Annotated in this window: 50 protein-coding genes and 2 pseudogenes (1 of these 52 running past the window's edge); 26 read left to right on the plus strand and 26 right to left on the minus strand. The window is 71.2% G+C overall.

Annotation, left to right across the window (positions count from 1 at the left end):
* Positions 1–188, plus strand: the final stretch of a protein-coding gene (locus tag ACFU3E_RS03765; protein ID WP_384151439.1) for a GNAT family N-acetyltransferase. Its footprint begins 676 nt before the window's first position; 188 of the gene's 864 nt are visible here — the last part of the coding sequence; its start codon lies beyond the left edge, outside the window; its stop codon occupies positions 186–188.
* On the opposite strand, the gene ACFU3E_RS03770 is transcribed toward ACFU3E_RS03765, so the two are convergent.
* Positions 107–1,348, minus strand: a complete 1,242-nt coding sequence (locus ACFU3E_RS03770; protein WP_384151443.1) for a LacI family DNA-binding transcriptional regulator — start codon at positions 1,346–1,348, stop codon at positions 107–109. The two genes, ACFU3E_RS03765 and ACFU3E_RS03770, sit on opposite strands and share 82 nt — an antisense overlap.
* A 273-nt stretch (positions 1,349–1,621) precedes the next feature.
* On the opposite strand from ACFU3E_RS03770, the gene ACFU3E_RS03775 reads away from it, so the two are divergent.
* Genes ACFU3E_RS03775 through ACFU3E_RS03790 form a run of 4 tightly spaced genes read left to right on the plus strand, consistent with a single transcriptional unit; the run spans position 1,622 to position 6,416 of the window.
* Positions 1,622–2,905, plus strand: coding sequence for an ABC transporter substrate-binding protein (locus ACFU3E_RS03775; protein WP_384151446.1), 1,284 nt, complete (start codon positions 1,622–1,624; stop codon positions 2,903–2,905).
* An 11-nt stretch (positions 2,906–2,916) separates the two neighbouring features.
* On the plus strand, positions 2,917–3,921 hold the full coding sequence (locus ACFU3E_RS03780) for a carbohydrate ABC transporter permease (protein ID WP_384151449.1): 1,005 nt from the start codon (positions 2,917–2,919) through the stop codon (positions 3,919–3,921).
* The gene (locus ACFU3E_RS03785) at positions 3,918–4,754 is read left to right on the plus strand and encodes a carbohydrate ABC transporter permease (RefSeq protein WP_384151452.1); all 837 of its coding nucleotides are present in this window, start codon (positions 3,918–3,920) and stop codon (positions 4,752–4,754) included. Before ACFU3E_RS03780 ends, ACFU3E_RS03785 begins: the two co-directional genes overlap by 4 nt.
* 21 nt (positions 4,755–4,775) lie before the next feature.
* Positions 4,776–6,416 (plus strand): alpha-amylase family glycosyl hydrolase, encoded by a 1,641-nt coding sequence (locus ACFU3E_RS03790; protein ID WP_384151455.1) that lies wholly within the window; start codon positions 4,776–4,778, stop codon positions 6,414–6,416.
* A 16-nt stretch (positions 6,417–6,432) separates the two neighbouring features.
* Here ACFU3E_RS03790 and ACFU3E_RS03795 read toward each other — a convergent pair whose 3' ends face one another.
* The 4 genes from ACFU3E_RS03795 to ACFU3E_RS03810 form a co-directional block, all read right to left on the minus strand.
* Complete coding sequence (locus ACFU3E_RS03795) at positions 6,433–7,851, minus strand: ATP-binding protein (RefSeq protein WP_384151458.1); 1,419 nt, start codon at positions 7,849–7,851, stop codon at positions 6,433–6,435.
* Positions 7,852–8,571 carry a response regulator transcription factor gene (locus ACFU3E_RS03800; RefSeq protein WP_384151461.1) on the minus strand — a complete coding sequence of 240 codons (720 nt, stop codon included), beginning with the start codon at positions 8,569–8,571 and terminating at the stop codon, positions 7,852–7,854. It lies immediately after the preceding gene.
* A 117-nt stretch (positions 8,572–8,688) separates the two neighbouring features.
* Positions 8,689–9,765, minus strand: coding sequence for an LLM class flavin-dependent oxidoreductase (locus ACFU3E_RS03805; protein WP_384151464.1), 1,077 nt, complete (start codon positions 9,763–9,765; stop codon positions 8,689–8,691).
* A 22-nt stretch (positions 9,766–9,787) separates the two neighbouring features.
* Complete coding sequence (locus tag ACFU3E_RS03810; RefSeq protein ID WP_384151467.1) at positions 9,788–10,420, minus strand: TIGR03086 family metal-binding protein; 633 nt, start codon at positions 10,418–10,420, stop codon at positions 9,788–9,790.
* A gap of 63 nt (positions 10,421–10,483) precedes the next feature.
* Here ACFU3E_RS03810 and ACFU3E_RS03815 point away from each other — a divergent pair, with 63 nt between their 5' ends.
* Both ACFU3E_RS03815 and ACFU3E_RS03820 read left to right on the plus strand, forming a co-directional pair.
* The gene (locus tag ACFU3E_RS03815) at positions 10,484–11,326 is read left to right on the plus strand and encodes a DUF6597 domain-containing transcriptional factor (RefSeq protein WP_384151470.1); all 843 of its coding nucleotides are present in this window, start codon (positions 10,484–10,486) and stop codon (positions 11,324–11,326) included.
* Between the two features lie 147 nt (positions 11,327–11,473).
* A complete protein-coding gene (locus ACFU3E_RS03820) occupies positions 11,474–11,809 on the plus strand; it encodes a YnfA family protein (RefSeq protein WP_384151473.1) in 336 nt (111 codons plus the stop codon).
* 18 nt (positions 11,810–11,827) lie between these two features.
* On the opposite strand, the gene ACFU3E_RS03825 is transcribed toward ACFU3E_RS03820, so the two are convergent.
* A complete protein-coding gene (locus tag ACFU3E_RS03825) occupies positions 11,828–12,262 on the minus strand; it encodes an ester cyclase (RefSeq protein WP_384151476.1) in 435 nt (144 codons plus the stop codon).
* Positions 12,263–12,388: 126 nt separating this feature from the next.
* Here ACFU3E_RS03825 and ACFU3E_RS03830 point away from each other — a divergent pair, with 126 nt between their 5' ends.
* Positions 12,389–13,165, plus strand: coding sequence for an SDR family NAD(P)-dependent oxidoreductase (locus ACFU3E_RS03830; protein ID WP_384151479.1), 777 nt, complete (start codon positions 12,389–12,391; stop codon positions 13,163–13,165).
* A complete protein-coding gene (locus ACFU3E_RS03835) occupies positions 13,165–13,329 on the plus strand; it encodes a hypothetical protein (protein ID WP_384151482.1) in 165 nt (54 codons plus the stop codon). The genes ACFU3E_RS03830 and ACFU3E_RS03835 overlap by 1 nt, the downstream gene beginning before the upstream one ends.
* A 39-nt stretch (positions 13,330–13,368) precedes the next feature.
* Here the strand turns inward: ACFU3E_RS03835 and ACFU3E_RS03840 are convergent, their stop codons facing one another.
* On the minus strand, positions 13,369–14,562 hold the full coding sequence (locus ACFU3E_RS03840) for an RtcB family protein (protein ID WP_384151485.1): 1,194 nt from the start codon (positions 14,560–14,562) through the stop codon (positions 13,369–13,371).
* Between the two features lie 171 nt (positions 14,563–14,733).
* Between ACFU3E_RS03840 and ACFU3E_RS03845 the strand changes: the two genes are divergently transcribed.
* The 3 genes from ACFU3E_RS03845 to ACFU3E_RS03855 all read left to right on the plus strand — a co-directional run bounded on the left by ACFU3E_RS03845 (position 14,734) and on the right by ACFU3E_RS03855 (position 18,003).
* Positions 14,734–15,552 (plus strand): DUF3558 domain-containing protein, encoded by an 819-nt coding sequence (locus tag ACFU3E_RS03845; protein ID WP_384151488.1) that lies wholly within the window; start codon positions 14,734–14,736, stop codon positions 15,550–15,552.
* A 119-nt stretch (positions 15,553–15,671) separates the two neighbouring features.
* Positions 15,672–16,586 carry a DUF3558 family protein gene (locus ACFU3E_RS03850; RefSeq protein ID WP_384151491.1) on the plus strand — a complete coding sequence of 305 codons (915 nt, stop codon included), beginning with the start codon at positions 15,672–15,674 and terminating at the stop codon, positions 16,584–16,586.
* 88 nt (positions 16,587–16,674) lie between these two features.
* Positions 16,675–18,003, plus strand: a complete 1,329-nt coding sequence (locus ACFU3E_RS03855; protein WP_384151494.1) for a DUF2637 domain-containing protein — start codon at positions 16,675–16,677, stop codon at positions 18,001–18,003.
* Between the two features lie 43 nt (positions 18,004–18,046).
* On the opposite strand, the gene lysS is transcribed toward ACFU3E_RS03855, so the two are convergent.
* Complete coding sequence (lysS, locus tag ACFU3E_RS03860; RefSeq protein ID WP_384151497.1) at positions 18,047–19,792, minus strand: lysine--tRNA ligase; 1,746 nt, start codon at positions 19,790–19,792, stop codon at positions 18,047–18,049.
* A 149-nt stretch (positions 19,793–19,941) separates the two neighbouring features.
* On the opposite strand from lysS, the gene argS reads away from it, so the two are divergent.
* The 4 genes from argS to ACFU3E_RS03880 all read left to right on the plus strand — a co-directional run bounded on the left by argS (position 19,942) and on the right by ACFU3E_RS03880 (position 29,650).
* The gene (gene argS, locus ACFU3E_RS03865; RefSeq protein ID WP_384151500.1) at positions 19,942–21,705 is read left to right on the plus strand and encodes an arginine--tRNA ligase; all 1,764 of its coding nucleotides are present in this window, start codon (positions 19,942–19,944) and stop codon (positions 21,703–21,705) included.
* A 141-nt stretch (positions 21,706–21,846) separates the two neighbouring features.
* A complete protein-coding gene (fxsT, locus tag ACFU3E_RS03870; RefSeq protein ID WP_384151503.1) occupies positions 21,847–27,327 on the plus strand; it encodes an FxSxx-COOH system tetratricopeptide repeat protein in 5,481 nt (1,826 codons plus the stop codon).
* A 125-nt stretch (positions 27,328–27,452) separates the two neighbouring features.
* Positions 27,453–28,622 (plus strand): hypothetical protein, encoded by a 1,170-nt coding sequence (locus tag ACFU3E_RS03875; RefSeq protein ID WP_384151506.1) that lies wholly within the window; start codon positions 27,453–27,455, stop codon positions 28,620–28,622.
* A complete protein-coding gene (locus ACFU3E_RS03880) occupies positions 28,619–29,650 on the plus strand; it encodes a hypothetical protein (RefSeq protein ID WP_384151509.1) in 1,032 nt (343 codons plus the stop codon). Before ACFU3E_RS03875 ends, ACFU3E_RS03880 begins: the two co-directional genes overlap by 4 nt.
* A 225-nt stretch (positions 29,651–29,875) precedes the next feature.
* Here the strand turns inward: ACFU3E_RS03880 and ACFU3E_RS03885 are convergent, their stop codons facing one another.
* Positions 29,876–30,376, minus strand: a complete 501-nt coding sequence (locus ACFU3E_RS03885; protein WP_384151512.1) for a DinB family protein — start codon at positions 30,374–30,376, stop codon at positions 29,876–29,878.
* A 69-nt stretch (positions 30,377–30,445) separates the two neighbouring features.
* Here ACFU3E_RS03885 and ACFU3E_RS03890 point away from each other — a divergent pair, with 69 nt between their 5' ends.
* The gene (locus ACFU3E_RS03890) at positions 30,446–31,228 is read left to right on the plus strand and encodes a DUF4253 domain-containing protein (protein WP_384151515.1); all 783 of its coding nucleotides are present in this window, start codon (positions 30,446–30,448) and stop codon (positions 31,226–31,228) included.
* Between the two features lie 58 nt (positions 31,229–31,286).
* Here ACFU3E_RS03890 and ACFU3E_RS03895 read toward each other — a convergent pair.
* Positions 31,287–31,455 (minus strand): annotated as a pseudogene (locus tag ACFU3E_RS03895) (PLP-dependent aminotransferase family protein); the annotation flags it as partial.
* A gap of 57 nt (positions 31,456–31,512) precedes the next feature.
* A complete protein-coding gene (locus tag ACFU3E_RS03900; protein ID WP_384151518.1) occupies positions 31,513–32,415 on the minus strand; it encodes an SAM-dependent methyltransferase in 903 nt (300 codons plus the stop codon).
* A gap of 85 nt (positions 32,416–32,500) precedes the next feature.
* On the opposite strand from ACFU3E_RS03900, the gene ACFU3E_RS03905 reads away from it, so the two are divergent.
* Positions 32,501–32,857: a hypothetical protein gene (locus ACFU3E_RS03905; RefSeq protein WP_384151521.1), complete on the plus strand. Its 357-nt coding sequence runs from the start codon at positions 32,501–32,503 to the stop codon at positions 32,855–32,857.
* 10 nt (positions 32,858–32,867) lie between these two features.
* Here ACFU3E_RS03905 and ACFU3E_RS03910 read toward each other — a convergent pair.
* Positions 32,868–33,062, minus strand: a pseudogene (locus tag ACFU3E_RS03910) (transcriptional regulator); the annotation flags it as partial.
* Here ACFU3E_RS03910 and ACFU3E_RS03915 point away from each other — a divergent pair.
* On the plus strand, positions 32,989–33,588 hold the full coding sequence (locus ACFU3E_RS03915; protein WP_384151524.1) for a DUF4232 domain-containing protein: 600 nt from the start codon (positions 32,989–32,991) through the stop codon (positions 33,586–33,588). The pseudogene ACFU3E_RS03910 and the gene ACFU3E_RS03915 overlap by 74 nt on opposite strands.
* Positions 33,589–33,600: 12 nt before the next feature.
* Here ACFU3E_RS03915 and hemB read toward each other — a convergent pair whose 3' ends face one another.
* A complete protein-coding gene (gene hemB, locus ACFU3E_RS03920) occupies positions 33,601–34,599 on the minus strand; it encodes a porphobilinogen synthase (RefSeq protein WP_384151527.1) in 999 nt (332 codons plus the stop codon).
* Positions 34,600–34,801: 202 nt separating this feature from the next.
* Between hemB and ACFU3E_RS03925 the strand changes: the two genes are divergently transcribed.
* From ACFU3E_RS03925 to ACFU3E_RS03940, 4 genes are all read left to right on the plus strand, one after another.
* On the plus strand, positions 34,802–36,181 hold the full coding sequence (locus tag ACFU3E_RS03925) for an FAD-binding oxidoreductase (RefSeq protein WP_384151530.1): 1,380 nt from the start codon (positions 34,802–34,804) through the stop codon (positions 36,179–36,181).
* A 46-nt stretch (positions 36,182–36,227) separates the two neighbouring features.
* A complete protein-coding gene (locus tag ACFU3E_RS03930; protein ID WP_384151533.1) occupies positions 36,228–36,386 on the plus strand; it encodes a hypothetical protein in 159 nt (52 codons plus the stop codon).
* A 216-nt stretch (positions 36,387–36,602) separates the two neighbouring features.
* Positions 36,603–37,370, plus strand: coding sequence for a hypothetical protein (locus tag ACFU3E_RS03935; RefSeq protein ID WP_384151536.1), 768 nt, complete (start codon positions 36,603–36,605; stop codon positions 37,368–37,370).
* 1 nt (position 37,371) lies between these two features.
* Entirely contained in the window at positions 37,372–37,773 is a 402-nt protein-coding gene (locus ACFU3E_RS03940) for a hypothetical protein (protein ID WP_384151538.1), read from the plus strand.
* 333 nt (positions 37,774–38,106) lie between these two features.
* Here the strand turns inward: ACFU3E_RS03940 and ACFU3E_RS03945 are convergent, their stop codons facing one another.
* The 5 genes from ACFU3E_RS03945 to ACFU3E_RS03965 form a co-directional block, all read right to left on the minus strand.
* Complete coding sequence (locus ACFU3E_RS03945) at positions 38,107–39,813, minus strand: uroporphyrinogen-III synthase (protein WP_384151541.1); 1,707 nt, start codon at positions 39,811–39,813, stop codon at positions 38,107–38,109.
* A complete protein-coding gene (gene hemC / locus ACFU3E_RS03950; protein WP_384151544.1) occupies positions 39,810–40,805 on the minus strand; it encodes a hydroxymethylbilane synthase in 996 nt (331 codons plus the stop codon). The genes ACFU3E_RS03945 and hemC overlap by 4 nt, the downstream gene beginning before the upstream one ends.
* Positions 40,802–42,577, minus strand: a complete 1,776-nt coding sequence (locus ACFU3E_RS03955) for a glutamyl-tRNA reductase (protein ID WP_384151547.1) — start codon at positions 42,575–42,577, stop codon at positions 40,802–40,804. Before ACFU3E_RS03955 ends, hemC begins: the two co-directional genes overlap by 4 nt.
* Entirely contained in the window at positions 42,574–43,338 is a 765-nt protein-coding gene (locus ACFU3E_RS03960) for a redox-sensing transcriptional repressor Rex (RefSeq protein WP_384151550.1), read from the minus strand. Before ACFU3E_RS03960 ends, ACFU3E_RS03955 begins: the two co-directional genes overlap by 4 nt.
* Before the next feature lie 313 nt (positions 43,339–43,651).
* Positions 43,652–43,930, minus strand: coding sequence for a glutaredoxin family protein (locus tag ACFU3E_RS03965; RefSeq protein WP_384151553.1), 279 nt, complete (start codon positions 43,928–43,930; stop codon positions 43,652–43,654).
* A gap of 163 nt (positions 43,931–44,093) precedes the next feature.
* On the opposite strand from ACFU3E_RS03965, the gene ACFU3E_RS03970 reads away from it, so the two are divergent.
* The 3 genes from ACFU3E_RS03970 to ACFU3E_RS03980 all read left to right on the plus strand — a co-directional run bounded on the left by ACFU3E_RS03970 (position 44,094) and on the right by ACFU3E_RS03980 (position 47,609).
* The gene (locus tag ACFU3E_RS03970; protein ID WP_384151557.1) at positions 44,094–45,011 is read left to right on the plus strand and encodes an HAD family hydrolase; all 918 of its coding nucleotides are present in this window, start codon (positions 44,094–44,096) and stop codon (positions 45,009–45,011) included.
* A gap of 349 nt (positions 45,012–45,360) precedes the next feature.
* On the plus strand, positions 45,361–46,131 hold the full coding sequence (locus tag ACFU3E_RS03975; protein ID WP_384151560.1) for an ECF subfamily RNA polymerase sigma factor, BldN family: 771 nt from the start codon (positions 45,361–45,363) through the stop codon (positions 46,129–46,131).
* 236 nt (positions 46,132–46,367) lie between these two features.
* Positions 46,368–47,609 carry a DUF5667 domain-containing protein gene (locus tag ACFU3E_RS03980; RefSeq protein WP_384151563.1) on the plus strand — a complete coding sequence of 414 codons (1,242 nt, stop codon included), beginning with the start codon at positions 46,368–46,370 and terminating at the stop codon, positions 47,607–47,609.
* Between the two features lie 80 nt (positions 47,610–47,689).
* On the opposite strand, the gene ACFU3E_RS03985 is transcribed toward ACFU3E_RS03980, so the two are convergent.
* The 8 genes from ACFU3E_RS03985 to ACFU3E_RS04020 form a co-directional block, all read right to left on the minus strand.
* Positions 47,690–48,745: a lysophospholipid acyltransferase family protein gene (locus ACFU3E_RS03985; RefSeq protein ID WP_384151566.1), complete on the minus strand. Its 1,056-nt coding sequence runs from the start codon at positions 48,743–48,745 to the stop codon at positions 47,690–47,692.
* 14 nt (positions 48,746–48,759) lie between these two features.
* A complete protein-coding gene (locus ACFU3E_RS03990; protein ID WP_384151569.1) occupies positions 48,760–49,821 on the minus strand; it encodes an NAD-dependent epimerase/dehydratase family protein in 1,062 nt (353 codons plus the stop codon).
* A 201-nt stretch (positions 49,822–50,022) separates the two neighbouring features.
* Positions 50,023–50,121: a 30S ribosomal protein bS22 gene (locus ACFU3E_RS03995; RefSeq protein WP_003948845.1), complete on the minus strand. Its 99-nt coding sequence runs from the start codon at positions 50,119–50,121 to the stop codon at positions 50,023–50,025.
* Positions 50,122–50,273: 152 nt separating this feature from the next.
* Positions 50,274–50,486 carry a helix-turn-helix domain-containing protein gene (locus ACFU3E_RS04000; RefSeq protein ID WP_004984898.1) on the minus strand — a complete coding sequence of 71 codons (213 nt, stop codon included), beginning with the start codon at positions 50,484–50,486 and terminating at the stop codon, positions 50,274–50,276.
* Positions 50,487–50,615: 129 nt separating this feature from the next.
* Positions 50,616–51,431 (minus strand): phosphatase, encoded by an 816-nt coding sequence (locus ACFU3E_RS04005; protein ID WP_384151572.1) that lies wholly within the window; start codon positions 51,429–51,431, stop codon positions 50,616–50,618.
* A gap of 178 nt (positions 51,432–51,609) precedes the next feature.
* Entirely contained in the window at positions 51,610–52,782 is a 1,173-nt protein-coding gene (locus ACFU3E_RS04010; RefSeq protein ID WP_384151575.1) for an acetoin utilization protein AcuC, read from the minus strand.
* Positions 52,733–53,950, minus strand: a complete 1,218-nt coding sequence (locus ACFU3E_RS04015) for an MFS transporter (protein WP_384151578.1) — start codon at positions 53,948–53,950, stop codon at positions 52,733–52,735. Before ACFU3E_RS04015 ends, ACFU3E_RS04010 begins: the two co-directional genes overlap by 50 nt.
* A gap of 88 nt (positions 53,951–54,038) precedes the next feature.
* Entirely contained in the window at positions 54,039–54,683 is a 645-nt protein-coding gene (locus ACFU3E_RS04020; protein ID WP_384151581.1) for an HAD family hydrolase, read from the minus strand.
* Positions 54,684–54,750 lie beyond the last annotated feature (67 nt).

Below are 54,750 nucleotides of genomic sequence, written 5' to 3' on the forward strand. Positions count from 1 at the left end.
AGGGGGCCCGCGCCACCGGGCTGACCCGGGCGACGCTGCACGCGACCGCCGCCGGAGCGCCCGTGTATCCGCGGATCGGGTTCGAGCCGAACTCCCCGATCCGGTTCTACTCCCTCGCGGAACCCTCCGAACTTGCCGAACCCGCCGAACTCGTGGAACCCGCGGCCCCCGCGGGCCCTGCGGGCTGATCCGCCGGACGAGTCGCAGCCGTGGTCGCGGGTGCGGTAACCGCCGTGGTCCCGGGCGCGGTCGCAGCCGTGGTCGCGGGCGCGGTCGCAGCCGTGGTCGCGGGCGCCGTCGCACTCGCCGTCGCCACCGTCGTCGCGGCCACCGGAGCCGTCGTGCCCCGGGGGATCACATGCGTCGGCAGGACGATGTGGCGTTCGTGGTCGCCGTCCGAGTCGTCAATGAGCTTCAGGGCCAGGTCCCCGGCCAGCCGGCCCATCTCCGACGGAGACTGCGCCACCGTCGACAGGTCGAACCAGTCCGCCAGCGGCTGGTCGTCGAAGCCGAGGACCGAGACGCGCTCGGGCACCGCGATCTGTGTCTTGCGGAGGTTCCAGACGAGGGCGACCGCGACCTCGTCCTGCTCGGCGAAGACGGCGGTGGGCGGCTCGCGCAGGCTGAGCAGCGTGCCGAGGGACTCGGCAGCCGCCCGCTTGCTGCCGACCCGCGTGGACACCACCAGGTCGTCGTCGAGCGGCACCCCCGCTTCGGTGAGTGCCTGCTGGTAGCCCAGCAGCCGTTCGTTGGAGCTGAAGGTGAAGCCGCTCGCGCCCTCGGTCAGGACGAAGGCGATGCGGCGGTGGCCGAGGTTGAGCAGGTGCCGGGTGCCGTGCAGGGCGCCGACGACGTCGTCGGCGTAGACGCTCGGGCGTCCCTCGACGTGCTGGCTGACGTAGATCACCGGCATGCCCAGGTCGTCCAGCCGGGCCGTCTCCTCGTCGGTGAGGTCGAAGGAGAACACCAGGAGGGCGTCGGCGTTGCGGCGGGCCGGGAGGTGCTCGAAGAACGACGTGCGCTCGGCCAGGTCCGGGATCTCGTAGACGTTCAGCTGCAGGCCCGCCGCCCGCAGCAGCGGGGCCAGGCTGGACAGGGCGGAGCCCATGAACCACGAGTTGAGCGTCGGGACCATCACCGCGACCGTCCCGGTCCTGCCCGTGACGAGGCTTGCCGCCTGACGTGACACGGCGAACTCGAGCTCACGCGCGGCCTTCTCGACTCGGGCGCGCACCTCCGGCGAGACCGTGGACAGACCGCGCAGCGTGCGGGAGACGGTGGAGGTGGAGACCCCGGCCCGTTCGGCGACGTCGGCCATCGTGGGGTGCCGCTGTTGGGCTGGAGGCATGGGCCGGACGTTAGCACAGGGATGCGCTCTCCGAGCCAGGACCGTGACAGCGCTTTCATCCCATGAGGACCCTGCCGGTCAGCCCATTACCCACAGGTAACGCATTGACTTCACCCCAGCACGCCCCTAGCTTGCAAGCGTTGTCCCGGCAGTCCCCGGGGCCTAACCGTCAGGTCCGCATCCTCGCCTATGACCTGCGGTTTTACTCCCCTTCATCCGTGACAACGCAGTCTCACAAGCCCTGAACCCGGTTCCGCACGACCAGGAGAGACAGTGACGACCAGAACCACCAGCAGAGCAGCCGCGATCGCCGCCTCCGGGCTCCTCCTCACCGCCTGCGGCTCCTCCGGCGGCAGCTCCGGGCCATCCGGTACCCCGGCGTTCGAGGGGCGCGGCCCCATCACGTACGTGGCCGGCAAGGACACCACCGGCACCGTCCAGCCGATGCTCGACCGCTGGAACGAGGCACACCCCAAGGAGAAGGTCACCTTCATCCAGTTGCCGACCGACGCGGACGCCCAGCGGCAGCAGATGATCCAGAACGCGGAGACGAAGTCCGACGCCTACACGGTGCTGTCCCTCGACGTCGTGTGGACCTCGGAGTTCGCCGCCCACCAATGGATCGACCCACTGCCCGGCGAGCGGTTCCCGCTGGGGAAGATGCTGAAGCCGGTGGTGGAGACCGCGCGGTACCGGGGCGGGCTGTACGCGGTACCGGCCAGCTCGGACGGCGGCATGCTCTACTACCGCACCGATCTGCTGAAGAAGGCCGGAGTCGCCCAGCCCCCCAGGACCTGGGCGGAGATGACCGCCGCCTGCGCCGAGGTGAAGAAGCTCCCCGAGGCCAAGAGCATGTCCTGCTACGCCGGGCAGTTCCAGAAGTACGAGGGCCTGACGGTGAACTTCGCCGAGGCGGTGAACTCCGCGGGCGGCACCGTCACCGACGCGAGCGGCAAGCCGGACGTCGACACCCCCGAAGCCAGGAAGGGCCTGGACTTCCTCGCCCGTTCCTTCAAGGACGGAACGATCCCGAAGGAGGCCGTCACCTACCAGGAGGAGGACGGCCGGCAGGCCTTCCAGTCCGGCAAGCTGGTCTTCCACCGCAACTGGCCGTACGTGTACTCCCTGGCACAGAAGAGCGGCATCAAGGGCAAGTACGGGGTCGCGCCCCTGCCCGGTCTGAACGGGCCCGGCTCCTCCAGCCTCGGCGGCCACAACATGGCCGTGTCCTCGTCGGCGAAGAACAAGGCGACGGCCCTGGACTTCATCGAGTTCATGACGAGCGAGAAGAACACCCGGACCCTGCTGGAGAGCGCCTCCCTGGCCCCGCCGTACGCCTCCCTCTACGACGACCGGGAGCTCATCGGGCAGTACCCGTATCTGCCGGTACTCAAGGAGTCCATCCTGCGGGCCGTCCCGCGTCCCCGGGTGGTGCCGTACGGCGATGTCACCGCCGCGGTCCAGCAGGAGGCGTACGCCGTCCTGAACGGGGGCAAGAGCAGTGCCCAGGCGCTGAAGGACCTGCAAGAGGCGCTGCGGAAGGCCGTGGCGCAGTGAGGGCCGGGGTCTTGAGCGAGGAGGCGGCACGGGCCGAGGTCCCCACGGGGGTTCAGCCGCCGCCGCGGCGGGGGCGGGCGACCGCCGGTGCCGGGCGGCTGTCCGTACTGCTCGTCTCCCCCACCCTGCTGGTACTGGCGGTCGTCGTGCTCTACCCGACCCTGATGGCGCTCAAGGAGTCGCTGTACGGGGCGAAGGGCCTGGACCCGGCGACCGGGTTCATCAGCGACACCGAGCCGTTCGTCGGGCTGGGGAACTACGCCGAGATCTTCGGCGAGGCCGGAGCGCGGTTCTGGAACGCCTTCTGGAACACCACGTTCTTCACCGTCGTCACCGTCGGTCTGGAGACGGTGATCGGCGTGGCCATGGCGCTGATCATGCACAAGGCGTTCAAGGGCCGGGGGCTGGTGCGGGCCGGGATCCTGGTGCCCTGGGCGGTGCCGACGGCCATCTCCGGGCTGCTGTGGCGGTGGATCTTCAACAGCGACGGCGTCGCCAACGCGCTGCTCGGGCAGCAGATCCTGTGGACCACGGAGGGGATCCACGCCAAGGTCGCCGTCATCGTCGCGGAGGTGTGGAAGACCGCGCCGTTCATCGGGCTGCTGGTGCTGGCCGGACTCCAGGTGATCCCGAAGGAGGTCTACGAAGCGGCCCGCATGGACGGGGCGCGCTCGGTGCGCCGGTTCTGGCACATCACCCTGCCCCTGGTGAAACCCGCGCTGCTGGTGGCCGTGCTGTTCCGCTGCATGGACGCGCTGCGGATGTTCGACCTGCCCTACATCCTCATCGGCGCGCAGAAGCACTCGGTGGAGACGCTGTCGATGCTCGCGCAGAACGAGGCGTCCAACGTCCGCTTCGGACCGGCCTCCGCGTACGCGGTGATCCTCTTCCTCTACGTCTTCCTGATCGCGCTGGCGTTCGTGCGGTTGCTCGGCGCCGATCTGGTCGGGGGCGGAGGCGGCTCCGGCGGTCGCCGGCGCCGCGGCCCGTTCCGCCGCGGGGAGGTGACGGCATGACGACGAGCACGGCGAAATGGCGGGGCGGCCTCGTGTTCGCGGGGGTCGTCGCGGTGGTGGCGTACTGCCTGGCCCCGTTCTACTGGATGCTGGTCTCCAGCCTCCGGCGCACGAGCGACATCTTCGACACCTCGCTGATCCCGTCCACGCTGTCCTTCGAGAACTACCGTGCCGTGTTCGACCCCGCGCAGGGCTTCGGGCGCGCGCTGCTCAACAGTCTGATCGTCGCCGGGACCACGACCGTGCTGGCGCTCGCGCTCGCCACGTTCACGGCGTACGCGATGGCCCGGCTGGAGTTCCGCTTCAAGCGGCTCATCCTGACGCTGATCATCGCCACCTCGATGTTCCCGGTGGTGTCGATCGTGGTGCCGCTGCTGAAACTGTTCACGGACATCGGCTGGATCAACACCTACCAGTCGATGATCGTGCCGAGCATGTCCTTCGCGCTGCCGCTGGCGGTGTGGAACCTGACCACGTTCTTCCGGCAGATGCCGGACGAGCTGGAGCACGCCGCGATGGTCGACGGCTGCACCCGCGGCCAGGCCTTCCGCAAGGTCATCGTGCCGCTGGCCGCGCCGGGCATCTTCACCACCGCGATCATCACGTTCATCGCCGCCTGGAACGAGTTCCTCATCGCCCTGTCGATGACCAACAAGCCCGGCATGCAGACCGCCACGGTCGCCATCTCCAAGTTCACCGGCGCGACGACGTACGAGACCCCGTTCGGCAGCCAGATGGCCGCGGGTGTTCTGGTCACCGTCCCGCTGGTGGTCATGGTGCTGCTCTTCCAGCGCCGGATCGTCGCCGGGCTCACCGCCGGCGCGGCCAAGTAGTCCTACAGAAGGAGCCTTTCCTTGTCCCCCACCGCACCCTGGTGGCGCAGTGCCGTCATCTACCAGGTCTACATCCGCAGCTTCGCCGACGGGAACGGCGACGGCGTCGGCGACATCGCCGGCCTCCGCTCCCGCCTGCCGTATCTGAAGTCGCTGGGCGTGGACGCCATCTGGATCAACCCCTGGTACAAGTCGCCCATGGCCGACCACGGTTACGATGTCGCCGACTTCCGCGAGATCGACCCGCTCTTCGGCACCCTGGCCGACGCCGAGCGGCTCATCGAGGAGGCGCACGGGCACGGGATCCGGGTGATCCCCGACATCGTGCCCAACCACACCTCCGACCAGCACGCCTGGTTCCGGGCGGCGTTGACGGCGGGCCCGGGCAGCCCGGAGCGTGAGCGCTACGTCTTCCGCGCCGGGCGCGGACCGGACGGCTCCGCACCGCCGAACGACTGGGTGTCCTGCTTCGGCGGCCCGGCCTGGACCCGGCTGCCCGACGGGGAGTGGTACCTGCACCTGTTCGCACCCGAGCAGCCCGACCTGAACTGGCAGCACCCCCAGGTGCGGGAGGAGTTCGAGTCGGTCCTGCGGTTCTGGTTCAGCCGGGGCGTCGACGGTTTCCGCATCGACGTCGCCCACGGTCTGATCAAGCACCCGGAGCTGCCCGACCTGCCGCCCCGCCGGGATCCGGACGACGGGCAGCCCTGGCAGCACGTCGACCATCCGCACTGGGACCGGGACGAGGTGCACGAGATCTACCGGTCCTGGCGCAAGGTCGCCGACGAGTTCCCCGGCGACCGCTCCTTCGTCGCCGAGGCGTGGGCGGACACGCCCGAGCGGCTGGCGGCGTACGTGCGCCGGGACGGCCTGCACACAGCCTTCAACTTCGATTTCCTCATGGCGAGCTGGGACCCGAAGGACCTGCGGGCGGTCATCGACGGCTCCCTCGGCATGCTCGGGGCGGTGGGCGCGCCGGCCACCTGGGTCCTGTCCAACCACGACGTCATGCGCCACCCCAGCCGCTACGGCCGCCGGACGGTCAGGCGCTGGGTGGCCAACGAGAGCTACCGACCCGACGGCCCCCTGGACCTCGGACTCGGCACCCGGCGGGCCCGGGCCGCCGCCCTGCTCATGCTGGCCCTGCCCGGCGGCGCCTACGTCTACCAGGGCGAGGAACTGGGCCTGCCCGAGGTCGAGGACCTGCCCGAGTCCGTTCTCCAGGACCCCACCTGGGAGCGCTCCGGCCACACCGAGCGCGGCCGCGACGGCTGCCGCGTCCCGATCCCGTGGACCGCCGGCGGGACGGCGTTCGGCTTCAGCCCCGAGGGCGCGACGGGCGAGCCCTGGCTGCCGCAGCCCGCCGGCTGGGGCGGTCTCAGCGTGGCGGCCCAGACGGATGACACGACCTCCATGCTGGAGCTCTACCGGGCGGCTCTGCACACCCGCCGTGACCACCCCGCCCTCGGCGACGGCTCGATGACCTGGCTGGACGCCCCCGAAGGGGTCCTGGCCTTCCGGCGGGAGCCCGGCTTCGTCTGCGTGGTGAACCTGTCGGCCGAGCCGTACGAGCTGCCGTCCCACTCCTCGCTGCTGCTGTCCAGCGGCCCGCTCAGGAACGGGCGGCTGGGGCCGGACCAGGCGGTGTGGCTGGCCGTCTGACGTCCGGCCCACCGCGTCAGTCGAGCCCCCCGCCCACCGTGAACCCGGTCACCGTCCCGCCCCCGTCCCGCCGGAACGCGAACGGCGCTCCCCCGTGGGCGAGGGCCACCTCGCGGACGATGGACAGGCCCAGGCCGGAACCCGGCAGGGAGCGGGCGTCGGCGGCCCGGTAGAAGCGGTCGAAGACCCGGGTGAGGTCACCGTCGGCGATACCCGGGCCGCGGTCGAGGATCTCGACCCGGATCGTGCCGGGCCGGGCGGGCCCCGAGACGACGATCTCGATGGGGGCCCGGCCGCCCTGGTCGAACTTCACCGCGTTCTCGACGAGGTTGGACAGCGCCCGGCTCAGCATCGCGGGCCGCCCGTCGGTCGTGGTGTCGCCGCTCGCGCGCAGCAGGATCTCCCGGCCGCTGCGGCGCCGGGCCGTCCCCGCCACCTCCTCGGCGATGTCCGCGATGTCCACCCGCCGCGGCGGCTCGGTGCCGGACTGCCCGGCCGCGAGATCCACCAGCTCGTTGACCAGGTCGGTCAGCTCCCGGGCCTCCTGACCCAGGTCGGCGACCAGTTCCTCGCGGGCCTTTGGAGGGAGTTCGCCGATCCGGCGCAGCAGGGAGATGTTCGTACGCAGCGAGGTGAGCGGCGTGCGCAGCTCGTGGCCCGCGTCCTGGACCAGGCGGCGCTGGTCCTCCTCGGACTGCGCGAGCCGGCCCAGCATGCGGTCGAAGGCCCGGCCGAGGCGGCCCACCTCGTCATGACCGGCCACGGGCACCTGGATGCCCAGCCGGCGGGTGCGGGCGACGTCCTCGGCGGCGTCGGTCAGCACGACCAGGCGGCGCGTGATCCGCCGGGCCAGCCACCAGCCGAACAGCCCGGCGCCGACCACCACGGCGGCCATCAGCAGCAGCGTCCGCTGCTGGAGTGCCCGCAGCAGATCCTCGACGTCGCTGAACTCCTGCGCGACCTGCACCGCGCCCCGGCCGCCGCCGAGGGAGACGGTGGCGACGCGGTAGACGTCGTCGCCCACGTCGACGTCCTTGTGCTCGACCACCTCCCCGGACGAGGCCGCGGCGGCGATCCGCGTGTCGGCGCCGGTGACCGGCAGCCCCGGACTGCCCGGGTCGACGACGTGCCCGTCCGGGCCGAGCACCTGCACGTCCGTCCGGGCCGGCCGTACCAGGTCGTGGCCCGGCGCGGCGGACGAGAAGTCGCCGGGCGTCATGTGGTTCTGCCGCACCTCGCCCCGCAGATCCTGCACGACCTCGTCGAACACCGTCTGCTGGTCCACCCGCACCAGCCGCGCGGCGGCACTGTACGAGAGGATGCCGACGAGGATCGTCACGGCCGCCGTCACCGCCGCGAACGACACCGCGAACGTGGTGCGCAGCGAGACCAGCTTCGGCCGCCGCCCGTGGAGCAGCCCGCGCAGGCGGCCCACTCAGTCCTCCCGCAGTACGTAACCCACGCCCCGGACCGTGTGGATCAGCTGCGGCGCGTCCGGCTCGTCGAGCTTGCGGCGCAGATAGCCGACGTAGACGGCGAGGTTCTTCGAACCGGGCCCGAAGTCGTAGCCCCAGATGCGGTCGTAGATCGTCGAGTGGTCGAGGACGATGCCCGCGTTGCGGACGAGCAGTTCCAGCAGCTCGAATTCGGTGCGGGTCAGTTCCAGCTCGCGCGCGCCCCGCCAGGCCCGGCGCGCCTGCGGGTCCACGCGGATGGCGGCGGCCTCGATGAACCGCTCCGGGAGCGGCTTGGGCGCCTCGGCCGCCGGTGCGCCGCCGGCGTTCACCGAGCCGGTGCGGCGCAGCAGGGCGCGCAGCCGGGCGAAGACCTCCTCCACGTCGAAGGGCTTCACGACGTAGTCGTCGGCGCCCGCGTCCAGGCCGGCGATCCGGTCGGCGGTCTCCACGAGGGCGGTGAGCATCAGCACCGGCGTCCGGTCGCCCTCGGCGCGCAGCACCCGGCAGACCTGGAGCCCGTCGATGCCGGGCATCATCACGTCCAGGACGAGCACGTCCGGACGGTTGCGGTGGGCCTGCGCCAGCGCCTCGACACCGTCGGCGACCGCCATGACCTGGTAGCCCTCCAGGGTCAGGGCACGCTCCAGGGCGTTGCGGATGGCGCGGTCGTCTTCGGCGAGCAGCACGGTGTGGGGCACGCGTCCAGTGTGCCAAGCCGCCCGGCGCCCCAGGCCGGATGCGCTGCGCCGGGGCGTCGTTCTTACTGCCCTCTCACCAGGGGCCGGGCGACCGTGGAGCCGGGCCCTGCCGTCCCCTCACCCTCGGCCGCGGGCGAGCCGGGCGGCGTGCGTCGGGGCGTCCGGCACGTTCGCCGGGCGGTCCACGGCGAACTCCTTGCGGAGCACCGGCACGACCTCCTCGCCCAGCAGGTCGATCTGCTCCAGCACGGTCTTCAGCGGCAGCCCGGCGTGGTCGACCAGGAACAGCTGGCGCTGGTAGTCGCCGGCGTACTCGCGGAAGGCCAGCGTCTTCTCGATGACCTGCTGCGGGGAGCCGACCGTCAGGGGTGTCTGGTCCATGAAGTCCTCCAGCGACGGCCCGTGCCCGTACACCGGCGCGACGTCGAAGTACGGCCGGAACTCGCGCACGGCGTCCTGCGCGTTCCTCCGCATGAACACATGCCCGCCGAGCCCGACGATCGCCTGCTCGGGCGAGCCGTGCCCGTGGTGGGCGTACCGCGTCCGGTACAGCTCGACCATGCGCTTGGTGTGGTCGGCCGGCCAGAAGATGTTGTTGTGGAAGAAGCCGTCGCCGTAGAACGCGGCCTGCTCGGCGATCTCCGGGGAGCGGATCGAGCCGTGCCAGACGAACGGCGGTACGCCGTCCAGCGGGCGGGGCGTGGCGGTGAAGCCCTGCAGGGGCGTACGGAACGTGCCCTCCCAGTCGACGACGTCCTCCCGCCACAGCCGGTGCAGGAGGGCGTAGTTCTCGACGGCGAGGTTGATGCCCTGCCGGATGTCCTGACCGAACCAGGGGTAGACCGGGGCGGTGTTCCCGCGCCCCAGCATCAGGTCCACCCGGCCGTCGGCCAGGTGCTGGAGCATGGCGAAGTCCTCGGCGATCTTCACCGGGTCGTTGGTGGTGATCAGGGTCGTGGCCGTGGAGAGGATCAGCCGCTCGGTGCGGGCGGCGACGTGGCCGAGCAGCGTGGTCGGCGACGAGGGCACGAACGGCGGGTTGTGGTGCTCGCCGGTCGCGAAGACGTCGAGCCCCACCTCCTCGGCCTTCAGCGCGATGGCCACCATGGCCTTGATCCGCTCGCGCTCGGTCGGCGTCCGGCCGGTGGTGGGGTCGGGCGTGACGTCGCCGACGCTGAAGATCCCGAACTGCATGGTCGCTCACCCTCCAGGTTGTTTACCGTTCAACCATACTGGCAGAACGGCGACCCCCGCGGGGCTGTTCCCAGGCGGGGTCCCTGCCGGTCAGCGCGAGCAGCCGCTCGAACGCCGACGCACCCTCGGCCGGCGGCACCGGCTCCCCGAACACGCCCATCCTCCGGGCCGTCGGCGCCAGCTCGTCCACCGCCCCGGCCAGCTCCGCCACGACCGCCTCGTCGGCACCCGGGAAGTCCTGGCCCGTCGCCCGCGCCAGGTCCCACACGTGCACCGTCAGATCCAGCAGCGCCATCGAGCCGACCAGCCGCGCGGGCATGCCCATCCCCCCGGTCGTGCCCTCCTCGGCACCGGGCGCGGACCAGGCCGCCACCAGCCGGTCCGCCTCCCGCGCGAACCGCTCGCGCCACCCCGGGTCCTCGGCGACCACACCGGCCGTCTCGCCGAAGTCCGACGCCTCCTTCACCGCCAGCCGCTGGAACTGCACGATCACCTGGAAGAGGTGATCGACCAGGGCCCGCACGTCGTACTCGGCACAGGGCGTTCGAGCGGCGAGCGCCGCGTCCGGAATGCCCCGCACCACCGGCACCGCCCGCTCCCCCGCCCTGGCGAGCAGCTCACCGATGCCGTAGGTCCTCACCGCGTTCGTGTCCATGACCCCGACCGTAGACAGACCCAAGCCCGCCCTTCTTGAAGAAACGCGACGTACGATCCGGCCATGGAGGCACCCCACGACGACACCCGCGGGATCGTCGACCCGTCCGGGCTGCTGGACCGCGTGCGATTCCGCCGCCACGAGCCCGCCGAGCCGCTGCGCCGGTACGTCGAGTGGTACTGGCTGATCGACTGGGACCTGCCCGCACCGTACGCCTCCCACGTCGTCCCGCACCCCGCCGTCAACCTCACCTTCCAGTGGGACGAGTCCGACGAGGCGGACGCATCCCCGTACGCCGAGGTCACCGGCGTCGCACTGGGCCTGTACACCAGGAAACTGACCGGGCGGGGCCGCGTCTGCGGGGCGAAGTTCCGTCCCGGCGGCTTCCGGCCGTACACCCCCGAGGTGCCCGTCTCCCGGTGGACGGGCCGGGCGCTGCCGGCCCGGGAGGTGTTCCCGCAGATCACCGGTGACACCGCCCGCACGGTCGTCACCGGCGCCGACGACCGCGCCCGGGTGGCCGCCCTCGACGCCTTCCTGCTCTCCCTGCCCTGCGCCCCGGACCCGCAGGCCGACCTCGCGACCGAGCTCGTCCGGCGCATCCGCACCGACCGCACCGTGCTCCGCGTCGGCGACTTCGCCCACACCCGGGGCCTGTCGGTGCGTGCCCTGCAACGGCTGTTCTCCGCCTACGTGGGCGTGAGCCCCAAGTGGGTCATCCTCCGCTACCGCATGCACGAGGCCCTGGAACAGGCCGGCACCCGCACCGACATCGACTGGGCCGCCCTCGCCGCCGACCTCGGCTACGCCGACCAGGCCCACCTGGTACGGGACTTCACGACGACGGTGGGGGTGCCCCCCACGGCGTACGCCGCGGAGGCCCGGGCCGGACACCGGGGAGCGTAGCCCTCACGTCCGCCCTGCCGCCGACCGCCGTGAAGCACCCGACGGAGAACCACCCCGAGAGGGTGAAGAGGCCCGCGAACGCTACGCCGCCGATCCTGTCGACGACCGACACCGCCGGCACGGCGAGGGCATGCGAAGCTGACCGCCATGTCCGTGCTCCGCTCCGCCGCCCTCTTCGTTCTCGCCGCCCTCCTCGAGATCGGCGGCGCCTGGCTCGTCTGGCAGGGCGTGCGCGAGAACAAGGGCTGGCTCTGGGCGGCCGGCGGCGTCCTCGCACTCGGCGCCTACGGCTTCGTCGTGACCTTCCAGCCCGACGCCCACTTCGGCCGCGTCCTCGCCGCGTACGGCGGGATCTTCGTCGCCGGTTCGATCCTGTGGGGCGTGGTCGCGGACGGCTACCGCCCGGACCGCTGGGACATCACGGGCGCACTGATCTGCCTCGCGGGCATGGCCGTCATCATGTACGCCCCGCGGGGAAACTGACCGGACCCCTCGGAGACCTCAGAACGGCTCGTCGGGCAGCAACCCCAACTGCCCGAGGAAGTCCATCTCGTCGAAGTACAGCCGGTAGTCGACGATCCGCCCGTCCTTCACCGTGGCGATGTCCACCCCGCGGATCCGGACCTCCTTCTGCGTCGGCGGCAGCGTCTCCCCGTTGGACAGCTCCAGCGGCCCGGTGTTCCGCCCGTGGTAGACCCCCTCGTCGATGGCCGTGTCACCGGCCTCGTAGGAGTGCAGCACCTCGAACGTCGCCCCGGGAACCGCCTCGGTCATCGACCGCCAGTACTCGACGATCGCGTCGCGCCCGCGCAGCTCGCCCTCGTCGGGGGTGAAGGCGACCGCGTCCTCGGCGTACAGCTCACCCAGGACCTTCAGATCGGTGTGTGCGGTGACCGCGTCCGTGAGCCGGTCCATGACCTCACGTGCCTCGCCCATGATCCACCTCCAGGAGAACGGGGGACCACCCAGCCTCATTCTCCCACCGAAGGGCCCACTTATCCTGGCCGCAAGCCCGACGCAGACGCCGGACCCGCCCACGCCCGAGGACCCGAGGAGCACCCCATGGCCACCGCAGCCCCGCCCGCAGCCTCCCGCATCGCCGTCGTCACGGGTGCGAGCAGCGGGATCGGCGCCGCGACGGCCCGGCAGCTCGCCGCGGCGGGCTACCGCGTCGTCCTCACCGCGCGCCGCAAGGACCGTATCGAGGCCCTGGCGGAGGAGATCACCAAGGCGGGCCACCAGGCCACGGCGTACGCCCTCGACGTCACCGACCGCGCGGCGGTCGACGAGTTCGCCACGGCGTTCAAGACGATCGGTGTGCTGGTCAACAACGCGGGCGGCGCGCTCGGCGCCGACCCGGTCGCGACCGGCGACCCGGCCGACTGGCGCCAGATGTACGAGACGAACGTCATCGGCACCCTCAACCTCACCCAGGCCCTGCTGCCCAAGCTGATCGCGAGCGGCGACGGCACGGTCGTGGTCGTCTCCTCCACCGCCGGCCACGGCACCTACGAGGGCGGCGGGGGCTACGTCGCCGCCAAGCACGGCGCCCACGTCCTCGCCGAGACCCTGCGCCTGGAGATCGTCGGACAGCCGGTCCGCGTCATCGAGATCGCTCCCGGCATGGTCAAGACGGACGAGTTCGCCCTGACCCGCTTCGGCGGCGACGAGGACAAGGCGGCCAAGGTCTACCAGGGCGTCACCGACCCCCTCACCGCCGACGACGTCGCCGAAACGATCACCTGGGCGGTCACCCGCCCCGCCCACGTCAACGTGGACCTCCTGGTCCTCCGCCCCCGCGCCCAGGCGTCGAACACGAAGGTGCACCGGGACCTCTGATGCCGGACGCCGAACAGGATCGGGAACGAGAGCGGGAACAGCGGCGCCTCGCCCAGGAAACGAAGGACGAACGCCACATGTGGTGGTGGCTCGCCTATTTCCTGTTCGGCATCCACATCGTGGCGTTCGTCATGATCTACGCGGTGATGCACGCCCCGAAGTAGCCGGAGGCGAGGAGCGTGTCACCTCACCCCCCGGTCCCGCTAACCCTTCACGCACACGACCTGCTTCAGCTTCGCCACGACCTCCACCAGGTCCCGCTGCTGGTCGATGACCTGCTCGATGGGCTTGTAGGCGCCCGGGATCTCGTCCACTACGCCGGAGTCCTTGCGGCACTCCACGCCCCGCGTCTGCTCCTCCAGGTCCTTGGTCGAGAAACGGCGCTTCGCCGCGTTGCGGCTCATGCGCCGGCCCGCGCCGTGCGAGGCCGAGTTGAAGGACTTGGCGTTGCCGAGGCCCTTCACGATGTACGAACCCGTGCCCATCGAGCCCGGGATGATCCCGTACTCACCGGAGCCGGCCCGGATCGCGCCCTTGCGGGTCACGAGCAGGTCCATCCCGTCGTAGCGCTCCTCGGCCACGTAGTTGTGGTGCGCGCTGATCTCCGGCTCGAAGACCGGCTTGGCCTTCTTGAACTCCTTGCGGATCACGTCCTTCAGGAGCGCCATCATGATCGAGCGGTTGTGCTTCGCGTACTCCTGCGCCCAGAACAGGTCGTTGCGGTACGCCGCCATCTGCGGGGTGTCCGCGACGAACACCGCGAGGTCGCGGTCGACCAGGTCCTGGTTGTGCGGGAGCTTCTGGGCCACGCCGATGTGATGCTCGGCCAGTTCCTTGCCGATGTTCCGGGAACCGGAGTGCAGCATCAGCCAGACAGAACCGGTCGTATCGGTACACACCTCGACGAAGTGATTCCCGCCGCCGAGCGTCCCCATCTGCTTTGTGGCACGCTCCTGACGGAACTTGACCGCTTCCGCCACCCCGTCGAACCGCCCCCAGAAACCGTCCCACCCGGCGGTGGCCACTCCGTGGAACCGCGCCGGATCCACGGGCTCGTCATGCATCCCCCGCCCCACCGGAATCACCCGCTCGATCCCCGACCGCAGCCGGGACAGATCGCCGGGCAGGTCGTTCGCCGTCAGGGACGTCTTCACCGCGGACATTCCGCAGCCGATGTCGACACCCACCGCCGCCGGGCACACCGCACCCCGCATCGCGATGACCGAGCCGACCGTCGCGCCCTTGCCGTAGTGCACGTCGGGCATGACCGCCAGGCCCTTGATCCACGGAAGCGTGGCGACGTTCTGGAGCTGCCGGAGCGCCGAGTCCTCGACCGAGGCCGGGTCGGTCCACATCCGGATCGGTACCTTCGCACCCGGTATCTCTACATACGACATAACGCCCTCAATCCCCCGCAAGTGAACAGAAGTCTTCAACAGCAAATACCGGAGCCAAGGTCGACGAAAAGGAAATCGGACCGGCGTTCACGGCAGTGCGTGCGATACACATTGTGTTCATCGCCCGCCCTGCGGCGGCAAGCCAATATCCGTGTCGAGAGGAGCCACCACGTGCAACGGAAGGCGTGTGTACCCGGTATCGCCGTGCTCCTCGCGGCGGTACTGGCCGGCTGCACCGGCAGCTCGGGCGACGGCGGCTCGACGGACGACTCCAACCCGGGCGGCGCCAGCACGGCTTCGCCCGCCGCCGAGCCCGGCCGCTACCGTACGCTCCCCGACCCCTGCGCCGAGGTCGGCGAGAGCACGCTCGCCGAACTCCTCCCCGGCATCCGGCAGATCAGCGACGAGGAGCAGCGCGAGAAGGCCTACGAGGGCGAGCCGACGAGCACCTTCGACACCGACCGCAAGGTCGGCTGCCGCTGGAAGGTGGACTCCCTGGCGGCCACCGACCATCTGATGATCGATTTCGAGCGGGTCGTCTCCTACGACAACACCGTCAGCGACGACAGCCAGGCCGAGCAGCTCTTCGCGGAGCAGGAGGCGTCGGCCCACCTGCCCGAGCCGACCGCCACCGTGACGGCGGCCTCCGGCAGCGCCCCGGCGAGCGGTTCGGCCGCATCCCCGAGCGGCTCCCCGTCCCCGTCCGGCTCGTCCTCGCCCTCGACGTCGCCCTCCGCGGCCCCGACCGAACTGCAGCCCCGGGTACTGGAGGACCTCGGCGACGAGGCCTTCCTCGACGACGGACTGAGCAGCTCCGGTTCGACGGCCAAGCAGCGGACGGTGACTGTGGCGTTCCGCACGTCCAACGTCATCGTGACCATCGAGTACGCGGAGCAGCCGACGACCGTCGGCGTCGTGCCGGACAGCAAGGAAATGCAGGACAGGGCGCAGAAACTGGCCTCACAGCTGGCGGATTCGCTGGGCGAATGAGGCCCCTTCACGGCCCCTTCACGCGTGCCCGCAAAGCACGCGAAGGAAGAACACACGGTTGCCTCACCGCGTACGGTGACCACTCGGACCCGTTCCGACCGCAGGGAACCACGAGCGTCATGAGTGAAGGAACCATGCAGCGACGAGCACAGCGAGAAGTGGGGGCACCTCCCAGGCCGTCCAGGCGCTGGGGGCGAGACCAGCGAGCGAAGCGCCGCAACCGCGTCCTTGTCTGCGCGGCCGCCGTCCCCGTGATGCTGGTCGCCGCCGGCTGCTCCTCGGACTCCGGCTCCGGCGACAGCACGGACAAGGCCGCGAAGGCTGCCGCGTCGGCGTCCGCGAGTCCGTCACCGACCGTGCAGGCGGCGGCGTACGGCAAGCTTCCGGAGCCCTGTAAGGCGCTCTCGAAGAAGACGCTGGAGGACCTCGTTCCGAAGAGCAAGTCCGGCAAGGAGGGCAAGTCGGACGATATCTCGACCCGGGGCAGCTGCTCCTGGAACAGCCTCGACAACAACGGTGTGAAGGGCTCGCAGTTCCGCTGGCTGAACGTGTCGATGCTGCGCTTCGAGTCGGACGTCACCCGTGGTGCGGCCGACAAGCTGGCCCGGGAGTACTTCGAGAAGCAGGTGCAGGAGGCCCAGGGCGTCGAGGGCGCGAAGAGCGTCAAGACGGAGCCGGTGGCCGGTACGGGCGATCAGGCGACGGCCGTGCGCTACGACCTGAAGAAGAAGGAAGGCACCTTCAAGCAGCAGACGATCGTGGCGCGCGTCGAGAACGTCGTGGTCACGCTCGACTACAACGGCGCCGGCCTGGCCGGTGACAAGACGCCGAGCGGCGACGACCTGCTGAAGGACGCGAAGAAGGCCGTCAAGGAAGCGGTGGACGCGGTGTCCGAGGCGAACGGCAAGGGCGGCGGCAAGGCGGGCGGCACCCCGTCCAAGTCCGCGTCGAAGTCGCCTTCCCAGGGGGCGTCGGACGGGTCCTCGAAGGACTCCTCGGCCTCGCCGTCGAAGAAGCCCGCGTCGAAGAGCTGAACCGTCCCTACGGGAACCGGCCACCCGTCTTCCGCACACATGTGCCACCCTGTTGCGCGCAACAACATGCAAGGGGAGGGGAGTACGGGTGGCCGCGCCACTGCAGCTGACTCGGATGCACCGCGTTCTCATCGGCGTGGTCGTGGCCGGTGCCGTGATCATCGCCGGCATCGGCTTCGCCGGTTCGTACGCGGCGGTCCGCGAGTTGGCCCTCCAGAAGGGCTTCGGGAACTTCTCCTACGTCTTCCCGATCGGCATCGACGCGGGTATCTGCGTGCTGCTGGCCCTGGATCTGCTCCTCACCTGGATCAGGATCCCGTTCCCCCTGCTGCGTCAGACGGCCTGGCTGCTGACGGCGGCGACGATCGCCTTCAACGGCGCGGCCGCTTGGCCGGATCCGCTCGGCGTGGGCATGCACGGGGTGATCCCGATCCTGTTCGTGGTCTCGGTCGAGGCGGCCCGGCACGCGATCGGTCGCATCGCCGACATCACGGCCGACAAGCACATGGAGGGCGTCCGCCTCACCCGCTGGCTCCTCTCCCCCGTCCCCACGTTCCTCCTCTGGCGCCGTATGAAGCTGTGGGAGCTCCGCTCCTACGACCAGGTCATCAAGCTGGAGCAGGAACGTCTCGTCTACCAGGCGCGGCTGCGGTCGCGGTTCGGGCGGGCGTGGCGGCGCAAGGCTCCGGTGGAGTCCTTGATGCCGCTGCGGCTGGCGAAGTACGGGGTTCCGCTGGCGGAGACGGCCCCGGCGGGCCTGGCGGCGGCGGGTATCGAGCCCGCGCTGATCCCGCCGGCGCCGCGGCAGGCCCTGGACGCGGCCGCTCCAGCGGCCGATGCGGCGGCCGATGCAGCTGCGGGCGGTCGCGGCGCCGGGGCGGTGCCCGTCCCCCGGCAAGCGGCGCCCGGCGGCGAGCGCCGGGAGCTCGACGGCGGCCCCGAGGCAGACCGGTTCGGCTACGAGCCCGAACCGGGACCGGAGCAGAGCCCCTGGTTCAACGCCCCTCGTGAGGTCGCGTACCAGGGCGGCTACGACCCGGCCTACGACCCCGAGCGGTACGCCCAGTGGATCGCGGAAGAACAAGAGGCCGAGCAGTACCAGCGGCGGTACGGGCCGGAGCCCTCCCCGGAGGACACCGGCAGCTTCCCCATCCCGGTCGGCCCCAACCGCACCCGCGAACTCGGCGAAGGCGGCGGCACCCCGTCGACCTCCGAGCCTGCCTCCGAGCCGGACGAGGAGTCCTACTACCAGGTCTTCAAGCAGTCGATCAACGGCAGCTACCCCACCCCGAACCAGCTCGTCGACAACCTGGAAGCGGAATACGGCATCCACGTGGACACCACGGAAGCCAAGCGCATGGTCGACCGCTTCAGCAGCCGCCATTACAAGGAACTGGAAGAAGAGCACATCGCATGAGGAAGGGGCCCCGCGGACAGGGCCCCTTCCTTCACACCGGCGGCTACTCCCCGAGCAGGGACCGCACCCGCTCCTGCCCCACCGCCAGCAGCAGCGTGGGCAGCCGCGGCCCGGTGTCCCGGCCCACCAGCAGGTGGTACAGCAGCGCGAAGAACGACCGCTGGGAGGTCTTGATCTCCGGCGGCAGCTCCTTGGGCGTGGCGTCGGCGGAGAACCCGGCCTGGACCTTCGGCACGCCGTAGACGAGGTGCGTCAGACCGTCCAGCGACCAGTGGCCGGCCAGCCCGTCGAGCAGCAGCCGCAGCGACGCGCGGCCCTGCTCGTCGAGCGACTTCAGCAGTTCGGCGTCCGGCTCGTCCCGCACGATGGTCCGCTGGTCGGCGGGGACGTGCGTGTTGATCCAGGCCTCGGCCTTGTCGTAGCGCGGGCGCGCCTCGTCGAGCGAGGTCAGCGGCTGCTCCGGGTCGAGCTCGCTGAGGATGCGCAGGGCCTGGTCCTCGTGCCCGGCGGTGATGTCCGCGACGGACGCCAGCGTCCGGTACGGCAACGGCCGGGGCGTCCGCGGCAGTGCGCCGGCCGCCGTACCGACCGCACGCGCGTGCGCGGCCACGTCGGCCGGCAGGGCGCTGCCGTCGGCGACCTTGGCGTCCAGCCGGTCCCACTCGTCGTAGAGCCGCTGGATCTCCTGGTCGAAGGCGACCTTGAAGGACTGGTTGGGCCTGCGGCGCGCGTACAGCCAGCGCAGCAGCTGCGGCTCCATGATCTGCAGGGCGTCGGCCGGGGTGGGCACGCCGCCCTTGGAGGAGGACATCTTCGCCATGCCGGAGATGCCGACGAACGCGTACATCGGCCCGATGGGCTGCTTCCCGCCGAAGATCCCGACGATCTGCCCGCCTACCTGGAACGACGACCCCGGCGAGGAGTGGTCGACACCGGAGGGCTCGAACACGACCCCCTCGTACGCCCACCGCATCGGCCAGTCGACCTTCCAGACCAGCTTGCCGCGGTTGAACTCGCTCAGCCGGACCGTCTCCGAGAAGCCGCACGCGGTGCAGGCGTACGTCAGCTCGGTGGAGCCGTCGTCGTAGGACGTGACAGTGGTGAGGTCCTTCTCGCAGTTGCCGCAGTACGGCTTGTACGGGAAGTACCCGGCGGTGCCGGAGCTGCCGTCGTCCTCACCGGCCGCGCCGGAGCCCTCGGCGGCCTCCAGCTCGGCCTCGTCGACCGGCTTCTGCCCCTGCTGCTTCTTGGCCGGGGCCTTCTTCGTGCGGTACTGGCCGAGGATCGCGTCGATGTCGCCGCGGTGCTTGATGGCGTGCAGGATCTGCTCGCGGTACACCCCGGAGGTGTACTGCTCGGTCTGGCTGATCCCGTCGAACTGCACGCCCAGCTCGGCCAGTGACTCGATCATCGCGGCCTTGAAGTGCTCGGCCCAGTTCGCGTGCGAGGAGCCCTTCGGCGCCGGGACGGACGTCAGTGGCTTGCCGATGTGCTCGGCCCACGACTTGTCGACACCGGGGACACCGGCCGGCACCTTGCGGTAGCGGTCGTAGTCGTCCCAGGAGATCAGGTGCCGCACCTGGCGGCCCCGGCGGCGGATCTCGTCGGCGACGAGGTGCGGGGTCATGACCTCACGCAGGTTGCCGAGGTGGATGGGGCCGGACGGTGAGAGACCGGACGCGACGACGACGGGTTTGCCCGGGGCCCGGCGCTCCGACTCCTCGATGACCTCATCCGCGAAACGGGAGACCCAGTCGGTGGTCTCGGTGCTCTGAGCCACGATCGGCACGTCCTTCTTTCTGCATCGGGCAGCCGGTACGGTCGCACGGCTGACCGCACCATTGTCCCAGACCGGGTTGCGCCCGGAAAAACGGCTTTACCCTCATGGAATACTGACTGTGTCTATCGATTCCCTCGAGGAGAACGGCACCCTTACCTATGGCCTCGGTCACGTCCCTCAGCGACTCCGTCCACCAGCGTCTCGCGGCGGCCCTGTCGGCGGCTCTGCCGCAGGCCGGCTCCGCGGACCCGCTGCTGCGACGAAGCGACCGGGCCGACTTCCAGGCCAACGGGATCCTGGCCCTCGCCAAGAAGGAGAAGGCCAACCCGCGCGAGCTGGCCACGCAGGTCGTCTCCCGGGTCGAGTCGGGTGAGCTGATCAAGGACGTCGAGGTCTCCGGCCCCGGCTTCCTCAACATCACCCTCACCGACCGCGCGATCACCCGGAACCTCGCCGCGCGCTACGCGGACGACACCGGCCGCCTCGGCGTGCCGCAGGCCGAGCAGCCGGGCACCACGGTCATCGACTACGCCCAGCCGAACGTGGCGAAGGAGATGCACGTCGGTCACCTGCGCTCCGCGGTCATCGGCGACGCGGTGGTGCAGCTGCTGGAGTTCACCGGCGAGCACGTGGTCCGGCGTCACCACATCGGCGACTGGGGCACCCAGTTCGGCATGCTCATCCAGTACCTGGAGGAGCACCCGCACGAGCTGGACCACAAGGCCGACGAGGTCTCCGGCGAGGAGGCGATGTCGAATCTCGACCGCCTCTACAAGGCCGCCCGCAAGCTGTTCGACGCCGACGAGGAGTTCAAGACCCGTGCCCGGCGCCGGGTGGTGGACCTCCAGGCGGGCGACCCGCAGACGCTGGCCATGTGGCAGAAGTTCGTCGACGAGTCGAAGATCTACTTCTTCTCCGTCTTCGAGAAGCTCGACATGGAGATCCGTGACGCGGACATCGTCGGCGAGTCGGGTTACAACGACATGCTCGCCGAGACCTGCCGCCTCCTGGAGGAGTCGGGCGTCGCGGTCCGCTCCGAGGGCGCCCTGTGTGTCTTCTTCGACGACGTCAAGGGCCCGGACGGCAACCCGGTCCCGCTGATCGTGCAGAAGTCGGACGGCGGCTACGGCTACGCGGCGACCGACCTCTCGGCGATCCGCGACCGCGTCTTCCGTCTCAAGGCGAACACGCTCCTCTACGTCGTGGACGCCCGCCAGTCGCTGCACTTCAAGATGGTCTTCGAGACGGCCCGCCGCGCCGGCTGGCTGAACGACGACGTCGAGGCGGTCCAGCTCGCCTTCGGCACGGTCCTCGGCAAGGACGGCAAGCCGTTCAAGACCCGTGAGGGCGAGACGGTCCGCCTGGTCGACCTCCTCGACGAGGCGATCGACCGCGCCTCCGCGGTGGTCCGGGAGAAGGCCCAGGACCTCTCCGAGGCGGAGATCGCCGAGCGCGGCACCCAGGTGGGCATCGGCGCGGTGAAGTACGCGGACCTGTCGACGTCCGCGAACCGCGACTACAAGTTCGACCTGGACCAGATGGTCTCGCTCAACGGCGACACCTCCGTCTACCTCCAGTACGCCTACGCCCGTATCCAGTCGATCCTGCGCAAGGCCGGCGCCTCCCGCCCGGCCGCGCACCCCGAGCTGGAGCTGCACGAGGCGGAGCGTGCGCTGGGCCTGCACGCGGACTCGTTCGCGGCGACGGTCGCGGAGGCGGCGAGCGAGTACGCCCCGCACAAGCTGACGGCGTACCTGTACCAGCTGGCGTCGCTGTACACGACGTTCTACGACAAGTGCCCGGTCCTGAAGGCCGAGACGCCGGAGCAGACCGAGAACCGCCTGTTCCTCTGCGACGTCACGGCCCGCACGCTGCACCGGGGCATGGAACTGCTGGGCATCCGGACGCCTGAGCGGCTCTGATGCCCGTGGGGTGGCCGGCGTCCGCGTCGCCACCCCACACCGGTGACAACGGCCTTTAACCCCAGTACAGTTGCATATTCCTTCAGCGCTGCGGGCGGAGGACGCGTCGGACACGGTGCGGGTGATCGGCACGGGGGAGTCATGATCATCTCTGAGCAGTCGCGGGCCGCCGGGGCTGCCGTCCTCGAGCGTGACCCGGCTGTACCGGGGCAGGCGATCAGCCGTCTCCGTACCGGCGGCAACCCACACACCGAAGAGCACACCACCGTGCTGCCGGAACCGGTGAAGGCCGCCGCCCTGACGACCGAGTCGCCCGCCCGGCTGAACAACCTGCCCGTGCTGCCGTCGGCGCCCTTCGTCGGCCGCATCGACGACCTGGGCCGCTTACGCGCCTCCCTGCTGTCCGGCGGCGGAGTCGTCACGCAGACGGTCGCGACCGCGGTGAGCGGTCTCGGCGGGATAGGCAAGACCGCCCTGGCTCTGCGCTACGCGCACCAGAGCGACGAGTACCGGCTCGTGTGGTGGATCACCGCCGAGAGCGAGGAGCAGATCGCCTCCGGGTTCGGGGAGCTGGCTTTGCGCCTGCACCCGGCCTGGGCCCGCGGGGCCACCGCGAAGGAGCGCACCGAATGGGCGCTGGCCTGGCTGGAGGCCCACTCCGGCTGGCTGCTGGTGTACGACAACGTGGAACGGCCCGAACATCTCACCCCGTTCCTTGGCCGACTCCTCGGCCGTGGCCACCAGTTGGTCACGAGCCGGTGCCGCACCGGCTGGCCCGAGGGGGCCCGCCTGGTCAGCCTGGACGTGCTGGACCACGGGGAGGCCGTCGACCTGCTGTGTGCGACGGCCGGCCGCGGAGACGACTGCTCCGCCGCCGAACGGGCGCAGGCAGCGCGGCTCGCCGGGGACCTCGGGCACCTGCCCCTGGCTCTGACACAGGCCGGTGCCTACCTCCGGGAGACCGGCATCGGTTTCGCGGCCTACCAGGCGATGCTGGCCCGTGTCCCCGAGTCGGTGCTCAACGACGGAGCCGACCGCTCGGGCCGTACCATCGCCCAGATCTGGCGCACCAGCCTGGACGCCATCCGGACCCGTTGTCCACTGGCTGTCCCACTGCTCCACACCCTGGCCTGGTACGCCCCGGAGGCGACGCCGCGCGAGGTGCTGCGGCACTTGGGCGGGCCCGAGGGTGAGGTCGAGGAGGGGCTCGACGCGCTCCGGAACTACCACCTGATCACGTCCGGCCCCGACGGCCTCACCCTGCACCGCCTCGTCCAGCAGAGCCTGCGGCACGCCGAACCTCCCGAGGTGCCCGAGGCGCGGGACCTCGCCGAACGGGCCCTCGCCGCGGAACTGTCCGGTGCCCCGGCCGAGCGTGTACGGCAGCTGCTCATCCATGTCCAGGCGCTCGCGGAGACGGGACCGGCCGCGGAACCGGGCGCCGAGGCGGTCGCGATGTACCGGCGGGGCGCCGACGAGCTGGTGGCACGGGAGCAGCACGTCCTGGCGATCCCCCTCATGACGCGGGCCGTCGAGGGCAGCGAGGCACTGCTCGGCGTCGACGACGACACCACGCTCGACCATCGCGATCGTCTGGCGGAGTTGCACGCGAAGTCCGGTGACCCGGCACAGGCGGTCCGGCTGTGTCACGACGTCTACCTCGACCGCCGCCAGCGGTGCGGCCGGGACGCGAAGGAGACGCTGGCCGCCCGGGAGCGGCTGGCGTACGCGCACCGCAAGGCGGACGATGTGATGCGGGCGGTCGAGGAGCTCACGGCCGTCGTCGCGGATCGCCGCCGGATCCAGGGCGAGAAGCACCCGGACACCCTCGGCAGCCGCAACAACCTGGCCTACGCATTCCAAACCGCGGGCCGGTACCAGGACGCTGTCGAGGAGTTCGCGGCGGTCGTCGCCGACCGCGAGCGTCTCCTGGGTGAGGGGCACCTGGACACGCTCGCCAGCCGCACCAATCTCGCCTACGCCCATCGCGAGGCCGGTGACCACCGCACCGCGCTGGCCCTGTACGAGCAGGCGGTCGAGGACCGGCAGCGGGAGCACGGCCCCGATCATCCCGACACGCTCACCAGCCGCGGCTGGCTGGCCGCAGCCCACTCCGCCGCGGGCGATCCGCGCCGGGCGGTCGTCCTGTACCGGGAGGTGGTCGCCGCCCGGGAGCGCGTACAGGGCCCGGACCATCCGGACACGCTGCGCAGCCGAAAGGACCTGGCGTACGAGCTGTCCGAGGCGCACGGACCGGACGCGGCGCTGCCGGAGTTCGAGTCGCTGGCGGCGGACAGCGCCCGTATCCAGGGGCCGGACCATCCCGCGACCCTCGACTACCGCGACGACATCGCGGGGGTTCACCGGGAGCGGGCCGACTACGCCCGGGCGGTCGCCGGCTACTCGGCGGTGATCGCCGACTACGCGCGGGTGCGGGGCCCGTACCACCGGGACACGCTGCGTGCCCGGGAAGCCCTGGCCTTCACCCGGCAACTCATGGGGGACCACCGCCGCTCGGTCCGTGAGCGCCGGGCACTCGTCACGGACCGCACTCGCGAACAGGGCGGCGATCACCCGGCGACACTCACCGCCCGCGCCCATCTGGCCTTCGCCCTCCGCGAGGCATCCGACCTCCCGGCCGCAACCGAGATGTTCGAGGAGCTGCTGCGGGACCGCACCCGGGTTCTCGGCCCCCAGCACCCCGATGTGTTCGCCACGCGCGAGTCCCTGGCCCGCACCCGCCAGTGGGCCGGCGACCACCCGCGCGCGGTGGCGGAACTGGAGCACCTGCTCAGGGACATGGAGCCGCTCCTGGGTCCGGATCATCCGCGCGTCCTCTCGATCCGCCACTCCCTCGCCCAGGTGTTCGACGAGGAGGAGCGCTACGCGCGGGCGCTGGAACTGTATGGCGGGCTCGTGGAGGTCTACGAGCGGGTCTACGGCCCCGACCACCCCTCGACGCTCGGCATGCGGGCCTGGCTGGGCGCGGCCTACCGCTCGGCCGGTGAGTACGGCCGGGCGGGCGAGGTGTTCGACGCCCTCCTCGCCGACCGGACACGCGTGCAGGGCGCGGACCATCCGGACACGCTCGAGACCAACAGCTGGCGCGCCTGGGTCTTCCGGTCGGTGGGTCAGCATCAGCGCGCCATCTCGGTCTACGAGGAACTGGTCGAGGTGCGGACCCAGGTCCTGGGTGCGGATGCGCAGGCGACGCTGAACTCCCGCAACAGCCTGGCGCTGGCCCGGCTGGGCGCCGACGACCACGAGGGCGCGATCGCGGGATTCACCGAACTGCTCGCCGACCGCCGCCGGCTGCTGGGAGACGACGCCCCGGACACGCTGCTCATGCTGGAGAACCTGGCGGATGCCTGCTCGGCCGCCGAGCGGCACGACCGGGCCATCGCCCTGTACGAGGAAGCCGTCGAGGCGTGGACCCGCACCTGGGGTGCCGCCCATCCGCGCACGCTGCGCGCCCGGCGGGACCTGAGCCTGGTGCAGAAGGCGGCCGGGCGGCACCAGCTGTCGCTCGCCACACTGGAGTTCGTGCTCGAGGAGCGCAGGCGTCTGTTCGGACCCGATCACCCGCAGGTGCTCGATGTCCGTCTCGATCTGCTCAGCGCGCACTGCGCGTCGGGCGACTACCGCCGGGCCGCCCAGCTCGCCGAACAACTGGTCGCCGACTGCGCTCGGGTCCGAGGCCGTGACCACGTCACGACACTGAACGCACGCACGTGGCTGGCGTACGCGTGGACGTCGTCCGGGGCGTATCAGCGGGCGATCGTCGCGTTCGAAGGGCTGGTGGAGGACCGGACTCGTTACCACGGGGCGGACCACGGCGAGACTCTGACGACCAGGTACCTGCTGGCGGTTTCCTTCGCCGAACAGGGCGACTACGAACGGGCGGTCGTGCTCGGCCAGGACCTGGTGAACGATCTCGCTCGGTTCCACGGGGCCGACAGCCCGCGGGGTTTCGATGACCGCACCATGCTGGCCCGCTGGCGGGAGCACACCGGGGACCGGGCGGGAGCGCTGCGGGACCTGGACGCACTGCTGCGGGACCACGAGCGTGCGCTCGGTCCCGATCACCCCGACCTCTTCGCCCTTCGGCGCACCACCACCTGGGTCTGGCTGGGGGCGTCCACCGCCGACCGGGCCGTCGCGACCGCCGCGAGCCTGGTCGCCGATTCCACCCGGGTCCTGGGCGCGGACCACCCCGGGACGCTCACCGGCCGCGCCGCCCTCGCCGCCGCGCACGGCACGGCGGGTGAGGTCGCACACGAGCTGCGGTTGCGGGCATCGCTCGTGGACGACCTTGCCCTGGTGCACGGTCCCGACCACAGCACAGTCCTGGCCGCTCGCCTGGACCTGATCTCGGCACAGCGCCAAGCCGGCCAGCGCGTGCTGAGCGTGCGGGACGCCATGGCACTGGTCGACGACAGCGACCGCACACGGGGCCCGCAGCACCCCGAGACCCTCGAATGCCGCAATCTCCTGGGGCACGCCTGCTGGGAGGCGGGCGACCCGCATCGCGCGGCCGCGGTCTTCGAGGAGCTCCTGAAGCAGTGCGAGGAGGCCCTTCCCGAGGAGCACGAGACGACGTTCTGGGTGCGCGGCAACCTGGCGTGGCTGACGGCGGACACCGGTCCGGCGGACGACGCGGTGCGGTGGGCGCGGAACCTGGTCGACGATGCCACCGAGCTCTTCGGTCCGGGCCACCGGCGCACCCTGGAAGTACTGCCCGTGCTGGCGCACGCCCTGGCCCAGGCGGACGAGCCGGAGCAGGCGCTGGATGTCCTGCGGGACCTGCTGCGCCGCACCGCCCTGCTGCTGGCCCGACTGAACTACCCGGAGACGGTCGAGGACGTCGTCCGGGCCCACGAGCGGGCAGCCGCGCGAGACGGTGAGCCGGCATCGGCCGGAGGGACGGCGGAGGCGGCTGAGGAGTACGACGACGAGGTCCTCCGCCTGGGCGTGCTCGTCGAGAAGTTCGCCGGCCGCTTCGGCGGCTTCCTCCCCACCCTCGCGACACAACTCGCCCACACCCTCTCCGACGCGGGCGATCCCGCGGGCGCGGTGGCCCTGCTGAAGGCCGTGCACGCAGGACGCGCACGGCTGTTCGGCCCGAATCATCCGGACACCCTGGAGAGCCTCGCCGAACTGGCCTTTGCCTGTCTGGAGGCCGACGACCCGAACTCGGCGCCGTCCCACGAGGAACTGCTCGCGCGCTGGGAGCGGACCTTCGGCCCGGACCACCCCGAAACGGCGGAACTCCGCTGGCGGCTGCGCACCGCACGGCCGGCCTGGCGGGCCCGGTTGACTCTGCTCACGGACGACGTGACCGTCGGTCGGCCCGTCACGATCGAGGTGCGGCTGGAGCGGGAGGACAGCGCGACGCAGACCGTGCCACCCCGGCTGATGGTGGCCGTCAGCTGTCCTACGGCGACCACGGTCGATCCGGCCACGGCCGAGTACGACCCCGGCGGCGCTCCCCCGCGTTTCACCCTGGCCGCCCCCGGGCCGGGCGCCCACGACGTCCGCTTCACGCTGTACGACCACGCCTCGGGGTTGGTGTTGCAGGAGCTGAAGACCGTTGTTCACGTGCAGGGTGCCAGGGAGGACTGACCCGGATGCCGCAGGATCTGGCCGTGGAGGTATTGAGGGACCCCTCCCACGGCTTTACGGGGGTACCTCCACAGCCCAGGAGCACGCCGCGTCCACCGGAGGAAGACCCCCCGGCGGAGCTGCGGGTGAAGCTGTACCGCACCAGCGAGAAGGTGCTGACGATCTTCGCCTGCGCCCCGGACGCGTCCCCGGCCCCGGCGGTCCCGCGCTGGCACGAGGCGCGGCTGGAGGTCTCCCCCGACGACCTGCGGGAGCGCGCGGACCGCCTGCGGAACCGGTGGCACGACCTGGTGGTGTACCACCAGAGCGAGGGCGACGAGTTCGGGACGCGCGTCGGCGGTCGTCCCTTCGCGGAGACCGCCGACCTCAGCGAACTCGGCGACCGGGCCGAGTCGGTGACGGCCAAGCTGGCCGAGGAGGGATACGACCTGCTCGATGTGATGCTCCATGGAAGCGGCTACGACCTCGGCCGCTTCCGCGAGTTCCTGCTCACCGCCCTCGCCGGCAAGGACCCGCTGCGGATCAGCTTCGACTCCCAGCTGCATCTGCCGTGGGCGATGCTCGCCGTGGACCCCGCGACGTGTGCCACGCCCTGGGAAGCGTTCCTGGGCCACCGACACCAGGTCGAGCAGACCAACACCGGCTATCCCTGGGACCACGCCCCGCTCGGCCACCGCGACCTGGCCACGACCAGCCTCAACAAGGACGACTCCCTCGACCGCGTAGGCCGCGCACGTGAGGTGCACAAGCTTCTGGAGCAACGCTCGCGGCTGATCGTGCGCTCCCGCGGCAGCGACCTCCTGCATGCCCTGGCAGGGCCGGTGCTCAGCGAGGACGTCATGTACTTCTGGTGCCACGGCCGCATGGTGCAGAGCGGCCCGTCAACCCCGGGCCTGTCCATCCGGCTCTCTGACGACGAACACATCGACGGGCCGGTGGTGTCCCGGAAACGGCGCCGATTCCGCCACGACGCCCGTGCCAGGTTCAAGCCGTTCGTCCTGCTCAACGCCTGTGGCACGGCACGGGCGGCGGCCCCAGGCAGACTGAAGCATCTAGGGCAGGAACTGATCGACATGGGCGCCGACGGCGTCCTCGCCCCTCAGATCGACATGCCCCAGGACTTCGCGACCGAGTACGCCTACGCGTTTCTCGACCTGTACCTGACCGGCCGTCACACCGCGGGAGAGATAAGCCAACTGCTGGTGCGGCGCTTCGCCTCGGAGTTCCACAACCCACTCGCCCTGGCCTACTCGCTGCACTGTGGCATCGACAGCCGCCTGAGGCTCGTCTCGTGAACGCCCCGCGGACCTGGCTGCCCGCGCCCATCGAGATCGACCTGGACCACAAGGGCAGGCTGACTGTGCCGGGCAGTGACGCGCACGTGCCCGCCAACCGCGTCGCCGAGCACCTGGCCCGGATGGTGGCCGTCCCTCGCTGGGCGACCGACATCCACGTGTACGTGCACGGGTGGCAGACAGCGCCGAGCAGCGCCACCCGGACCGCCATGCGCCTGCTCCGGCAGTCCCTGGACCTGTACGAGGGGGCGCCCGACCGCTACCCGGGGCTGAAGGCGGGCTACCGCCCCTGGTGTGTGGTGGTGCGCTGGCCGTCCTCCAGCCTGCCCACCCTCAGGGGCTACCGCCGCATCCGCGACCGCGCGCACGCGATGAGCGCCGAGGGCACCGGTCACGCCCCGTACGTCCTCGGCCACCTGCTCGGCTACCTGGACACCGAACGCGCCGATCCGACGGCGCCGGCGGTACTGGCCAACCAGAACGGACAGTACCTGCACCTGGTCGGGCACTCCTTCGGCGGGCGGTTTCTGTGCGAGGCGATGCAGCGGGCCGCCGAGCGGCCTCCCGTACTCGGCTGGAGTACACCGCATGATCCCCGTCGCCCGTTCACCGTGGACAGCGCCCTGATCTTCCAGATGGCCGCTCCGCGCGATGCCTTCGTCCGGCACTTCGGCACGCTGTTCCCGCGCGACGGGCACCCCGGCGCACCGCTGCGCGGCCCGCTCGTCCTGACGCACTCGCGCTGGGACCGGGCCACGGGCTTCTGGCACCTGCGCGCCGAGAAGGCACCGGGAATCGGCCACTCGGGTGCCGGTGCGGCGCCGGTTCCGCAGTTCACCACGACGCTGCTGCCGACGTACCAGGTGTACGAGCAGACGGCGCTGGATCACCGCGTGGTCAACGTGGGTGCCGACTGGCTCTATCGCGGCAGCCGCCGTACCCGCCTGCATCCCTCGGGCGCCCACTCCGACTTCCTGCGACCGGAGTCCTCGCATCTGCTTCTGACGCTCGCGGACCGCTCCCGCTGACGGGGACGCGGCACGGACATGGATCTTCGTGGGCGCCGGCCCGCGCGGACCTGCGTCCCTCGCCTCCCACCGCACCTCCATCGGGACCCACCTCGAACGGCGCTACAGCACAAGGAGCGGGCCGGGCCAGGATGTGGAGCACGAAGATCGGCGACTGCGGACACCGCCGCTCCGCCCGGTGACGGGAGACGCCCGCGGGTGCTTCGACGCCCAGGGCTGAGCGCGTCAGCGCTGGGCCGTGGTGCTCGCGCCGTCCAGGGCCTCTCGGATGAGGTCCGCGTGCCCGGCGTGCTGGGCGGTCTCCCTGATCAGGTGCAGCAGGATCCGGCGCGCCGACCAGTACTCGGGCTCCGGCGGCGACCAGGGTGTCCTCGGCAGGGGCACACTCCGGTCCAGGTCGGGCAACCCGGCAACGGCCGCCTCCGTCCCCCGCGCGGCCAGGGCGTAGCGCTCCAGCAACCCGGCGAGCGTGTCGCCCTCGGCCATGCGGTACTGGCCCATGTCGAGCATGCCGTCGGGCAGTTCACCGTCGCCCTTGACCATGATCTGCGCCCACGTCTCCTCTCCCTGCGCGAGGTGCTTCACGATGCCGCCCAGGGTCAGTTCGCTCACGGTCGTGCGCCGCGGGGCCTGGGCGTCGCCGAGTCCGCGGACGGTGATCAGCAGCAACTCCCGCTGCTTAGCGAACGCGTTCATCAGGTCCGTCTTCTCCGGGGAAGTGGTCATGGGAGGAACCTAGGGGGCGATTAGGTCAGTCCATGTCCTCTGTCAGTGGCCGGCTCTACAGTCACCACCATGGCGACTCTTCCCAATCCGCTGCCGACGCTGGCGGCCGACCCGGGCGGCCGCGCGCTCGGGATGCACCTGCCCGCCGGGACACTGGTCGACGCGACCGACGACGGCCCGTGGCACGAGCCGTTGCTGTGGTGCGCGGACGAGCGGACCGTGCCGGGTGGCTGGACCGCGCTGGAGCCGGCGCGGCGGGTGGGGCTGCTGCCGGTTCTCCTCGACGTGGGCGGCGGCCATGGCGGGCCGGACCGCTGGGAGTTGCTGCCCGGCGAGGTGTCGTACCCCGGGGACCACGACGCCGGGGAGGTCCTGGCGGAGTACTGGGAGGAGTACGCCGCGGAAGGCGATCCCTGGCCCGGACCGGCCCGGCCGCTCCCACGGGCCGGGGACCCGGACGTGACAGCGGCACGCACCGCGGACGCCCTGCTCGACGGCGGCGGCCCTCTCAAGGACCCCCGCCTCGCCCTGGTCCCGGCCCGCCGCAGCGCCGACGTCCCGACGGCGATCGGCTGGACGGGCCCGGCGCACCAGGAGGGCGACACGGCCCGGCTCAGCGCGGTGCTGCGCTCCTGGGAGGACCGCTTCGGCATACGGGTCGTGGCGCTCGGCTTCGATCACCTGCTGGTGTCGGTCGCCGCCCCGCCCGCCACGACGGCCGACGCGGAGGCCGTGGCCGCCGAGCACTTCGCGTTCTGCCCGGACAACATCCGGCAGGGCGGCGCGACCCTCAGGGCCTACGCCGAGCACCAGGTCCTCAACCAGCGGGCGTGGCACTTCTGGTGGGACTGAGGCCCCTCCCTCAGCCTCCGCAGCCCCTCTTCGATCCCTTGCGGCGTCTGCGTCACGAAGCACAGCCGCAGCCCGGGCGCCATGACCTTGGAGAAGCTGCCGAGCAGCACCGTCCGGTCCTCGGCGCCCGGGTGGGCGGCGATCCACGGCAGGCGCTCACCGTCGTAGCGCAGCTCCCCGTAGGGGTCGTCCCCGACGATCCACAGTCCGCGCCGGGCGGCGACGGCAGGTTTCCGGGATCCGGACGCCGGGCGCGCACGGAGGCCGGCCCGGGGACCCACGGCTCACCCCTTGGCGCCGATCGCCGCGTACACGTTGATGTCCGCGTCCGTGACGTCGTTGATGTCGCGGTACCGCACCTTCTCGATCTCCTCCAGCCCGGCGAGGAAGGACTCCTCCGGCCGCTCGGGGACGGGAGCGGCGTGGTCGGGCCGCCAGCGGTGCGCGGGGACGACCCCCGGGTCGGCGATCTCGAGTCCGTTCTCCGTGAAGAACCGCTCGACGTCGGCCCGGGACCGCAGCACGAAGGTGAACCCGCGCTCGGTGTACGTCCGCTGGACGGCGCGGATGTTCTCGGGGTTGAGGTCCTCGGTGAGGTGGCTCAGCACCAGTCGGCTGCCGCCGGGCAGTTCGTCGAGCAGCCCGCTCACCAGCGGATACGCCTCCTCTTCCGCGACGAAGTGCAGAACCGCGACCAGGCAGAGCGCGACCGGCCGGGCGAAGTCCAGTGTCTTGGCGGCCTGTTCGAGGATGCGGGCAGGGTCCCGCAGATCGGCGTCGATGTAGTCCGTACGCCCCTCGGGGCCGCTGGTCAGCAGGGCGCGCGCGTGCGCGAGCACCACGGGGTCGTTGTCGACGTACACGACCCGCGACTCGGGCGCGATGCGCTGTGCGATCTGGTGCACGTTCTCGGCGGTGGGCAGCCCGGTCCCGATGTCGAGGAACTGCCGGATGCCGTCCTGCTGCACGAGCGAGGTCACCGCGCGCCGGAGGAAGTCGCGGTTGTGCCGTACGTCGAGGTATCCGCGCGGGTTGGCGGCCAGCGCTGCGGCGGCCGCGTCCCGGTCGGCGGGGTAGTGGTCCTTGCCGCCGAGGAAGACGTCGTAGACCCGGGCCGGGTGCGCCTTGCTGCTGTCGATCCTCCTCTGCAGCTCGGCCGGATCCTGGCTGAGGGCGTCACCGGACATGGACGTCTCCCTGAAAGTAGGTGGTTCAATCGACAACCACTACGACGGTCAACAACCTAACGGTTCAACTGATTTGATGGTGCCCGTGCAGGACGACCACCGAGCGACGACGACCCTCTGGCGCCCCACCGGCCCCAGGGAACTGGACCTGGTCCGCGACCTCGGGTGGCGTGCCTGGCCACCCCGGCTCCCCGAGCAGCCGATCTTCTACCCGGTCCTCAACGAGGACTACGCGATCAGGATCGCCCGCGACTGGAACGTCAAGCACGACGGCGCCGGTTTCGTCACCCGCTTCGAGGTCGACACCGACTTCCTGGCCCGCTACCCGGTCCAGCAGGCCGGCGGCCGCACGATCCTCGAACTGTGGGTCCCGGCCGAGGAACTCGGCGAGTTCAACGCCCACATCGTCGGGAAGATCGAGCTGGTCCACGAGTTCCACTGAGCCTGCCCCTTCAGGACTGCTCCGTGGTCCCCTCCTCGACCCACTTCTCGCCGCCCAGTGGGAACTCGTACGCCGGACGGCCGTTGTTGCCGCTCGTACGGAAGGGCCGGCCGTGGTCGTCCACGGTGAGCGTGCCCGTCCGGCTGCCGCTGGACCAGGTCAGCTCCAGATACCAGCTGACGTCGTACGCGGAGGCGTCGGCCGAGCCGGCCTCGGCAACCGTCACGGCGGCGCACCCGGCCGAGGCCGGGAACAGCGGGAAGGCCACGAACGGCGGGACGGCCGCGAAGGGCACCACGGCAACCCGCGTCTCCTGCAACGGCTCCAACACCACCGTCACCGCCCAGCCGGTCCGCCGCCCCATCAACCACATGCTGCTCACGGTGAAGAACACCGGCTCGAAGACGTGCGACCTCACCTACTACCCGGTGCTGCGCTTCGACGAGATGCAGTGGGTCCCGCGGCCCATCAAGGACTCCAGGCCGCAGGCGGTGACGACCCTTGCCCCCGGCGAGTCCGGCTACGCGGGCGTCACGCTGTCGGCGGCCGACGGCAGCGGCGAGTGGGGCACCACCAGCCACAAGCTCACGGTCGGCTTCCAGGGCCGCACGCCGAACAGCGACGGCGGCCCCTCGGCGATCCCGGCCCTGCCGGCCAAGGGCGTGTACTACGACAGCACGCTCACGGTCACCTACTGGCTGCGCGACAGGGACGACGCGCTGACCTACTGAGCGCCCCGTCTCCTACTGGTCCTTGAGCATCTGGGCCGCTTCGGTGGCCCAGTAGGTGAGGATGCTGCGCGCGCCGGCCCGCCGGATGCCGGTCAGCGTCTCCATGATCGCCCGGTCCCGGTCGATCCAGCCCTTCTCGGCGGCGGCCTCGACCATCGAGTACTCGCCGGAGATCTGATAGGCGGCGACGGGCACGTCCACGGCGTCCGCGACCCGGGCGAGGATGTCCAGGTAGGGACCGGCCGGCTTGACCATCACCATGTCGGCGCCCTCCTGGAGATCGAGGGCGAGCTCCCGCAGCGACTCCCGGACGTTCGCGGGATCCTGCTGGTAGGTCTTCCGGTCCCCCTGCAGGGACGAGGCGACGGCCTCCCGGAAGGGCCCGTAGAAGGCGGAGGCGTACTTGGCGGTGTAGGCGAGGATGGCGACATCCTCCCGCCCGATCTGATCGAGGGCGTCGCGGACGACCCCGACCTGCCCGTCCATCATCCCGCTCGGCCCGACGACATGGGCGCCGGCATCGGCCTGCACCTGGGCCATCTCGGCGTACCGCTCCAGGGTCGCGTCGTTGTCGACCCGCCCCTCGGCGTCCAGCACCCCGCAGTGCCCGTGATCGGTGGTCTCGTCGAGACACAGGTCGGACATGACGAGCAGATCGTCGCCGACCTCGGCCCGCACGTCCCGGAGGGCGACCTGGAGGATCCCGTCCGGATCGGTTCCCGGCGTGCCGAGCGCGTCCTTCTTCGACTCCTCCGGCACCCCGAACAGCATGATCCCGGAGATCCCCGCCGCGACCGCCTCCGCGGCGGCCTTCCTCAGACTGTCCCGGGTGTGCTGCACGACCCCCGGCATGGCGGCGATCGGTACGGGCTCGCTGACTCCCTCCCGTACGAAGGCCGGAAGGATGAGGTCGGCAGGGTGCAGCCGGGTCTCGGCAACCATCCGACGCATGACGGGGTTGCTCCGCAAACGCCGCGGCCGGGAACCGGGAAAAGATCCGTACGTCGACATGGCCCCTACGCTACGCCCGCCCGAAACCCCCCGATACCGACGCACTGTCGGCGCACAGCGGCCCCGCCCTGCCGCGCCCATCCACAATGCGCCCGCCACCCCCCAGGTCCATCCTGAGAACAACAAGGACATACACCAGGACCCCGACGGCCCGCCCCCTCGCCGCCGCCGTCCCTCCGTACCCGCCCCCACGGAGGACGCGATGACCGCCCCCCACCACACGCCCGACCTCTTCGCCCTGTCGGAGATGAACGGCCCCGTCCTGCGTCCCGGCGACCCCGCCTACGCCGACGAAGTCAGCGGCTTCAACCTGGCCGCCCTGCACACCCCGGACGTGGTCGTGGGAGCCACCGGCCCGGACGACGTCGTCACCGCCATGCGCTGGGCGAACGCCACCCGGACCCCCGTAGCCGTCCAGGCCACCGGCCACGGCGCCAACTTCCCCATCGAGCAGGGCCTTCTGATCAGCACGGCCCGCATGACGGACATCCAGGTGGACCCCACCACCCGCACCGCCAGGATCGCCGCGGGCGCGAAGTGGAGCCACGTGATGGCCGCGGCCGCCCCGCACGGCCTGGCCGGCCTCTGCGGCACCTCCACGGACGCGGGCGTCGTCGGTTACGTCCTCGGCGGCGGGCTGCCGGTTCTCGGCCGTGCCTACGGCTACGCCTCCGACCTGGTCCGTTCCTTCCAGGTCGTCACCCCGGACGGGCACCTGCGCGAGTCGGACCCCCAGCACGAACCGGAACTGTTCTGGGCCCTGCGCGGCGGCAAAGGCAACGTGGGCGTGGTGACCTCACTGATCACCGAACTGCTCCCGCTCCCCCGCCTCTACGGCGGCGGCATCTACTGCCATGCCGAACACACCGAGGCCCTGATGCACGCCTGGACGGACTGGACCCGCACCGTCCCGGACGAGATGTGCAGCATGTTCTCGGTCCTGCGCCTGCCGCCCATCCCCCAGATCCCGGAACCCCTGCGCGGCGGCTTCTGGGCCCGGGTGGCGCTCGCCTGGCCGGGCGACCCGGCCGAGGGCGAGGCACTGATCGCCCCGATCCGGGAAGCCGCCCCGGTGGCCGTCGACCTGGTCGAGGAGATGGACTACGCGGCCCTGGACCGCATCCACATGGAACCCCAGGACCCGCTCCCGGCCCGGGAGTGCTGCCTGCTCCTGCGCGACCTGCCCCCCGACGCCGTCGGCACGTTCCTGGAGCAGGTCGGCCCCACGGCCGGCGTCGACCACCCCCTGCTGGTCGCCTCGCTGCGCCACATGGGCGGCGCGCTGGCCCGCCCGTCCGCCGTCGAGGACGCCGTCTGCTCCCGCGACGCCCGCTACTTCATGGAGTCGGTCGGGGTCATGCCCGCCCCACCCGTGGCCGAGGCCGTCGAACAGGCGACACGCCGCCTCTACACGGCCATGGCCCCGTACGGCACGGGCCGCACCATGGTCAACATCCACGGCACCCCGGGCGACGCGGCCGACCGGGCCCGGGCGTGGACCCCGGAGGTCCACGAACGGCTGCGCAAGGCCAAGCAGGGCTACGACCCGTCCCGTCTCCTGCGCTTCGGCCACACGGTGTGAGTACCGTCCTCCTCCGGCGCGATCACGCCACCGGGGGAACCACACCGTGCGCAGCGCCGCCGTGACGGCCCGGGGCTACCACATCCGCTGGGCCGAGCTGCCGGTCCGGGACCCGGTGCGCGCGTACGTCGACGGCCTGGGCGCCACTTGCCCCGCCTACCTCACCGGGACCGCCGTCCGCCCCCTCCTCACGGGCCGCCGCTGACTGCTCGCCGACCTGCCCGGCCACGGCCACAGCGACCACCCCGTCTCCTTCGCCTGCGCCCTCGAGGGCCACGCCGACGCGCTCGCCGCCCGCCACGCCGAAGAAGGCTCTGATCCTGCTCAAGATCCTTTACTTGGCTACCGGCCGGTAGCTACGTTCGTAACGACCACGGAGGTGGATATCACCTCTCAACTGAATAAGCAGGGGGAATCTGGCATGACTGCCGGAATCAGCAAGTACACCGAGCGACGCGGTGCCACCCGGCGCACCAGCGCCATGATCGTCGCCGCCGTCACCGCGGGCGCCCTCTTCGCCACCGCCACCGGCGCCCAGGCCGCGGACCCCGCGGCACAGCGGACCGTCTCGGCGAGCAGCACCTCGGCCGTCGACGTCCCGGAGTTCACCGCGGCGGAGCAGGCACAGGGTGCGGCGCTCGCTGAGGGGATAGCCGAACTCGGCGTGACCGAGGACCAGTTCGCCGCCGCACTGGAGGTGGCCCTGACCAGGCCGGCTCCGGATGCGGAGGCCCTGCGCACGCGCCTCGCCGCGCTCCCGGCGCAGCCGACCGCCGAACAGCTCGCGCAGGCCGCCTATCCCGGGGACGACGAGGCCCAGGCCGCGCTGCTGCCCGTCTTCGCCAAGGAGGAGGTACGCGCAGCCGCCCTGGCCCAGCTCGCCCCGGCCTCCGCCGCTCCCGCCCCCGGCGGGAAGAAGCCGATGATGGCGGCGCGGGGGTGGTGGGACCAGACGAAGTTCGTCGTCAAGTGCAGTGCCGCCGTCGCCGCCGTCCTGATCAGCTTTGCGCCGGCCGGTTCCAGCATCAAGGTCGTCCGTGCGGTCGCGCTGTTCAAGCGGTACGGCGCGAAGAAGACGGCGAACATCATCTGGCGTTTCGTGAACGGCAAGCGCGTCGGTTCCAAGGAGCGCGAGGCCGTGAAGGCGTTCATCGGCATCTCCGCCATCTCGTCCGCGTGCAGCAAGTGAGGTGAGTGCATTGACGATCGAGCATGTCGCCGTGATCGCCCTGGCGGTCGAGGTGGTGATCACGGTGCTGGCGCGGGTCGGCACCGAGCGGCGCCACTGGAACCACGCCAGGGGGCGCGGTCCCGCCCCGCTGAAGAGGGACGACATCACGCTCGCCTCGGGGACGCTGTACGCGATCGCCGCGGCCGCGATGGTCGCGGGTGCGCTCGCCGCGCCGGTCGAGCTGACCCTCAAGGCGGTCGGTACGTTCGCACTGTTCGGCGTCCTGCTCCCGGCGTTCGCCGCGAACGCCGTGCTCGTGCTGATGACCCGGGGCAACCCCGGCGCGGTCACCGCGGGCCGACGCGGCCTCGCCTTCGCGGTCGCCGCGGGCGGCGGCTTCCTTTCGGTGGGCCTGGTCTGACGATCCGGCCCTCGGGTCACGGGCCCCGGTGGCTGCCACCGGGGCCCGTTGCCTTTCCGGACCGGTCAGGCCGGCATCTTCTGGCTCTGCCCTCCGGACCATGACCGCAGCGGGCTGCGAGCACTCCACGGCTTGTCGGCAAGCCGACGGGCCTCGGTCGTGGTCACGAGGGTGTCTTCGGGTCAGGGGTGGGCTGAGTGGCGGTGGCGAGGGCGCCGGGTCTCAGTGGCTCCGGCCGGGTCGCCCGGAACTCGAACTGCCCGTGTCCTGTGACAGAACCGGCTCAGGGGTGCCCGAAAGAGAGGGCACCCCTGAGTTGGTATGCGCAGAAGGTCAGGTCGTCGACCGCCGCCGCCGGGCCCCCGGACGCCGCTCGCTCGGCCGCGTCACCGGATCCCCGGCCTCCACAGCGGCAGCCCTCCGCTTCGCGCCGAAGTCGGCCAGGGCCTCCGCCAGCCTGAGCACGGACGGCTCGGGAGCCATCACGTCCACGCGGAGCCCGTGCTCCTCGGCGGTCTTCGCCGTGGCCGGGCCGATACACGCGATCACGGTGACGTTGTGCGGCTTGCCGGCGATGCCGACCAGGTTCCGCACGGTCGACGACGAGGTGAAGAGAACGGCGTCGAAGCCACCGCCCTTGATCGCCTCACGGGTCTCCGCCGGCGGCGGCGAGGCCCGCACGGTCCGGTAGGCCGTGACGTCGTCGACCTCCCAGCCGAGCTCGATCAACCCGGCGACCAGCGTCTCCGTGGCGATGTCCGCACGCGGCAGGAACACTCTGTCGATCGGGTCGAAGACCGGGTCGTAGGGCGGCCAGTCCTCCAGCAGACCGGCGGCCGACTGCTCACCGCTCGGCACCAGATCCGGCTTCACGCCGAAGGCGATCAGCGCCTTCGCGGTCTGCTCACCGACGGCCGCGACCTTGATGCCCGCGAAGGCACGCGCGTCGAGCCCGTACTCCTCGAACTTCTCCCGCACCGCCTTGACCGCGTTCACCGAGGTGAAGGCGATCCACTCGTAACGGCCCGTGACAAGGCCCTTGACCGCCCGCTCCATCTGCTGGGGCGTGCGCGGCGGCTCGACGGCGATCGTCGGCACCTCGTGCGGCACGGCCCCGTACGACCGCAGCTGGTCGGAGAGCGACGCCGCCTGCTCCTTCGTACGCGGCACGAGCACCTTCCAGCCGAACAGCGGCTTGGACTCGAACCACGCGAGCTGGTCGCGCTGGGCGGCGGCGGAACGCTCACCGACCACGACTATCACCGGCCGGCCGCCGTCGGGCGAGGGCAGCACCTTGGCCTGCTTCAGCGTCTGCGCGATCGTGCCGAGCGTGGCGGTCCAGGTGCGCTGCCGGGTGGTCGTACCGGCGACGGTGACCGTCATCGGGGTGTCCGGCTTGCGCCCGGCGGAGACGAGCTCGCCGGCCGCCGCCGCGACGGAGTCCAGCGTCGTGGAGACGACGACCGTGCCGTCCGACGCCCCGACCTCCGTCCAGCACCGGTCCGACGCCGTCCGCGCGTCCACGAACCGCACGTCCGCGCCCTGCGCGTCCCGCAACGGCACACCGGCGTAGGCGGGCACACCGACGGCGCTCGCGATACCGGGGACGACCTCGAAGGGCACCCCGGCGGCGGCGCACGCCAGCATCTCCTCGGCGGCGTACGTGTCGAGGCCCGGGTCGCCGGACACCGCACGCACGACCCGCCTGCCGCCCCGCGCGGCCTCCATGACAAGATGTGCGGCATCCCGCACCGCGGGGGCGGCGACGGTGGTTGACGTGCCGTCAACTACCGTCAGCTGGGGGGCTCCTGTGCCCGGCGCCGGATCCTGGGAAGGACCCGTGTCCGTGTGCACTTCGGAGACTCCCTGCCTGGCGTGCTGACGTACGACGTCGAGCACCTCGTGCTCGGCGACGAGGACGTCCGCGTGCGCCAGCGCCTCCACGGCGCGCAGAGTCAGCAGTCCCGGATCTCCGGGTCCGGCACCCAGGAAGGTGACGTGCCCGTGTTCAGGACCGGCGGAAAGGGTGGTGGGGCTCAATGTGCTCGCTCCCCCATCAGACCGGCCGCGCCCTGGGCGAGCATCTCGGCCGCGAGTTCGCGACCGAGCGCCATTGCCCCGTCGTGCGTCTCGGGCACGGGACCGGTGGTGGACAACTGCACCATGCGCGTGCCGTCGGTGGTCCCGACAACCGCGCGCAGGTGCATTTCCTTGACAATCTGCCGGTCGGCCTGGGGGTCCCCCCGCTCGAGCGGAGCCGAGAGTGGGGGAAGGTCGGCCAGCGCACCCACGGGTGCGCTGCAGCCGGCCTCCAGGGCGGCGAGCAGTGATCGCTCGGCCGTTACGGCGATCCGCGTGAACGGGTCGTCGAGCTCGGCGAGCACGGCGATGAGGTCCGCGTCACCCGCGGCACACTCGATCGCCAGGGCCCCCTGGCCGGGGGCGGGCAAAACCGTGTCGACCGACAGGAAGTCGGTCGCTTCGTCACCGCGGCCGATGCGGTTCAGTCCGGCGGCGGCCAGCACGACGGCGTCGAGTTCGCCGCTGCGCACGTATCCGATCCGGGTGTCGACGTTGCCGCGGATCGGGACCGTCGCTATGTCCAGTCCGTGGCTGCGGGCGTACGCGTTGAGCTGCGCCATGCGGCGCGGCGAACCCGTACCGATGCGGGCCCCGGAGGGCAGGTCGGTGAACTTCAGCGCGTCCCGGGCGACCATCACGTCCCGCGGGTCCTCGCGCACCGGTACGGCGGCCACGACCAGTTCGTCGGGCTGCGTGGTCGGCAGGTCCTTCAGCGAGTGCACCGCGAAGTCGACCTCGCCCTTGAGCAGCGCGTCGCGCAGGGCGGTCACGAACACGCCGGTGCCGCCGATCTGGGCGAGCTGCTCGCGCGAGGTGTCGCCGTACGTGGTGATCTCGACGAGCTCGACGGGCCGCCCGGTCACCCGGCTCACGGCTTCCGCCACCTGCCCGGACTGGGCCATGGCGAGCCGGCTGCGCCGGGTGCCGAGCCTCAGCGTCTTGTCGGTCATGCCGGCCCTCGGTCTTTCTCGGTGGTGCTGTCCTCGGCCCGGGAGACGGCGGCCACCGTCTCGGGGTCGAGGTCGAACAGGGTCCGCAACGCGTCCGCGTACCCGGCGCCGCCTGGTTCGGCCGCGAGTTGCTTGACCCGCACGGTCGGCACGTGGAGCAGCTTGTCGACCACGCGCCGTACGGTCTGGGTGATCTCCGCTCGGTGTTTGTCGTCGAGACCGGGCAGCCGCCCGTCCAGCCGGGCGATCTCGCCGGCCACGACATCGGCCGCCATGGTGCGCAGGGCTACCACGGTCGGTGTGATGTGCGCGGCCCGCAGTGCTGCCCCGAAGGCCGCGACCTCGTCGGAGACGATACGCCTGACCTGGTCCACATCGGCAGCCATCGGAGCGCCCGCGGTGGCTTCCGCCAGCGACTCGATGTCCACTAGACGCACCCCGGCCAGCCGGTGCGCGGCCGCGTCGATGTCGCGCGGCATCGCGAGGTCGAGGAGGAAGAGCACGGGCTCGGGCCGCTGCGGCTCCTCGACCGGCTCGGGCCGGCGCCGCTCGGGGATCCGGCCGACGGTGGCGGCGGTCGCGGCGAGCGCGGCGATGGCGTCGGTGTCCGCGGCCGGGTCGAGCGTGCCGGCCGTCCCCGGCCGGGCCGAACCGCCCGCCGCACGCCGGGCACCGCCCACCGTGCCCTTGTCCACCCAAGCCGCGTGCTGCTCCAGCTCGGCGGCGGCCATCCCGGCCACGGCGGCCTCGCCCAGCACGGAGAATCCGGCGGTGCCCTGCACCGCGGACAGCTCCAGCGGACAGCCGTCCTCGCTGCCGAGGCCGGTGCCCGACGCGCCGCCGCGCTGCGCACCCGGGCCGGCCGCGGGGCCGGACTCGCCGCCCGGCGCGCCCGGACCGTCCTCGCCGGGCACGGCCGACGGCGCGGGCGTACGGCCCTCGATCGCCTCGGCGACCGACTCGGCCGTCAGGACCAGGCCCGTCGCGCCCGTGCACGAGACGGTGACGTCGGCACGTGTCAGCTCGGCCGGCACCGACTCCATCGGTACCGCGCGGGCCGCCACGTCCGTGTCGTCGCCCTCCATGAGGATCTGGGCGAGGCGCTCGGCGCGGTCGAAGGTGCGGTTGGCGACGACGATCTCGGCGACACCGGCCCGCGCGAGCGTGGCCGCGGCCAGGGAGGACATCGACCCGGCCCCGATGACCAGGGCCTTCCTGCCCCGCGCCCACTGCTGTACGTCGCCGCCCCGGGCCAGTTGTTCCAGACCGAAGGTGACCAGGGACTGGCCGGCGCGGTCGATGCCGGTCTCGGAGTGGGCGCGCTTGCCGACCCTGAGGGCCTGCTGGAACAGGTCGTTCAGGAGGCGGCCGGCGGAGTGCAGGTCCTGGGCGCGGGCCAGGGAGTCCTTGATCTGGCCGAGGATCTGCCCCTCGCCGACGACCATGGAGTCCAGCCCGCAGGCCACCGAGAACAGGTGGTGGACGGCCCGGTCCTCGTAGTGCACGTAGAGATAGGGAGTGAGTTCCTCCAGGCCGACCCCGCTGTGCTGGGCGAGCAGCGTGGACAGCTCGGCGACACCGGCGTGGAACTTGTCCACGTCGGCGTAGAGCTCGATGCGGTTGCACGTGGCGAGCAGCGCGGCCTCGGTGGCCGGTTCGGCTGCGACCGTGTCCTGCAGCAGCTTGACCTGCGCGTCCGCGTTCAGCGAGGCCCGCTCCAGGACGCTGACCGGGGCGCTGCGGTGGCTGAGTCCGACGACGAGGAGGCTCATGCCGGCATCACGGCGGGCATGTCCCCGTCGGGTCCCTGGTCGGCGGACTCGCTGCGCGCGGCGGCGGCCGGGACGCCGCCGTCGGAGGCGGCGGCCTCCTCGCCGGCCTTGCGCTGCTCGTGGAAGGCGAGGATCTGCAGCTCGATGGAGAGGTCGACCTTGCGCACGTCGACACCGTCGGGGACGGACAGCACGGTCGGTGCGAAGTTCAGGATGGAGGTGACACCGGCGGCCACGAGCCGGTCGCAGACCGCCTGGGCGGCACCGGCGGGGGTGGCGATGACGCCGATGGACACGCCGTTGTCCTGGATGATCTTCTCCAGGTCGTCGGAGTGCTGCACGGGAATGCCGGCGACGGGCTTGCCCGCCATGGCCGGGTCGGCGTCGATGAGCGAGGCGACCCGGAAGCCGCGGGAGGCGAACCCGCCGTAGTTGGCGAGGGCGGCGCCGAGGTTACCGATACCGACGATCACGACCGGCCAGTCCTGGGTGAGTCCCAGTTCGCGGGAGATCTGGTAGACGAGATACTCGACGTCGTAGCCGACGCCCCTGGTCCCGTAGGAGCCGAGGTAGGAGAAGTCCTTGCGCAGCTTCGCGGAGTTGACCCCCGCGGCGGCCGCGAGCTCCTCGGAGGAGACCGTGGGAACCGAGCGCTCCGACAACGCGGTCAGAGCGCGGAGGTACAGCGGAAGCCGGGCGACGGTGGCCTCGGGAATCCCTCGGCTGCGGGTCGCCGGTCGGTGAGTTCGGCCAGTTGCCACGGTGCTCCTGCGGGTAGAGCGGGGCTGTAGGCGGCCATACGTCCCTACATGACCGCCCCGTCGAAAGCAGGCTATGTCTTTGTGAACGCGTGCACAAAGATGGTGTCCGATTTGCCCGCCCAACGTGACCGGGCTCACGCGCCCCCGGCGCACGCCCGGGGAACCGGCACACAGGCGCCACCGTTCCTCAACTTCTGGGGGCAAAACCGCACACTCTCCTCTGTGAATCCCGCCCCCGAGACCAGTCCCCGTCGATCCTAAGCGACCCGGCGGCCGCTTTGGACTGACCGGTCAGTCGTCCGGGCGGCCGGGATCATTCGGTCAGGGCTTTGCGCAGGCGGCCCTCGTTCACGCGCCAGAACGTGTGCTGCCTGCCGTCGACCAGCACGACGGGGATCTGCTCCCAGTACTGGTCGTGCAGTTGCCGATCCTCGGTAATGTCCTTCTGCTCCCAGGGGACTCCGAGATCGCCGCACACCTTCTCCACAACGACCTGTGCGTCATCACACAAATGACAGCCCGGCTTGCGGATCAGGGTGACGAGCCGGTCCCGGGGGGGCCTGCGACGGAAGAGGGGACTCATGTGGGCCATTGTCGCGCGCCCGGGGACGAGGGGAACCCCCCGCGAAAGCGCCGGCAGGCGCGCCGGCCGCGTCCGTCCCGCGCGGCATCTTTAACGACACGCTTGCCGAGAGTTCACAGGCTCCCAACCTCGTGACTCCGGAACCCCCGAACAAAATGGCTATGCTCACGCCATGGCCGCTCTCGGATGGCTCACTCCCCGTAGGCGCTCCGCCACGGCGCGGAGCGTTTTGGCAGGCGAGGCCTCGGCGGAGGCAGCACGCAAGTCCACGCAGGAAGCCGCCGGCACGACCGAGGAACCGCAGTTCCCGGTGCACGGCGACGACCAGGCCGCCGCCTTCTTCGACCTGGACAACACCGTCATGCAGGGCGCCGCCCTCTTCCACTTCGGACGCGGCCTGTACAAGCGGAAGTTCTTCGAGACACGCGAGCTCGCGAAGTTCGCCTGGCAGCAGGCGTGGTTCCGCCTCGCCGGGGTCGAGGACCCCGAACACATGCAGGAGGCCCGCGACTCGGCCCTGTCGATCGTCCAGGGCCACCGCGTCGCCGAGCTCCAGTCGATCGGCGAGGAGATCTACGACGAGTACATGGCCGAGCGCATCTGGCCCGGCACCCGCGCCCTCGCCCAGGCGCACCTGGACGCGGGCCAGAGGGTGTGGCTCGTGACGGCCGCCCCCGTCGAGATCGCCACGGTCATCGCCCGGCGCCTCGGCCTGACCGGCGCCCTCGGCACGGTCGCCGAGTCCGTCGACGGCGTCTACACCGGCAAACTGGTCGGCGAACCGCTGCACGGCCCCGCCAAGGCGGAGGCGGTCCGCGCCCTGGCCGCCGCCGAGGGCCTGGACCTCGGCCGCTGCGCCGCCTACAGCGACTCGCACAACGACATCCCGATGCTCTCGCTGGTCGGCCACCCCTACGCCATCAACCCGGACAGCAAGCTGCGCAAACACGCCCGCGAGCTGGACTGGCGCCTGCGCGACTACCGCACGGGCCGCAAGGCGGCCAAGGTCGGCATCCCCGCCGCGGCGGGGGTCGGCGCGGTCGCCGGCGGCACGGCGGCGGCCATCGCCCTGCACCGCCGGCGTCGCTGACGATCTGATCAAACCGGGACACCATCGTTTACGGGATGACAAACCCCGTAAATCCAACTGGCGTACCCCCACAACCTCGTATCCAGTCCTCTTGGCTGCACACGGCCACAACACGCCCTGGACTCGGCCGCCATCCGAACCTTTCTCATCAACAACCGCTCACTTTCCGGCACTTGATCCGGCGTCAATCGGTTACGGAAGCGACGTAATCGATGATTTGAGCAACTCGGTGTAGCAGTGCCTGCACGAAGCGTTATTCTCCTCAGACGCAAACCGGTACCCCTCCGTCGCTACGACGGGTGAAAGGTCCCGCACTGCACGTGATGGAAGCTCTGCCTCTGGGAGTCCCGTGTACCCACACGTCGGGGTTGACGCCTCGGGCCTGGCTACGCTGCGCGCAACGGTCCAAAACCTGTTGCGCGGCTTCGTCCCCACCGCGTACGCCGTCCCCGCATTCGCCACCGCCGCGCCCGTAGGCCCTTGCTACGCACTGGCCGACGGCAGCGCCGCGGTCGGCAGACGAGGGCGCCCGTCCGGCGCGGCCACCGCACGCCGGCCTGCCGCTGACAGCGACAGCGCCCGGATGATGGACCTCGTGGAGCGTGCCCAGGCCGGCGAGTCCGATGCCTTCGGCCGCCTCTACGACCAGTACAGCGACACCGTCTACCGGTACATCTACTACCGGGTCGGAGGAAAGGCGACCGCCGAGGACCTCACCAGCGAGACCTTTCTGCGTGCCCTGCGCCGCATCGGCACCTTCACCTGGCAGGGCCGCGACTTCGGCGCCTGGCTCGTCACCATCGCCCGCAACCTCGTCGCGGACCACTTCAAGTCCAGCCGTTTCCGCCTCGAGGTCACGACCGGCGAGATGCTCGACGCCAACGAGGTCGAACGCTCCCCCGAGGACTCCGTCCTGGAGTCCCTCTCCAACGCCGCCCTGCTCGACGCCGTACGGCGGCTCAACCCCCAGCAGCAGGAGTGCGTGACGCTCCGCTTCCTCCAGGGCCTCTCGGTCGCCGAGACGGCCCGGGTGATGGGCAAGAACGAGGGCGCCATCAAGACCCTCCAGTACCGGGCCGTCCGGACCCTCGCCCGGCTCCTCCCGGAAGACGCCCGCTGACCGCCCCGCACGATGGGCGACACCCAACTCACGCTCTGTGACAGTTCGTTGACTTCGGCATCCGATCATCCGGCGTCCGTAACCCAAGTGCCGCGCCACTCGTTGTGCGGGATGCAGGCTCCCTGTGGTCACCCCCTGGCCGACTCCGATCACCCGATCGTGTGGTCATCGTCAGGGTGTGCAACCCTCAGGACCCCCTGGGGAGTCGACCGTCATGACGAGAGGAGGTGCCGCCAGTGATCGCGAACGTATCGGCGCACCGGCGGGCGAACGCCTTCGCCCAGGCCCTGGAGGAGCAGTCCGAGCAGGGCACGGCGGCCGAGCAGCCCGAAGGATCGGCACCGGCCCGGACCGCCGCGGAGCCGAGCGAACAGGCCCGCCATCTGGCGCTCGCCTCGGGTCTCGGCGCGTTGCCCAAGCCGGAGCTCGACCCGGAGGTCAAGGTCGTTCAGCGGGCCCAGCTGGTGGCCGCCTTCGAGGCCATGCTCCAGGAGGGCACCGCGGGCGGCGGGGCGACGGACCGTCCGGTCCCCGAGCAGCGTTCCCGGGCCCGCGGCGCGCACCGCGCGGGTTCACTGAAGAAGCTCCGGCCGCGTTCCCGGCTGGCCAAGGGCCTCACCGCGGGCGGACTCAGTGTCGGGGTGGCCGCGAGCGCCTTCGGCGGAGTCTCCGCCGCCAGCTCCGACGCCCTGCCCGGCGACTCGCTCTACGGCCTCAAACGCGGCATCGAGGACGTCAAGCTCGGCCTCGCCGACGGGGCGGACGAGCGCGGCCGGGTCTACCTCGACCACGCCTCCACCCGGCTCAGCGAAGCCCGCCGCCTGATGGAGCGCGGCCGCAGCGGCCCCCTGGACCACGAGTCACTCGGCGAGATCCGCCGCGCCCTGTCCGGCATGCGGCACGACGCGTCCGAGGGCCATCGGCTGCTGAGCGAGGCGTACGAGCGCGACCCGGACTCGCTGGGCCCCATCCAGGCCCTGTCCGCGTTCTCCCGCTCCCACCGTGAGGCCTGGGGCGAACTGCGCGAGCGACTGCCCGTCCAGCTCGGGGACGTCAGCGAGCAGGTGTCGTCGGTGTTCGACGCCATAGACGAGGACGTCGCCCCGCTGCGGTCCCTGCTGCCCGAGCCACCGGCCACGAGCGGCGGCGGCACGCGACAGGGCGCTACCGAGTCGGCTCCCAGCGGCTCCTCCGGCACCGACCGCTCGACCCGCCCCAGCGACAGCGACGGCAGGCACAGCGACGAGGGCAGCACCGGCAGCGACAGCCCCAGCCGCTCGGCCGGCTCCGGCAGCGACAGCGACGGCCTGCTCGGCGGCAACACCGGCGGCCTGCTCGACCCGCCGAAGGACAGCGAGGCGAGCACCTCCCCGTCGGCGGAGGGCAGCACACCCGTCCCCGAGCCGGATGTGACGCTCCCGCCGCTCCTGCCCGGGCTGCTGCCCGGGCTGGGCATCGACAGCGAGGACGCGGACTAGACGGCGACGATGGGGGCGCCCCTTCGGCAAGGGCGCCCCCATCGTCGTACGCGGGCAGTCTCAGTCGTACGCGGGCAGTCTCAGAAGAAGACCGACCGCCGCTGCACCAGCAGCTTGTAGAGGGTGTGCTGGATCTGCTCCCTGACCTGGTCGGTCAGGTTGAACATCAGCATCGGGTCCTCGGCCGCCTCCGGCGGATAGCCGTCCGTGGGGATCGGCTCGCCGAACTGGATCGTCCACTTGGTCGGCAGTGGAATCGCCCCGAGCGGCCCGAGCCACGGGAACGTCGGCGTGATCGGGAAGTACGGGAAGCCCAGCAGCCGGGCGACCGTCCTGGCGTTGCCGATCATCGGATAGATCTCCTCCGCCCCGACGATCGAGCAGGGCACGATCGGCGTCCCCGCGCGCAGAGCCGTCGAGACGAAACCACCACGGCCGAAGCGCTGGAGCTTGTAGCGGTCCGCGAAGGGCTTGCCGAGGCCCTTGAAGCCCTCCGGCATCACCCCGACCACTTCGCCCTGCTCCAGCAGCCGGGACGCGTCCTCGGCGCACGCCAGAGTGTGACCGAGCTTGCGGGCCAGCTCGTTGACCACCGGCAGCATGAACACCAGGTCCGCGGCGAGGAGGCGCAGATGCCGGCCCGCCGGGTGGTTGTCGTGCACGGCGACCTGCAGCATCAGGCCGTCCATCGGCAACGTGCCGGAGTGGTTGGCGACGATCAGGGCGCCGCCCTCGGACGGGATGTTCTCGATGCCCTTCACCTCGACCCGGAAGTACGTGTCGTACAGCGGGCGCAGCAGGGACATCAGGACCTGGTCGGTGAGCTCCTCGTCGTAGCCGAAGTCGTCGACCTCGTAGTCCCCGGTGAGGCGGCGGCGCAGGAAGGCAAGGCCGCTCGCGATCCGCCGGTCCAGCCCGCCCTCGTCGTTCCGGGACGGCTGCGGCGGCTGTTCCTCACTAGTCACAGGAACATCATCCTGCGGAACAGCCCTGGTGGGCAGGGGCTGCACCTCACGTACCGGCACGGACTCCGCGCCCGGGCGGCGGTTCCCGGCGCTCCGGCGCCGCTGGGGACGCTGAGCGGCGCTCCCCCGGGACCGGTCGTCGTCGAACGGAATGACCTTGGCGTCCGCCATCGTTGATGCGCTCCTCAGTTGGCGCTCTGCGTCGGGGGGTGTCCGCCGCCCGCGAGGGGCAGTCCGGCGATCCGGTCGACGGCCCCCGCAAGGGCCTCCGGCGGTAGAAGTCCTGGGCCCTGGCTGCGGGCGAAGTCCGCGAACGTCTCCGCGGTCGTGTGTTTGGGCTGGAATCCCAGCGTCTCGCGCATCTGGCCCGTGGCCACCACCCGGCCGTGCGTGAGCAGCCGGATCTGCTCGGGCGAGAAGTCCGTCATGCCCAGGGTACGCACCAGCGAGCCCGCCCAGGTGACGGCCGGGAGCAGCAGGGGCACGGTGGGGCGCCCGAGCCGCCGGGAGCACTGGGAGAGCAGCAGCACGCCGTCGCCGGCGATGTTGAAGGTGCCGCTGTTGAGCGTGCCCCGCCGGGGTTCGTGCGAGCCGATCCGCAGCACCTCGATCACATCGTCCTCGTGCACGAACTGCAGCCGCGGGTCGTAGCCGAACACGGTCGGCAGGACCGGCAGCGCGAAGTAGGAGGCGAGCGGGGTGTCCGCGGTCGGGCCCAGGATGTTGGCGAACCGCAGCACGCACACGGCCACATCGGGGCGGCGGCGCGCGAAGCCGCGGACGTACCCCTCGACCTCGACGGTGTCCTTGGCGAAGCCGCCGCTGGGCAGGGACTTGGGCGGGGTCGTCTCGGTGAACACGGCCGGGTCGCGGGGCGCGGAGCCGTAGACGTTGGTGCTGGACTTCACGACCAGCCGCTGCACGGACGGGGACTTCTGGCAGGCGCCGAGCAGTTGCATGGTGCCGATGACGTTGGTCTCCTTCAGGGAGGCCCGGTTGCCGCTGCCCAGCGGCGTCCCCGTCACGTCCAGGTGGACGATCGTGTCGGCACCCGTCTCGGCGAGCACCCGCGCGATGGTGGGCTGCCGGATGTCGGCCTGGATGAAGTCCGCACCGCCCAGATGGTGCTCGGGCGGCACCGCGTCCACGGCGACGACCCGGTCGACGTCGGGGTCCCGCTGGATCCGCCTGACGAACCGGCCCCCCAGCTGGCGGGCCACTCCGGTCACGAGCACGACCTTGCCCAAGATCAGCGCCTTCCTTCCAGAACCTCTTGCCCCCGCCGCGTTCCCCCGTGGGGCCAACTTAGCGGGTTGTCGTCGCGCTGTGATGACCGCCCGATGCGCGAGGTGACCGGGACCGCCGGGAGCGGGAGCGGATATGCGTGTGGCCCCCCACCGATGGGTGGGGGGCCACAGCAACGCTTTCGCGGCGTCCGCGTCGCGAACCTACTTCTTGTTGCGACGCTGGACGCGCGTGCGCTTGAGCAGCTTGCGGTGCTTCTTCTTCGCCATCCGCTTGCGCCGCTTCTTGATAACAGAGCCCACGACTACCCTCGCTCACTTCTCATCACTCGGTGCTGGGCGCCGGGGCCCACACGACCTACGAGGGGCCAGCCTACCCGTCCGGGCGCTGAGGTCGTAATCGAGGGGCCAGGGTGATCCCGAGTGCCCTGTGAGGGATCACCCCGCCCCAGCCGTCAGGCGGTTTCCACCCCCACATAGCTCTCGCGGAGGTACTCGTGAACCGCTTGCTCCGGGACGCGGAAGGACCGCCCCACACGGATCGCGGGCAGATGACCGCTGTGCACCAGCCGGTACACGGTCATCTTCGACACTCGCATCACCGAGGCGACTTCCGCCACGGTAAGGAACTGAACCTCGTTCAGAGGCCTCTCGCCAGCTGCAGCCATGACACACCTGAACCTTCCGCACTCGACGGCCACCGGCTTCCCCTTCCGGTGACTCTTCGTCGCTGCGTGCTCACTCCCCAATGTAGGGGCCAGTGATGCGAGTGGGGAAGAGGTGCAGCCATCGGCGACCTACTGTGACAGACACGCCCGATTGAGTACGTAGCGGGTAAGCGGCAGGTAGTAATCAGACCGCACGCCGTCATCAAGTGGAACGACGACGGACACGCACCCCTCGGCCTCCCCCACGAACAGCGCCGGGTCGTCCGTATCGGCCGGCCCGATGGCCTCGAACCCCAGCTGACCTGCTCCGCAGACCCACCCGTGGTCCCCGATCACCAGGTCGGGGAGGGGCCCGCCGGCCTCGGCGCAAGCGGCCAGTACGGTACGAACCGGGAGAGGTGAGTGCGTATGTGCGCCGGGCTCACAACCGGGGCGTTCCGCACCGGGGGTCCGCACCAGCGCGACTCCTCGTACGTAGTCGAGGTTGTACGTACGTAGGCCGAACCGGGTCGTTATGTCGATACGGCGACCCTGCGCGGGGGTGAGAACGGCACATCCCGCCGCCGACAGCGCGTCTGCCAGAGCGCCGTAGAAACCGAGCAGCCGGTGCGGGTGCCCGGTACCGAGGAGCACGGGAGCACCCCGCCCGGCGGCCTCGGCGAGGCGCTCCGCGAAGGCGTCCAGCGCGGCCAGGGTCCGCTCCGGATCGATCACGTCCTGACCGGAAACCTGCCGGGAATCGGCCGAAACACCGCACCGGTCCGCCATCAGCTCGATCAACTCCCGCTGCCTCCAGGCACCTTCGGGATCGATGCCGAGCATCACCCGGGGGTCCCGGGCAGCGAAGAGCCGGTAACTGCGCAGGCTCTCCTCCCGCGAGGTCGCCACGGTCCCGGCGAGCCGCGCGCCCACCAGGTGCGCACGCAGGGCTTCGGTGGTCAGCACAAGGAGATCGTGCGCGACCGGAACTCCACCTGTCCCCGAAACCCGCGAACACCGCACGGTCGGCCTAGCCTAGCTAGGGCCTGCCGTTTGGATCACGCGGCAGGAAAACGGCGGTGCTGTTCAGCGCCGCGTCTGCGGCGTGATCCAAACGGCAGGCCCTCCGCCCCGCGTCACCCCCTCACGCCAGCAGCCCCCTCAGCGGGAACACCGCCCGCCGGGCCGCCAGCACCGCCTGGTCGAGCCGGTCCGCGGGGTCGTAGCCCTCCTCCCAGCCGGTCCAGGCGACGGGCCAGCGCCCGTCCGTCATCCGGCCCGGGGCCAACTGCCGCGTCCTCGCGAACACCTCCTGCCGCCAGCCCTCGGGGATCACCGCCCCGGGCTCCACCGCCCGGCCCGCCGCGATCGCCACCAGATGCGTCCAGGAGCGCGGCACGACGTCCACCACCGCGTAGCCGCCCCCGCCCAGGGCCACCCACCGGCCGTCGGCGTACTCGTGCGCCAGGTCGTGACAGGCCACCTGCACTGCCCGCTGCGCGTCCAGCGACACCGCCAGATGGGCCAGCGGATCCTCGAAGTGCGTGTCGGCCCCGTGCTGCGTCACCAGCACCTGCGGCCGGAAGTCCGCGATCAGCTCCGGCACCACCGCGTGGAACGCCCGCAGCCACCCGGCGTCCCCCGTCCCGGCCGGCAGCGCCACGTTCACCGCCGAGCCCTCCGCGGAGTCCGCCCCGGTCTCCTCCGGCCACCCGGTCTGCGGGAACAGCGTCCGGGGATGCTCGTGCAGGGAGACCGTCAGCACCCGCGGGTCCTCCCAGAACGCCGCCTGGACCCCGTCCCCGTGATGCACGTCGACGTCGATGTAGGCGACCCGCTCCGCCCCGAGCTCCAGCAGCCGCGCGATGGCCAGCGAGGCGTCGTTGTAGATGCAGAACCCGGACGCACCTCCCGGCATCGCGTGGTGCAGCCCGCCCGCGAAGTTCACCGCGTGCAGCGCCTCCCCCCGCCACACCGCCTCCGCCGCGCCCACCGACTGCCCGGCGATCAGCGACGACACCTCGTGCATCCCCGCGAAGGCCGGATCGTCCATCGTGCCCAGCCCGTACGACTGGTCCGCAGCCCCCGGATCCGCCGACGCGGCCTTGACCGCCTCGATGTAGTCCTCCCGGTGGACGAGCCGCAGCGTCGACTCCCCGGCCGCCTTCGCGGCGACCACGTCCACCTCCCGGTCCAGCCCGAAAGCGTCGACCAGCCTCCGGGTCAGGGCGAGCCGGACCGGGTCCATCGGATGCCCCGGACCGAAGTCATAGCCCGTTACTGCCTCGTCCCACATCAACTGTGCGCGGCCGCTCATGCCCGCCACCGTATCGGTCCGGTTGAGCCGCGAACGACCGGGCGTACACCAGCGTCACCAGCACCAACACCATCGGCACGAGCATGGCCCCGCGATAGCTCCACGCGTCCCCGAGCGCTCCGACCAACGGCGAACCGATCAAAAACCCCACATAGTTGAAAACATTCAGCCGTGCCACGGCAGCGTCCGAAGCCCCGGGGAACAGCCTCCCGGCCGCCGCGAACGTCTGCGGCACCAGCACACACAGCCCGAGCCCCAGCAGCGTGAACCCCAGCATCCCGGCCCACGCCCCGGGCGCGGCCGCCACCACGGCGAACCCACCCGCCGCCACCAGCGCCCCGCCCCGCACGACCGCGACCGCCCCGAACCGCCGCACCCCGAAGTCCCCGATCGTCCGCCCCAGCAGCGTGGTGACCATGTACACGTTGTACGGCACCGTCGCCATCTGCTCCGAAGACCCGAGCACGTCCTGCAGGTACTTCGCGCTCCAGTTGGAGACCGTCGAGTCCCCGATGTAGGCGACCGTCATCACCAGACACAACGGCAGCAGCAACTTGAAGGCGACGACCTGGCCCTCGCCCGCCTTCTCCTCCGCCACCGGCGCCGCATCCCCGTCGTCGGCGTACCACCGGCTGCCCACCAGCACCGTCGGCAGCAGTACCGCCACGACCGGCAGGTACGACACCCACAACGCCAGATGCCAGTGCGCACCCACCCACGCCAACGAGGCCCCGACGATCCCACCCAGGCTGTAGGCCGCGTGGAAACTGAGCATGATGCTGCGCCCGTAGGACCGCTGCAGGCTCACCCCGAGCATGTTCATCGACGCGTCCAGCACCCCGACGGCAAGCCCGAACGCCGCCAGCGCGACCCCGAGTTCGACCATCCGCTCCCCGGCCCCGACCCCGAGCAGCGCCAGCAGCACCACGGGCTGGGACCACCGCAGCAGCCGGCTCGGCGGTACCCGCTTCACCAACCGCTCGGTGGTCACACTCCCGACCCCGGCGAGGATCGGCACGGCGGCCAGGAACGCGGGCAGCAGCGCGTCGGAGACCCCGTACCGGTCCTGGATGGCCGGGATCCTCGTCACGAGCAGAGCAAACGCGACACCCTGCACCAGGAAGCTGAACGCCAACGAGCCCCTGCCGCGCCGCAGCACATCAGTCATGGCGGCGAGCGTAGGGCCCCGGCTTACCCGTGGGTAGATCCAGCCAAAGATGAATTTTCCTCAGCTTCGGCGAAGCGTCGGGAACGGCTCACACCAGCAGGTCGGCCAGCTCCCCCATGTCGGAGAAGAGCCGGCCCGCCCCGGCGAGCTTCTCCGCCGGCGTCATGGCAGTGAACCCGTAGACGTCCATCCCCGCTGCGACGGCCGCCCGTACGCCCAGCGGGCTGTCCTCGACGACGACGCACCGCTCCGGCGCGACCCCCATCCGCTCGGCGGCGTACAGGAAGAGGTCGGGGGCCGGCTTTCCCCGCCCGACGTCCTGCGAACTGAAGATCCGCCCGTCGTCGAACCACCGGTCGAGCCCGGTCGTCCGATGCCCCACCCGGATCCGTTCATGACTCCCGGAGGACGCCACGCAGTACGGCACCCCGTCCGCCGCCAGCTTCTCCAGCACGTCGGAAGCGCCGTCCACAGCCACCAGTTCCTGTTCGAACGCCGCGAACACCCGCGCGTGAAAGACGTCGTCGAAGTTCTCCGGCAACCGCTGTCCTGTCTGCTCCAGGACCAGCTCATGAATCCGGTGCATCGCCGACCCCATGTAGTCCCGAATGGACTCCTCGTACGAGGTGGGGTGCCCCAGCTCGGTGAGGTACGCCGCGAGCAACCGGTTGGAGATGGGCTCACTGTCGACGAGCACGCCGTCATTGTCGAAGATCACGAGTTCATAGCGCATGACTTCGAGCCTAAACGCAGAAAACCCCCGCATCAGAAGATGCGGGGGTTTTCCCAAAAATTGTTCG

The sequence above is a fragment of the Streptomyces sp. NPDC057424 genome (assembly GCF_042803315.1).
Lineage (GTDB): Bacteria > Actinomycetota > Actinomycetes > Streptomycetales > Streptomycetaceae > Streptomyces.

Excerpts from the sequence above, each read along its gene's own strand:
- hemC (WP_384151544.1), bottom strand. The coding sequence starts at position 40,805 with ATGACCGACAAGACGCTGAGGCTCGGCACCCGGCGCAGCCGGCTCGCC.
- hemB (WP_384151527.1), bottom strand. The coding sequence starts at position 34,599 with ATGTCGACGTACGGATCTTTTCCCGGTTCCCGGCCGCGGCGTTTGCGG.
- ACFU3E_RS03955 (WP_384151547.1), bottom strand. The coding sequence starts at position 42,577 with ATGAGCCTCCTCGTCGTCGGACTCAGCCACCGCAGCGCCCCGGTCAGC.
- fxsT (WP_384151503.1), top strand. The coding sequence starts at position 21,847 with ATGATCATCTCTGAGCAGTCGCGGGCCGCCGGGGCTGCCGTCCTCGAG.
- ACFU3E_RS03770 (WP_384151443.1), bottom strand. The coding sequence starts at position 1,348 with ATGCCTCCAGCCCAACAGCGGCACCCCACGATGGCCGACGTCGCCGAA.
- ACFU3E_RS03885 (WP_384151512.1), bottom strand. The coding sequence starts at position 30,376 with ATGACCACTTCCCCGGAGAAGACGGACCTGATGAACGCGTTCGCTAAG.
- ACFU3E_RS03985 (WP_384151566.1), bottom strand. The coding sequence starts at position 48,745 with ATGGCGGACGCCAAGGTCATTCCGTTCGACGACGACCGGTCCCGGGGG.
- ACFU3E_RS03805 (WP_384151464.1), bottom strand. The coding sequence starts at position 9,765 with ATGCAGTTCGGGATCTTCAGCGTCGGCGACGTCACGCCCGACCCCACC.
- ACFU3E_RS03825 (WP_384151476.1), bottom strand. The coding sequence starts at position 12,262 with ATGGGCGAGGCACGTGAGGTCATGGACCGGCTCACGGACGCGGTCACC.
- ACFU3E_RS03820 (WP_384151473.1), top strand. The coding sequence starts at position 11,474 with ATGTCCGTGCTCCGCTCCGCCGCCCTCTTCGTTCTCGCCGCCCTCCTC.
- argS (WP_384151500.1), top strand. The coding sequence starts at position 19,942 with ATGGCCTCGGTCACGTCCCTCAGCGACTCCGTCCACCAGCGTCTCGCG.
- ACFU3E_RS03965 (WP_384151553.1), bottom strand. The coding sequence starts at position 43,930 with ATGGCCCACATGAGTCCCCTCTTCCGTCGCAGGCCCCCCCGGGACCGG.
- ACFU3E_RS03925 (WP_384151530.1), top strand. The coding sequence starts at position 34,802 with ATGACCGCCCCCCACCACACGCCCGACCTCTTCGCCCTGTCGGAGATG.
- ACFU3E_RS04010 (WP_384151575.1), bottom strand. The coding sequence starts at position 52,782 with ATGAGCGGCCGCGCACAGTTGATGTGGGACGAGGCAGTAACGGGCTAT.
- ACFU3E_RS03970 (WP_384151557.1), top strand. The coding sequence starts at position 44,094 with ATGGCCGCTCTCGGATGGCTCACTCCCCGTAGGCGCTCCGCCACGGCG.
- ACFU3E_RS03785 (WP_384151452.1), top strand. The coding sequence starts at position 3,918 with ATGACGACGAGCACGGCGAAATGGCGGGGCGGCCTCGTGTTCGCGGGG.
- ACFU3E_RS03815 (WP_384151470.1), top strand. The coding sequence starts at position 10,484 with ATGGAGGCACCCCACGACGACACCCGCGGGATCGTCGACCCGTCCGGG.
- ACFU3E_RS03890 (WP_384151515.1), top strand. The coding sequence starts at position 30,446 with ATGGCGACTCTTCCCAATCCGCTGCCGACGCTGGCGGCCGACCCGGGC.
- ACFU3E_RS03840 (WP_384151485.1), bottom strand. The coding sequence starts at position 14,562 with ATGTCGTATGTAGAGATACCGGGTGCGAAGGTACCGATCCGGATGTGG.
- ACFU3E_RS03900 (WP_384151518.1), bottom strand. The coding sequence starts at position 32,415 with ATGTCCGGTGACGCCCTCAGCCAGGATCCGGCCGAGCTGCAGAGGAGG.
- ACFU3E_RS04020 (WP_384151581.1), bottom strand. The coding sequence starts at position 54,683 with ATGCGCTATGAACTCGTGATCTTCGACAATGACGGCGTGCTCGTCGAC.
- ACFU3E_RS04015 (WP_384151578.1), bottom strand. The coding sequence starts at position 53,950 with ATGACTGATGTGCTGCGGCGCGGCAGGGGCTCGTTGGCGTTCAGCTTC.
- ACFU3E_RS03850 (WP_384151491.1), top strand. The coding sequence starts at position 15,672 with ATGAGTGAAGGAACCATGCAGCGACGAGCACAGCGAGAAGTGGGGGCA.
- ACFU3E_RS03830 (WP_384151479.1), top strand. The coding sequence starts at position 12,389 with ATGGCCACCGCAGCCCCGCCCGCAGCCTCCCGCATCGCCGTCGTCACG.
- ACFU3E_RS03835 (WP_384151482.1), top strand. The coding sequence starts at position 13,165 with ATGCCGGACGCCGAACAGGATCGGGAACGAGAGCGGGAACAGCGGCGC.
- ACFU3E_RS03935 (WP_384151536.1), top strand. The coding sequence starts at position 36,603 with ATGACTGCCGGAATCAGCAAGTACACCGAGCGACGCGGTGCCACCCGG.
- ACFU3E_RS04000 (WP_004984898.1), bottom strand. The coding sequence starts at position 50,486 with ATGGCTGCAGCTGGCGAGAGGCCTCTGAACGAGGTTCAGTTCCTTACC.
- ACFU3E_RS03810 (WP_384151467.1), bottom strand. The coding sequence starts at position 10,420 with ATGGACACGAACGCGGTGAGGACCTACGGCATCGGTGAGCTGCTCGCC.